This is a genomic window from Pseudomonas jilinensis (assembly GCF_003586265.1).
Lineage (GTDB): Bacteria > Pseudomonadota > Gammaproteobacteria > Pseudomonadales > Pseudomonadaceae > Halopseudomonas > Halopseudomonas phragmitis.
Window position 1 is genome coordinate 1 of record NZ_QJSA01000007.1, and the last position, 54,363, is coordinate 54,363.

At 61.6% G+C, this 54,363-nt stretch carries 59 protein-coding genes (1 of these 59 only partly in view); 21 read left to right on the forward strand and 38 right to left on the reverse strand.

Annotated elements, in window-relative coordinates; all coding sequences use genetic code 11:
- From C2846_RS08760 to C2846_RS08770, 3 genes are all read left to right on the forward strand, one after another.
- A partial coding sequence (locus C2846_RS08760) for an HPP family protein (protein WP_205890149.1) occupies positions 1 to 777 on the forward strand: 777 nt, incomplete at its 5' end.
- A gap of 477 nt (positions 778 to 1,254) precedes the next feature.
- Positions 1,255 to 1,554, forward strand: coding sequence for a hypothetical protein (locus C2846_RS08765; RefSeq protein ID WP_080051636.1), 300 nt, complete (start codon positions 1,255 to 1,257; stop codon positions 1,552 to 1,554).
- A gap of 70 nt (positions 1,555 to 1,624) precedes the next feature.
- Positions 1,625 to 3,466, forward strand: coding sequence for a Na/Pi cotransporter family protein (locus tag C2846_RS08770; protein ID WP_080049112.1), 1,842 nt, complete (start codon positions 1,625 to 1,627; stop codon positions 3,464 to 3,466).
- Here C2846_RS08770 and ggt read toward each other — a convergent pair.
- The 6 genes from ggt to C2846_RS08800 form a co-directional block, all read right to left on the reverse strand.
- Entirely contained in the window at positions 3,453 to 5,123 is a 1,671-nt protein-coding gene (gene ggt, locus C2846_RS08775) for a gamma-glutamyltransferase (RefSeq protein ID WP_119701256.1), read from the reverse strand. The genes C2846_RS08770 and ggt overlap by 14 nt on opposite strands.
- A gap of 157 nt (positions 5,124 to 5,280) precedes the next feature.
- Complete coding sequence (locus C2846_RS08780) at positions 5,281 to 5,532, reverse strand: YfhL family 4Fe-4S dicluster ferredoxin (RefSeq protein WP_080049113.1); 252 nt, start codon at positions 5,530 to 5,532, stop codon at positions 5,281 to 5,283.
- 21 nt (positions 5,533 to 5,553) lie between these two features.
- A complete protein-coding gene (coaD, locus tag C2846_RS08785) occupies positions 5,554 to 6,033 on the reverse strand; it encodes a pantetheine-phosphate adenylyltransferase (protein WP_080049114.1) in 480 nt (159 codons plus the stop codon).
- A gap of 260 nt (positions 6,034 to 6,293) precedes the next feature.
- Complete coding sequence (locus C2846_RS08790) at positions 6,294 to 7,889, reverse strand: GMC family oxidoreductase (RefSeq protein ID WP_119701257.1); 1,596 nt, start codon at positions 7,887 to 7,889, stop codon at positions 6,294 to 6,296.
- Positions 7,890 to 7,910: 21 nt separating this feature from the next.
- Positions 7,911 to 8,450, reverse strand: coding sequence for a twin-arginine translocation pathway signal protein (locus C2846_RS08795; RefSeq protein ID WP_119701258.1), 540 nt, complete (start codon positions 8,448 to 8,450; stop codon positions 7,911 to 7,913).
- A 39-nt stretch (positions 8,451 to 8,489) separates the two neighbouring features.
- Positions 8,490 to 9,932, reverse strand: coding sequence for a coniferyl aldehyde dehydrogenase (locus tag C2846_RS08800; RefSeq protein WP_119701259.1), 1,443 nt, complete (start codon positions 9,930 to 9,932; stop codon positions 8,490 to 8,492).
- Between the two features lie 120 nt (positions 9,933 to 10,052).
- On the opposite strand from C2846_RS08800, the gene C2846_RS08805 reads away from it, so the two are divergent.
- Positions 10,053 to 10,700 (forward strand): TetR/AcrR family transcriptional regulator, encoded by a 648-nt coding sequence (locus tag C2846_RS08805; RefSeq protein WP_080049118.1) that lies wholly within the window; start codon positions 10,053 to 10,055, stop codon positions 10,698 to 10,700.
- 10 nt (positions 10,701 to 10,710) lie between these two features.
- On the opposite strand, the gene C2846_RS08810 is transcribed toward C2846_RS08805, so the two are convergent.
- The 4 genes from C2846_RS08810 to C2846_RS08825 are packed head-to-tail and all read right to left on the reverse strand — an operon-like array spanning position 10,711 to position 15,164.
- Positions 10,711 to 11,694, reverse strand: a complete 984-nt coding sequence (locus tag C2846_RS08810) for a hydrolase (protein WP_119701260.1) — start codon at positions 11,692 to 11,694, stop codon at positions 10,711 to 10,713.
- Positions 11,695 to 11,701: 7 nt separating this feature from the next.
- The gene (gene rsmD / locus C2846_RS08815) at positions 11,702 to 12,283 is read right to left on the reverse strand and encodes a 16S rRNA (guanine(966)-N(2))-methyltransferase RsmD (RefSeq protein ID WP_119701261.1); all 582 of its coding nucleotides are present in this window, start codon (positions 12,281 to 12,283) and stop codon (positions 11,702 to 11,704) included.
- Positions 12,280 to 13,803, reverse strand: a complete 1,524-nt coding sequence (locus C2846_RS08820) for a M16 family metallopeptidase (protein WP_119701262.1) — start codon at positions 13,801 to 13,803, stop codon at positions 12,280 to 12,282. Before C2846_RS08820 ends, rsmD begins: the two co-directional genes overlap by 4 nt.
- A complete protein-coding gene (locus C2846_RS08825; RefSeq protein ID WP_231705573.1) occupies positions 13,803 to 15,164 on the reverse strand; it encodes a M16 family metallopeptidase in 1,362 nt (453 codons plus the stop codon). The genes C2846_RS08820 and C2846_RS08825 overlap by 1 nt, the downstream gene beginning before the upstream one ends.
- A gap of 117 nt (positions 15,165 to 15,281) precedes the next feature.
- Here C2846_RS08825 and ftsY point away from each other — a divergent pair, with 117 nt between their 5' ends.
- From ftsY to C2846_RS08850, 5 genes are all read left to right on the forward strand, one after another.
- Complete coding sequence (ftsY, locus tag C2846_RS08830; RefSeq protein WP_119701263.1) at positions 15,282 to 16,457, forward strand: signal recognition particle-docking protein FtsY; 1,176 nt, start codon at positions 15,282 to 15,284, stop codon at positions 16,455 to 16,457.
- 3 nt (positions 16,458 to 16,460) lie between these two features.
- A complete protein-coding gene (ftsE, locus tag C2846_RS08835; protein ID WP_080049123.1) occupies positions 16,461 to 17,129 on the forward strand; it encodes a cell division ATP-binding protein FtsE in 669 nt (222 codons plus the stop codon).
- On the forward strand, positions 17,126 to 18,127 hold the full coding sequence (gene ftsX, locus C2846_RS08840; protein WP_080049124.1) for a permease-like cell division protein FtsX: 1,002 nt from the start codon (positions 17,126 to 17,128) through the stop codon (positions 18,125 to 18,127). Before ftsE ends, ftsX begins: the two co-directional genes overlap by 4 nt.
- A gap of 93 nt (positions 18,128 to 18,220) precedes the next feature.
- The gene (rpoH, locus tag C2846_RS08845; RefSeq protein ID WP_080049125.1) at positions 18,221 to 19,084 is read left to right on the forward strand and encodes an RNA polymerase sigma factor RpoH; all 864 of its coding nucleotides are present in this window, start codon (positions 18,221 to 18,223) and stop codon (positions 19,082 to 19,084) included.
- Between the two features lie 88 nt (positions 19,085 to 19,172).
- Complete coding sequence (locus tag C2846_RS08850; RefSeq protein WP_119701264.1) at positions 19,173 to 19,760, forward strand: hypothetical protein; 588 nt, start codon at positions 19,173 to 19,175, stop codon at positions 19,758 to 19,760.
- 74 nt (positions 19,761 to 19,834) lie between these two features.
- On the opposite strand, the gene mtgA is transcribed toward C2846_RS08850, so the two are convergent.
- Positions 19,835 to 20,593, reverse strand: a complete 759-nt coding sequence (gene mtgA / locus C2846_RS08855) for a monofunctional biosynthetic peptidoglycan transglycosylase (protein ID WP_119701265.1) — start codon at positions 20,591 to 20,593, stop codon at positions 19,835 to 19,837.
- Between the two features lie 58 nt (positions 20,594 to 20,651).
- Here mtgA and C2846_RS08860 point away from each other — a divergent pair, with 58 nt between their 5' ends.
- From C2846_RS08860 to trmB, 4 genes are read left to right on the forward strand one after another with little or no spacing between them, the layout of a single operon-like run.
- Positions 20,652 to 21,026, forward strand: coding sequence for a DUF423 domain-containing protein (locus tag C2846_RS08860; RefSeq protein ID WP_080049128.1), 375 nt, complete (start codon positions 20,652 to 20,654; stop codon positions 21,024 to 21,026).
- Between the two features lie 57 nt (positions 21,027 to 21,083).
- Positions 21,084 to 21,284: a sulfur carrier protein ThiS gene (gene thiS, locus C2846_RS08865; RefSeq protein ID WP_080049129.1), complete on the forward strand. Its 201-nt coding sequence runs from the start codon at positions 21,084 to 21,086 to the stop codon at positions 21,282 to 21,284.
- 55 nt (positions 21,285 to 21,339) lie between these two features.
- Positions 21,340 to 22,131 carry a thiazole synthase gene (locus C2846_RS08870; RefSeq protein ID WP_095626651.1) on the forward strand — a complete coding sequence of 264 codons (792 nt, stop codon included), beginning with the start codon at positions 21,340 to 21,342 and terminating at the stop codon, positions 22,129 to 22,131.
- A 9-nt stretch (positions 22,132 to 22,140) separates the two neighbouring features.
- Positions 22,141 to 22,869: a tRNA (guanosine(46)-N7)-methyltransferase TrmB gene (gene trmB / locus C2846_RS08875; RefSeq protein ID WP_119701266.1), complete on the forward strand. Its 729-nt coding sequence runs from the start codon at positions 22,141 to 22,143 to the stop codon at positions 22,867 to 22,869.
- A gap of 98 nt (positions 22,870 to 22,967) precedes the next feature.
- Here trmB and C2846_RS08880 read toward each other — a convergent pair whose 3' ends face one another.
- The 6 genes from C2846_RS08880 to C2846_RS08905 form a co-directional block, all read right to left on the reverse strand.
- Positions 22,968 to 23,405, reverse strand: a complete 438-nt coding sequence (locus tag C2846_RS08880; protein ID WP_080049132.1) for a DUF3010 family protein — start codon at positions 23,403 to 23,405, stop codon at positions 22,968 to 22,970.
- Positions 23,406 to 23,456: 51 nt separating this feature from the next.
- A complete protein-coding gene (locus C2846_RS08885) occupies positions 23,457 to 23,801 on the reverse strand; it encodes a helix-turn-helix domain-containing protein (protein WP_119701267.1) in 345 nt (114 codons plus the stop codon).
- Positions 23,802 to 24,018: 217 nt separating this feature from the next.
- Positions 24,019 to 24,903 carry an SIR2 family protein gene (locus tag C2846_RS08890; protein ID WP_119701268.1) on the reverse strand — a complete coding sequence of 295 codons (885 nt, stop codon included), beginning with the start codon at positions 24,901 to 24,903 and terminating at the stop codon, positions 24,019 to 24,021.
- Entirely contained in the window at positions 24,903 to 25,937 is a 1,035-nt protein-coding gene (locus C2846_RS08895; protein ID WP_119701269.1) for a ParA family protein, read from the reverse strand. The genes C2846_RS08890 and C2846_RS08895 overlap by 1 nt, the downstream gene beginning before the upstream one ends.
- A gap of 235 nt (positions 25,938 to 26,172) precedes the next feature.
- Entirely contained in the window at positions 26,173 to 26,373 is a 201-nt protein-coding gene (locus tag C2846_RS08900) for a hypothetical protein (protein WP_095626644.1), read from the reverse strand.
- 17 nt (positions 26,374 to 26,390) lie between these two features.
- On the reverse strand, positions 26,391 to 27,314 hold the full coding sequence (locus C2846_RS08905; protein ID WP_119701270.1) for a LysR family transcriptional regulator: 924 nt from the start codon (positions 27,312 to 27,314) through the stop codon (positions 26,391 to 26,393).
- A gap of 142 nt (positions 27,315 to 27,456) precedes the next feature.
- Between C2846_RS08905 and C2846_RS08910 the strand changes: the two genes are divergently transcribed.
- Positions 27,457 to 27,849 carry a RidA family protein gene (locus C2846_RS08910; RefSeq protein WP_119701271.1) on the forward strand — a complete coding sequence of 131 codons (393 nt, stop codon included), beginning with the start codon at positions 27,457 to 27,459 and terminating at the stop codon, positions 27,847 to 27,849.
- A 119-nt stretch (positions 27,850 to 27,968) separates the two neighbouring features.
- The gene (locus C2846_RS08915; protein ID WP_119701272.1) at positions 27,969 to 29,291 is read left to right on the forward strand and encodes a substrate-binding domain-containing protein; all 1,323 of its coding nucleotides are present in this window, start codon (positions 27,969 to 27,971) and stop codon (positions 29,289 to 29,291) included.
- A 5-nt stretch (positions 29,292 to 29,296) separates the two neighbouring features.
- On the opposite strand, the gene C2846_RS08920 is transcribed toward C2846_RS08915, so the two are convergent.
- The 5 genes from C2846_RS08920 to C2846_RS08940 all read right to left on the reverse strand — a co-directional run bounded on the left by C2846_RS08920 (position 29,297) and on the right by C2846_RS08940 (position 34,796).
- A complete protein-coding gene (locus tag C2846_RS08920; RefSeq protein ID WP_205890158.1) occupies positions 29,297 to 29,887 on the reverse strand; it encodes a transglycosylase SLT domain-containing protein in 591 nt (196 codons plus the stop codon).
- A gap of 134 nt (positions 29,888 to 30,021) precedes the next feature.
- Positions 30,022 to 31,236, reverse strand: a complete 1,215-nt coding sequence (locus C2846_RS08925) for an MFS transporter (protein WP_119701273.1) — start codon at positions 31,234 to 31,236, stop codon at positions 30,022 to 30,024.
- Positions 31,237 to 31,363: 127 nt separating this feature from the next.
- Positions 31,364 to 33,655: a 5-methyltetrahydropteroyltriglutamate--homocysteine S-methyltransferase gene (gene metE / locus C2846_RS08930; RefSeq protein ID WP_119701274.1), complete on the reverse strand. Its 2,292-nt coding sequence runs from the start codon at positions 33,653 to 33,655 to the stop codon at positions 31,364 to 31,366.
- Positions 33,656 to 33,783: 128 nt separating this feature from the next.
- Positions 33,784 to 34,371 (reverse strand): glutathione S-transferase family protein, encoded by a 588-nt coding sequence (locus C2846_RS08935; RefSeq protein WP_080049143.1) that lies wholly within the window; start codon positions 34,369 to 34,371, stop codon positions 33,784 to 33,786.
- Positions 34,368 to 34,796 (reverse strand): VOC family protein, encoded by a 429-nt coding sequence (locus C2846_RS08940; RefSeq protein WP_119701275.1) that lies wholly within the window; start codon positions 34,794 to 34,796, stop codon positions 34,368 to 34,370. The genes C2846_RS08935 and C2846_RS08940 overlap by 4 nt, the downstream gene beginning before the upstream one ends.
- A gap of 115 nt (positions 34,797 to 34,911) precedes the next feature.
- Here C2846_RS08940 and C2846_RS08945 point away from each other — a divergent pair, with 115 nt between their 5' ends.
- From C2846_RS08945 to gloA, 4 genes are all read left to right on the forward strand, one after another.
- On the forward strand, positions 34,912 to 35,826 hold the full coding sequence (locus C2846_RS08945) for a LysR family transcriptional regulator (protein ID WP_080049145.1): 915 nt from the start codon (positions 34,912 to 34,914) through the stop codon (positions 35,824 to 35,826).
- A gap of 30 nt (positions 35,827 to 35,856) precedes the next feature.
- Positions 35,857 to 36,771 carry an aromatic amino acid DMT transporter YddG gene (gene yddG / locus C2846_RS08950; protein WP_119701276.1) on the forward strand — a complete coding sequence of 305 codons (915 nt, stop codon included), beginning with the start codon at positions 35,857 to 35,859 and terminating at the stop codon, positions 36,769 to 36,771.
- A 148-nt stretch (positions 36,772 to 36,919) separates the two neighbouring features.
- Positions 36,920 to 37,780 carry a crotonase/enoyl-CoA hydratase family protein gene (locus C2846_RS08955; RefSeq protein ID WP_095626634.1) on the forward strand — a complete coding sequence of 287 codons (861 nt, stop codon included), beginning with the start codon at positions 36,920 to 36,922 and terminating at the stop codon, positions 37,778 to 37,780.
- A 353-nt stretch (positions 37,781 to 38,133) separates the two neighbouring features.
- Positions 38,134 to 38,676 (forward strand): lactoylglutathione lyase, encoded by a 543-nt coding sequence (gene gloA / locus C2846_RS08960; protein ID WP_080049148.1) that lies wholly within the window; start codon positions 38,134 to 38,136, stop codon positions 38,674 to 38,676.
- 12 nt (positions 38,677 to 38,688) lie between these two features.
- Here the strand turns inward: gloA and C2846_RS08965 are convergent, their stop codons facing one another.
- From C2846_RS08965 to C2846_RS09015, 11 genes are all read right to left on the reverse strand, one after another.
- Positions 38,689 to 39,117 (reverse strand): acyl-CoA thioesterase, encoded by a 429-nt coding sequence (locus C2846_RS08965; RefSeq protein ID WP_080051638.1) that lies wholly within the window; start codon positions 39,115 to 39,117, stop codon positions 38,689 to 38,691.
- 11 nt (positions 39,118 to 39,128) lie between these two features.
- Entirely contained in the window at positions 39,129 to 40,289 is a 1,161-nt protein-coding gene (locus C2846_RS08970; RefSeq protein ID WP_119701277.1) for an iron-containing alcohol dehydrogenase, read from the reverse strand.
- 179 nt (positions 40,290 to 40,468) lie between these two features.
- Complete coding sequence (gene hemW / locus C2846_RS08975) at positions 40,469 to 41,692, reverse strand: radical SAM family heme chaperone HemW (RefSeq protein ID WP_119701278.1); 1,224 nt, start codon at positions 41,690 to 41,692, stop codon at positions 40,469 to 40,471.
- On the reverse strand, positions 41,596 to 42,201 hold the full coding sequence (rdgB, locus tag C2846_RS08980; protein WP_165443797.1) for an RdgB/HAM1 family non-canonical purine NTP pyrophosphatase: 606 nt from the start codon (positions 42,199 to 42,201) through the stop codon (positions 41,596 to 41,598). Before rdgB ends, hemW begins: the two co-directional genes overlap by 97 nt.
- On the reverse strand, positions 42,194 to 42,616 hold the full coding sequence (locus tag C2846_RS08985) for a DUF4426 domain-containing protein (RefSeq protein WP_080049152.1): 423 nt from the start codon (positions 42,614 to 42,616) through the stop codon (positions 42,194 to 42,196). Before C2846_RS08985 ends, rdgB begins: the two co-directional genes overlap by 8 nt.
- Before the next feature lie 17 nt (positions 42,617 to 42,633).
- Positions 42,634 to 43,224 (reverse strand): methionine biosynthesis protein MetW, encoded by a 591-nt coding sequence (gene metW / locus C2846_RS08990; RefSeq protein WP_080051639.1) that lies wholly within the window; start codon positions 43,222 to 43,224, stop codon positions 42,634 to 42,636.
- Between the two features lie 2 nt (positions 43,225 to 43,226).
- Positions 43,227 to 44,369, reverse strand: coding sequence for a homoserine O-succinyltransferase MetX (gene metX / locus C2846_RS08995; protein WP_080049153.1), 1,143 nt, complete (start codon positions 44,367 to 44,369; stop codon positions 43,227 to 43,229).
- A 94-nt stretch (positions 44,370 to 44,463) separates the two neighbouring features.
- Positions 44,464 to 44,754, reverse strand: a complete 291-nt coding sequence (locus C2846_RS09000) for a DUF167 family protein (RefSeq protein WP_119701279.1) — start codon at positions 44,752 to 44,754, stop codon at positions 44,464 to 44,466.
- Between the two features lie 82 nt (positions 44,755 to 44,836).
- Positions 44,837 to 45,427, reverse strand: a complete 591-nt coding sequence (locus C2846_RS09005; RefSeq protein WP_080049155.1) for a YggT family protein — start codon at positions 45,425 to 45,427, stop codon at positions 44,837 to 44,839.
- Positions 45,428 to 45,436: 9 nt separating this feature from the next.
- Entirely contained in the window at positions 45,437 to 46,252 is an 816-nt protein-coding gene (gene proC / locus C2846_RS09010; RefSeq protein WP_080049156.1) for a pyrroline-5-carboxylate reductase, read from the reverse strand.
- A gap of 4 nt (positions 46,253 to 46,256) precedes the next feature.
- Positions 46,257 to 46,958, reverse strand: a complete 702-nt coding sequence (locus tag C2846_RS09015; RefSeq protein ID WP_119701280.1) for a YggS family pyridoxal phosphate-dependent enzyme — start codon at positions 46,956 to 46,958, stop codon at positions 46,257 to 46,259.
- Positions 46,959 to 47,038: 80 nt separating this feature from the next.
- Between C2846_RS09015 and C2846_RS09020 the strand changes: the two genes are divergently transcribed.
- Together C2846_RS09020 and C2846_RS09025 are read left to right on the forward strand one after the other, a co-directional pair.
- Positions 47,039 to 48,073, forward strand: a complete 1,035-nt coding sequence (locus C2846_RS09020; RefSeq protein ID WP_080049158.1) for a type IV pilus twitching motility protein PilT — start codon at positions 47,039 to 47,041, stop codon at positions 48,071 to 48,073.
- Between the two features lie 57 nt (positions 48,074 to 48,130).
- A complete protein-coding gene (locus C2846_RS09025) occupies positions 48,131 to 49,267 on the forward strand; it encodes a PilT/PilU family type 4a pilus ATPase (RefSeq protein WP_080049159.1) in 1,137 nt (378 codons plus the stop codon).
- Between the two features lie 13 nt (positions 49,268 to 49,280).
- Here the strand turns inward: C2846_RS09025 and siaD are convergent, their stop codons facing one another.
- The 5 genes from siaD to C2846_RS09050 form a co-directional block, all read right to left on the reverse strand.
- A complete protein-coding gene (siaD, locus tag C2846_RS09030) occupies positions 49,281 to 50,087 on the reverse strand; it encodes a biofilm regulation diguanylate cyclase SiaD (RefSeq protein ID WP_119701281.1) in 807 nt (268 codons plus the stop codon).
- Positions 50,088 to 50,091: 4 nt separating this feature from the next.
- Complete coding sequence (siaC, locus tag C2846_RS09035; RefSeq protein WP_080049161.1) at positions 50,092 to 50,475, reverse strand: biofilm regulation phosphoprotein SiaC; 384 nt, start codon at positions 50,473 to 50,475, stop codon at positions 50,092 to 50,094.
- Between the two features lie 20 nt (positions 50,476 to 50,495).
- Positions 50,496 to 51,038, reverse strand: coding sequence for a biofilm regulation protein kinase SiaB (gene siaB / locus C2846_RS09040; protein ID WP_080049162.1), 543 nt, complete (start codon positions 51,036 to 51,038; stop codon positions 50,496 to 50,498).
- Positions 51,039 to 51,100: 62 nt separating this feature from the next.
- On the reverse strand, positions 51,101 to 53,092 hold the full coding sequence (siaA, locus tag C2846_RS09045) for a biofilm regulation protein phosphatase SiaA (protein ID WP_119701282.1): 1,992 nt from the start codon (positions 53,090 to 53,092) through the stop codon (positions 51,101 to 51,103).
- Positions 53,093 to 53,154: 62 nt separating this feature from the next.
- A protein-coding gene (locus C2846_RS09050; protein ID WP_080049164.1) for a dihydroorotase crosses the window boundary here: on the reverse strand, positions 53,155 to 54,363 show its 3' portion. It continues 63 nt past the right edge of the window; the window shows 1,209 of its 1,272 coding nt (coding positions 64–1,272); the start codon falls outside the window, past its right edge; it ends in the stop codon at positions 53,155 to 53,157.

Here is a 54,363-nt window from a genome sequence, read left to right on the forward strand (position 1 = left end):
GTTGCAAGGTTCTGGTGTTCCAGGCTATGGAGAATCCAGATGTTCCCAGCCAAAGCCCTGGCCCTGCCCCCGCAACTGGACTGGCAGTACAAGGATGAGCCTGCACTGGCCGAGTGGTCGTTGAAGGCTCGGTCGTATAACACGGATATTGCGAATGGGTTATTCGCTGTTTTGATTCTGATCTTCGCAGGATTGATGTATTGGTCCACAAGAGGGACCGGGTTTGATCCAGTGCTGGATGGCTTTACCTATATTCTTATGGTGAGCTTGGCGTTTAGCATGACCCACCAAAAAACCAAGTTCGCCTACCGGTTGACGGCCTCTGGACTGGAGTTCTGCGAATGGAAAGAATTCCCCAAGTGGTTGCCGCAGCTGTTGAAGTGGGCGGCGATTATTACCGGGGTGGTGATGCTGATGTTGGCGATGGTGCACCCGGCAGCGCTGATCGGCGCGATTGCCGGGCCGGGCTTGATGGGGTTGATGTATTTGCGGATGGGAACGTCCAGCCAGTTTCGGAGAATGCATGAGCGATTTCATCAGGGTTTTCACCCGTGGAGTGACTTTACCAAGATGACCGTATTTCGGCGGCGCTCGATCATTGGGCTGCATTTCGAGTGGTACAACCCCGAAGGGGATGGAGGTAAGGGACGAATGATCCCCTGGGAGGAGATTCTTTACTGCCGCAAAACCCAGCTCAACGAACTAATCGGCATCATCCGCAAACAACTGCCCGAGTCCACACCATACACGGAAGCTTACATTCCGATCTATGCCTGATGGGGTGGTGGTGCATGGCAGGGCTCCGCATGGATTGCTTCAGGCCTTCGGCCGTTCGCAATGACGGTGGGGAGTGGTTGGGCTGTGTGGGTAGAGCCTGGGGTCGTGCATCTATTCCGGGTCATTGCGAGCCGCGTAGCGGCGTGGCAATCCATGCAAGTCGGTGCAAGGTCGGTAGCTATACGGTCATTTCTTTCGCCATAAGTCCGAGCCATGACCCCATACGCTGACGGCAGTGAAGCAAAGGTTATGGGAGACAGAGGCGCATGTTTTCGCTTCGCACGCGCGCTTGTGTGGCAACCGTGCATGGTCGGCATTTTTCCTTTGCCACGTTCCGCAACGGCGGGATTGTGCCTACAATGAACAGTGATGGGCGCCCGGGAAGAAGGCGCTCCGACCAACACTCATGCCTATCGGGCCACAACCAGGGATTCCACTATGCGCCTGTTACGTCATTTCACTGCTTTCATGGTTGGTATGCTGCTGACTGGCAGCGTGCTGGCTGCCGATTCGTCCTACGGTTATCAGCATGAAGTCGAGAACCCGGGCTTCTATGCGATGGTGGGTGATCTGGTAATTGCCCGGCCGTTGCTGCTGGGTGCGACTGCCATTGGGGCTGCCGCGTTTGTGGTCAGCCTGCCGTTCACTGCGCTGGCGGGTAACACCAAGGAAGCTGGCCAGGAGCTGGTGGTTCGCCCTGGTCGGGAAACCTTTGTGCGCTGCCTGGGTTGTACCCGCAGCGGCTATGGCCGCAAACAGCAGGACGAACGCCGCTGATATGGGTTGCGGGGGCGGACTATCGTTGCTGTCGCCGCTATCGCGTCTGATGCCTGTCGGGTAGTCGGGCATGCATAGTCTGCTTAAACCACGCTGGATGTCGGCCCTGTTGCTGGGGCTGCTCATCCTGTTCTTCTGGCAGCCGGAGGCCGCTACGCTGGCGGCTGGTATCGCGCTGTTCATCATGGGTATGCGCCATCTTGAGGATGGCTTCCGGGCCTTTACCGGCGGTGCGCTGGAGCGCTGGCTGGCCCGTTGCACCAACCGGTTGTGGAAAAGCCTGCTGTTCGGCGTGGTCAGTACCGCGCTGGTGCAGTCCAGTACTCTGGTCACCCTCTTGTCGATTGCGTTTCTCAGTGCCGGGCTGATGAGCCTGATGGCCGGGATCGGGATAGTGTTCGGGGCCAACCTGGGGACTACCACCGGGGCCTGGCTACTGGCCGTAGTCGGGTTGAAGGTGGATCTGGCGGCGGTGGCCATGCCGATGCTGGTGTTCGGCGGGATTCTCGGCCGGCGTGGTGAGGCCTACTGGAAGGGTGTTGGTCAGGTGATGCTGGGGATTGGTTTCCTGTTCCTTGGCATCGACCTGATGAAGGACGGTTTTACCAGCTTCCAGGGGATTCTCGATCCCGAGCGTTACCAGATCAGCGGTTGGCTGGGGGTGGTGGTCTATACCCTGTTCGGATTGCTGGCCACGGTGGTGATGCAGTCCAGCCATGCAACCCTGATGATCACTTTGGCGGCCCTGGCCACCGGTCAGCTGGATTACGCCAATGCGCTGGCCATGGCGATTGGCGCCAACCTGGGGACTGCGGTGACTTCGGCGCTGGGGGCCGTGGCCAGTAACCAGGCCGGCCGGCGTCTGGGTGTGGCGCACGTACTGTTCAACCTGATGACCGGGGCGGTGGCGCTGGCGGCTTTGCCGCTACTGACCCGTTCAGTGGACTGGACCGCCGAACTGATCGGCATTGCCGCCGATGCCTATACCCTCAAGCTGGCGTTGTTCCACACCCTGTTCAATGTGCTGGGACTGGTGATCATGCTGCCGTTGACGCCGTTGCTGCTTAAGGCTCTGATGCGCTGGCTACCTGACCCCACTCCGGCGGTTGGGCCGGAGGGTGCCGATCTGGCGCTGAGCGAGCAGCCGCGCACCCGGGCGCTTTATCTCAACGACTCGGCCATGCTGCATGCTGACACCGCGCTCAAGGTGCTGGGCCAGGAGTTGTTGCACCTGGCGACCTTGAGCCGCAAGGTGGTGGCCTCGGCGCTGTATTTGCCGCCGGATATTCATCAGGGTATGAGCCGCGAGCAGCTTCATGCCCAGCTTCAGCGCCCGGTGCCCGGTGAGCAGCGCGAGGATGCCGATGCGTTGTATGAGCGACACGTCAAAGGGGTGTATGGCGATATTGTCGACTTCATCAGCCGTCTGGATATCTCGTTACTGCCCGAGCAGCAGCAGGCGTTGATGGACGACAACCTGGCAGCCCGGGATCTGGTCGAGGCGGTCAAGGCGGCCAAGCACTTGCAGACTAACCTGCGCCGGCAGATCGACAGCCCCCAGGAGGCGGTGCGCGAGGCCTATGGTCAGTTGCGTGAGCAATGTGGGCTGGCGCTGATTGAGCTGGCCAGGCTGGCCGATCTGGAGATTGACTCTCCGGCCCGCGAGGCGTTGTTTGCCCGCTATGAGGCCGAGGACAATCTGTTTGCCGAGCATTTTCAGGCGCTGGTGCAGCGTCTGTTGCGCGAACGCCTGCTCGATGGCTGGCAGGCTACCTCACTGCTCAACGATCTGCATTACATGCTGCGCATCCGTCGCCATCTGCATCTGGCCCATGCGGTGCTCTACGATGGCCTGAGCGCTGAGCTGGAAGCCAGTGCCGAACGGATCGAGCCGAGCCTCAGTCTGTCTTGAGCTGTACGCTGGCCTGGCCAACTCCGCGTGGGTCGCTGGCCGCGCTTAGCTCGCCCCGTCGCTTGTCCCACAGCAGAGCCTGCATATCGCCATAATCCCGGCCGACCGGCCTGATCTGGTGGCCGAGCGCTTCCAGGTCGGCTTGTTGCTGCGGGCTGAAGGCCGCTTGTTCGATCTGGATATGATCGGGCAGGTATTGGTGATGGAAGCGTGGGCGGCTGACCCAGCGTTCGACCGGCTGGCCGTCGATGGCCTCCAGGCTGCCAAGCAGGACCATGGTGATGATGCGGCTGCCACCGGGTGTGCCCAGCACGGCCAGTTGCTGATCATTCTCCAGCAGCGTTGGGGTCATGCTCGACAGTGGCCGCTTGCCGGGCGCGATGGCATTGGCCTCACCGCCAGCCAGTCCGTATTCGTTGACCCCGTCGGGGTCGGCGGCAAAGTCGTCCATCTCATTGTTCAGCAATACCCCGGTACCGGGTACGGTAAAGGCCGCGCCGAACGGCAGGTTGATGCTCAGGGTGGCGGCTACGGCATTGCCATCGGCATCGATCAGCGAGAAGTGAGTGGTGTTGCTGCCTTCGCTGAAGACCTTGGGCATACCCAGGCTGCTGCTCGGGGTGGCGCGCTGCGGGTCGATCTGGCTGGCCAGCTCACGGGCATAGCTGGCCGAGGTAAGGCGCTCAACCGGGACCGGGACAAAGTCGCCATCGCCCAGCAGGGTAGCCCGGTCGCGGTAGGTGCGGCGCATCAGCTCAACCAGATTGTGAGTCCAGGCAGTAGAGCCGGGTTGGGCTTTGGGCAGGGTTTCTAGCCCCTGCAGAATACCGGCCAGGGCAATGCCGCCAGCCGAGGGCAGGGGCGCGCTGATGACCTCGAAACCATGGCTATGGAAACGAATCGGCTGGCGCTCGATGACCTGATAGTTGTCCAGGTCGGCCTGTTGCCAGATACCGCCGGCAGCCTGCACCGAACTCAGCAGTTGCTCGGCCACGGGGCCGGCATAAAAACCAGCCCGGCCCTGCTCGGCCAGCGCGCGCAGGGTCTGGGCCAGTTCCGGTTGCTGGATCAGGCTGCCTTCGGCGGGTATGTCGTTGTCACGCAGGAACAGCCGTGCGGTTTCCGGGTCACGGCGCATGGCTTCGACCCGGAAGCTGCCCAGTGCCTGGTAGCGTGAGGTGACGGCAAAGCCCTGTTCGGCAGCGTCGATGGCCGGGGCCAGGCTCTGGCTTAGCGGCAGGCGCCCGTAGTGTTCAGCCAGATGTACCAGCGCCGCGGGCAGGCCGGGGATGCCGGCAGCCAGCGGGCCATTGATCGCCGGGTCGCGCTGCACCTCGCCGCTGATGTTGCGGTAGAGGTCGCGTCCAGCCAGTTGCGGGGCGGTTTCGCGGGCGTCGATAAAGCGGTAGTCGATGGCTTCGCCATTAGCCTGGCGCAGCAGGAAAAAGCCACCGCCCCCGATGCCCGAACCGTAAGGCTCGACCACCCCGAGTGTCGCGGCGGCGGCGATGGCGGCATCAAAGGCATTGCCGCCGGCATCGAGAATCTGATGGGCTGCTTCGGTGGCGATCGGGTGGGCGGTGGCTACAGCCTGCTGGCCGGGCCCGGGTGCTGCCTGCAACGCCCCAGCCAGAGTCAGGGCCAGCAACGGCAGCACAACCGCTCCTGCAAGACGTCTGCAAATCCCCGGCCTTGAACAGATGCTCAAGGCTCCCAGGCGGCGTTCCCCGGAAGGCGGGAGCAGTTGCTCCCGTAGCAAGTTGTCAGACGTCCTTTTATCGCTCAATGTCTTGCCTCGAAACGGCAGCAGCCCCCTAGGCTTTGCCGGTGAGAATGTTGTACTTCTCCAGCAATTCTTCCTGGCTCTCTACATGGTTGGGATCGAGCGGAATGCAGTCAACCGGGCAGACCTGCTGACACTGTGGCTCATCGAAGTGGCCGACGCATTCGGTGCACAGGTTCGGGTCGATCACGTAGATCTCCTCGCCCTGGGAAATGGCACCATTCGGGCATTCCGGCTCGCAGACGTCGCAGTTGATGCAGTCGTCGGTAATGATCAGGGCCATGATGGCTGTGACCTCGCAGGGTCAGCCGTGGAAGCGCTTCATCAGCGCCTCATGCACGACCGGGTGAACGAACTTGGTGACATCGCCGCCCAGCGCCGCAATCTCGCGTACCAGGGTCGACGAGATATAAGAATACTTCTCCGAAGGCGTCAGGAACAGGCTTTCCACCTCGGGGGCGAGCTGACGGTTCATGTTGGCCAGCTGAAATTCGTATTCGAAGTCGGAAACCGCACGCAGGCCGCGCAGCAACACATTGGCGTTCACGTCCTTGACGAAATGTGCCAGCAGCGTGGAAAAGCCTACTACCTCGACGTTGGGCAGGTGCTTGAGCACTTCCTGGGCCAGCTCGACCCGCTGCTCCAGAGGAAAGGCCGGGTTCTTCTTGGTACTGGCCGCCACCGCTACCACCACCTTGTCGAACAGTTTCGAAGCCCGCTCAACCAGGTCGGTATGGCCTTTGGTGATCGGGTCGAAGGTACCGGGATAGAGGACGGTATTCATTACGACGAATCCTGCATCTGTGGGCTAGGGGGCAGATGGTAGCCCAACGCCGGGGGTTGAGTCATCACGCCCGTCATTGTGAGCGACGGTATGGCGCTTCCAGCGCCCTCCCGCCGTGACCGTACCACCCCGTCATTGCGAGGGTCGTAGGCCCGTGGCAATCCAGGCAGGAGTGCGTGTGTCTGGGGGGTATGGATTGCCACGTCGGCGGATGGCCGCCCCCCGCTCCTCGCAATGACGGAGTGGGGGCCTGGCCGGGCTCAGGCCCGGCTTAATTCACTGGCCAGGCCGCTGGCCAGTTTGGCGACGATGCCGTAGATCGACAGCTGCGGATTGGCGCCAATGCTGGTGGGGAACAGCGAACCGTCCAGCACCGTGAGGTTCTCAAGCTGATGGTGGCGGCCCTGGCTGTTGACCACCGCCCGTTGCGGATCATCACCCATGGCGCAGCCTCCCATGACATGGGCACTGGCCAGGCGTACGTCGTGGATGCGGTAGCTCAGACCTTCAACCTGCTGGCGGAAGTCGGCCATGGTGCGGCTGGCGCGGCCGTGGACGTGGACCGGGAACACCTCGCGGGCACCGGCGGCGAACTGGATTTCCGCCATGGCCAGATAGGCCCGGCGAGCCCCTTCCCACAGGTAATCGGTGAGTGGGTAGTCGAGTACCGGGGTAGTGTCGTCGCGAAGCACGACGCTGCCGCCAGGGCTGGCATCGTCGAAACCGTCACGCAACAGGGCCAGCATAATATTGCTGTGAGCCAGCTGGCGCATGCGCTGGAAGTTCTCCTGGCCGTGACTGCCGAGCAGCGCCGAGGTGATGCTGGGGTACATGGGCGGCACTTCCAGCTTGAAACCCATGGGCCCGAGAGCACCCTGCTGCCACTGGAAGTGATCCGAGTAGATCGACTGCGGCGCGCCGTAGAAGCCGTTGATCGGCTGATCGAACTGAGCCAGGGTGAAGTTGACCGGGTGCAGAAAGGTCCGCTTGCCCAGACGCTGATGCGGGTCCGGAGCCTTGGAGCGCAGCAGCAGCGCCGGACTGTTGATACCACCGCCAGCCAGCACCACATGGCGGGCGCGCAGACGCAATCGTGGGCCATCGGCCAGAGTCTGGAGCTGGTTCATGGCCCGGCATTCAACTTCACTGATCTGATCGCCGTTGAACTGCAGACGTTCGGCCCGGGCTCGGTAGATCAATACTGCACCACGCTCCAGCGCCGCCGGCAGGGTGGTCACCAGCATCGACTGCTTGGCGTTGACCGGGCAGCCGGTGCCGCAATAGCCGAGGTTCCAGCAACCGCGCACGTTGCGCGGGATCACTGCCCAGTGCCAGTCGAGCGCCTCGCAGCCACGCCGGATCACGTCGTTGTTGGCATTGGGCGGCACCGCCCAGGGGCTGATGCCCAGGCGTTCTTCCATCTGGGCGAACCAGGGCGCCAGGCTGGCGCTGTCCAGACCGGACACCGCATGCGCCTCGGCCCAGTGCTGGAGCGTTGGTTCTGGCGTGCGGAAGCTGCTGGTCCAGTTGACGGTGGTGGTGCCGCCAACGGCCCGGCCCTGGAGAATACCGATGCCACCGTCGCGGGTGGCCCTGGCCGAGCCTTCCTGGTACAGCTCGGCATAGGCCTTGGCCTCGTCGTTCTTGAAGTCGCTGGAGGTCTTGAGGGCGCCTTCCTCGAGCACAATCACCTTGAGCCCGGCTTCGGCCATAATCTGCGCACTGGTGCCGCCGCCGGCACCGCTGCCAATGATGATGACATCGGCTTCGAAGACGCTGTTATCCGGCTGGAGACTGGCGTCGATGACCTGCCAGCCGCGCTCAATGCCCTGGCGGAAAATATCAGGTACGGACATAAATCACCTCGTGTGAACGGCTCAAATCTGCGGTGGGCCGGGGTAGCCGGTGGTTTCCCAGGACAGGGGCAGGGCGTACCAGGCCATCAGCAACAACTGGCTGAGAGCCTTATAGCCCTGGCGCAGCATCTCCAGGCGGCTGTCGCGCCAGCGCTGCAAGAAGGCTTCCAGGCGCTCTGGCGAGGCTTGCTCCCAACTGCCCCAGATGCCGGTCAGCGGACCGCGAGTCAACGGCAGGCTGAGCAGGCCGAGCAGGTCGTGAACATCCTTTTGGATCGCCGCCGAGGTATGCGCCAGGCTGATATCCAGCTGGCGCAGGGTGGCAGTGATGGCCTGCGGCTGATTGGTCAGCGCCGGATGGTTACCGACCAGTGCTGGCAGCAGGGCCGCCAGCACGGGCAGGTCGCTGTCGCGCAGCACTTCAAAGTCGCTACTCGGGCGGCTGGATGAGCAGCCGCTCAGGGTCGCGGTCAGGCCGACGGTGGTCAGCGCCAGACTGGCGCCGGCACCGATCTTGAGCAGTTCCCGGCGGCTGAGCCGGGTTTGGGTGAGAGATGTCATGAACCACCTCGTTGTTATGATTATTGTTGTGGGCAGTGATCAGCGAATAAATAAACGATAGATCAACTGCAACAGCTTGCCGCCGTAGGGCGGATAGATTGGCCGGGCGCCGTTGAAGCGCTGCTTGATATAGACCCCCTTGGCCTTACTGAAGGTCAGAAAACCCTCATGACCGTGGTAGTGGCCCATACCCGACGGGCCAACGCCGCCAAAGGGCATGTCATCCTGGGCGACATGCAGGATGGTGTCGTTGATGCACATGCCGCCGGCATGGCTGTGCTGCATCACATGCTGCTGCTCGGCCCGGTCGTAACCGAAGTAATACAGCGCCAGCGGCCGGGGCCGCTCGGCGATATAGGTCAGCGCCTGCTCCAGTGAGTCATAGGGCAGGATCGGCAGCAGCGGGCCGAAGATTTCTTCCTGCATCACCCGCATTTCATCGCTGACATCCAGCAGCAGGGTGGGTGCCAGGATCCGGGTGTCGTCCAGATTTTCGCCTGCCGGGTTGACGCTGATGACTCGCGCACCCTTGCTCAGGGCGTCATCCAGATAACCGCTCAGGCGCTGATGCTGGCGGGCATTGATGATCTGGGTGTAGTCGGGGTTGTTGCGCAGGCTGGGGTACATGTGGGTGAAACGCTGCTGCAGCGCCTCGACCAGGGCGTCCACCCGCTCGCGCGGGCACAGCACATAGTCTGGTGCCACACAGGTTTGCCCGGCATTCAGACCCTTGCCGAAGGCGATCCGCTCGGCGGCATCCTGCAGTGGCACATCGGCGCTGACGATGGCCGGTGACTTGCCGCCCAGCTCCAGCGTAACCGGGGTCAGGTTGTCGGCTGCCGCGCGCATGACGTGACGGCCGATGCCGGTGCCGCCGGTGAACAGCAGGTGATCGAAAGGCAGCTTGGAGAAGGCCATGCCGACCTCGGCTTCACCGGTCACCACGGCTACCTCGCTGTCATCGAACAGCTCGGCCAGCAGTGTGCGCAGGGCCTCGGCGGTGGCCGGGGTCGACTCGCTCATCTTGATCATCACCCGGTTGCCGGCGGCCAGTGCGCCAACCAGCGGGCCGATGGCCAGATACAGCGGATAGTTCCAGGGCACGATGATGCCGACCACGCCCAGCGGCTGGTAAATCACCTGTGCCTTGCCGGGCTGAAAGGCAAGGCCAACCTTGCGCCGCGAAGGGCGCATCCAGCGGCGGATGCGCTTGCTGGCGTAGTGGATGCCTTCGAGTGAGGGCATCAGCTCGGCCAGCCGGGTTTCATCGGCGCTGCGGCGGCCAAAGTCATCGCTGATGGCCTGGATCAGGGTTTGCTGATGACGCACCAGCGCGGCTCTGAGCTTGCTCAGTGCCTGGATGCGCTGCTCGGCGCTGGGCATGGGGGCGGCGAGGAAGGCCGCGCGCTGACGCTCGAACAACTGGTGTAGGTGTTCAATGGTGCGTTGTTGATCCTGCAGATATGCGATATCCGCTACCATGTGGCCTCCGTAGGGCAGCCGTATGCCGGGTGGCAATCGGCTTTTTATCGTGATGGCTGCCATTTTTAGAGTAATTGCTCTAAAGTGTCAAATGCTCCAGACAGGAAACCGACCAAGCGCATGAAAACTCGTGAGCGAATTCTTCAGGCCAGCCTGCAACTGTTCAACGAACAGGGGGAGCGGGCCGTGACTACTAACCATATCGCTGCCCACCTGGGTATCTCGCCAGGCAACCTGTACTACCACTTCCGCAACAAGCAGCAGATCGTCACCGAGCTGTTTGGTCGCTATGAGGCTCAGGTGGATGATTATCTCCGGGTGCCGGAGGGGCGGGCGCTGAGCCTGGAGGACAAGGCCCACTACCTGGAATCGATTTTTCGTGGGTTGTGGGATTACCGCTTTTTTCTGCGCGATCAGGAGCATTTGCTCAGCGCCGACCCGGACCTGGCCGAGCGCTATCGGCAGTTCTCACGCCGCTGTGTGAACAGTGGCCGGGCGATTTATCAGGGCCTGGCCGAGGCCGGGATTCTCGATGCCGAGCGGACCGATCCCGAGGTGTTGGCGATCAATAGCTGGCTGCTGATGACTAGCTGGATCAGCTTTGTTTACACCTCGGTGCTGGATGCGGATCAATCGGAATTGACCCCGGCACTATTGCGGCGCGGGGTGTATCAGGTGCTGGCCCAGGAGTTGGGGCTGCTGACCGAGCAGGCCCGCCCGGCCGTGCAGGCCATGCTGGCGGAGTATTACGCGCCGCTGGGCCATTGAGCGGGTTGCCTCAGCCGAGCTGCTGCGCCAGCCACTCTGGCAGGCGCCGCTCCAGATAATAGCCCGGCCGCCACGGCGGCCCTTCGATGAAGCCGACATGCCCGCCGCGCGGGTGCAGTTCCATCCGGGTGCTGGCCGACAGCTCGGCCAGTTCAGGCACGCTGTGGGGGTAAACGAAGGGATCGTTCAGCGCCTGTACGATCAGGGTCGGTACCTGAATGCCGGCAAGAAAGAATCGGCTGCTGCAACGCCGGTAATAATCGGCGGCGCTGGCGAAACCGTGCAGCGGGGCAGTAACCCGGTCATCGAAATCCCACAGGCTGTCCATGCCCTCCAGAGTACCGAGCGCATCCAGTCGGGCCTGTTCGGCCGACAGGCTGTGATGCGCGAACAGGCGCCGCTTGTTGGCGACATAGGCCAGCAGATCGCGCAGAAAACGCGCCTGGTAGACCCGCGAAAACCCTTCGCCGATGCGGTCGGCGCACTGATCCAGGCGAAACGGAACCGAGACCGCCGCCGCAGCCTGCAACGGGCAGTCTGCCCCGCACTCACCCAGATACTTGAGCAGCACGTTGCCACCCAGAGAGTAGCCAACGGCGGCCAGGTCGTGCTGTGGCAGTTGCTGGCGCAGGTGCCCGACCACCTCGGCCAGATCGTCACTGGCCCCGGAGTGATAGCTTCTGGCCCGTTGATTGGGCTCACCTGAGCAGCCCCGCCAGTTGACCGCCACCGAACGCCAGCCGCGTGCCGCCAGAGCCTGCTGTTGGCCGAGGATGTAGGGCGACTCGGCACTGCCGGTCAGGCCGTGCAGCAAGATGATGCATGGACCGGCGGTGGATTCGGGGCCGTACCAGTCCAGATCGAGAAAATCGCCGTCACTCAGGGCCAGGCGCTGGCGTTGGCGCGGCAGTTGAGGCCGGCGCCGCAGCAAGGGGCTGAACAGGGTTTGCAGGTGCCCGCCGGGCAACCAGCGGGCCGGACGAAAGCCGTTCATGACCCCGTCACGCCTGGCGTTGCCAGAGACTGTAGTAGACCTGGCCGGCGCGCTTTTCCCGGTGCAGCTGCCAGGAGGTGGGCAGCTCGAGCTGACTCGGCGGGGCTTCGCTTTCGATATAGATCCAGGCCCGTTTGCTCAGCCAGCCATTGGCTTCCAGCGCCTGACAGGCTGCGGGCAGCAGGTTCTGATGAAACGGCGGATCGAGAAACACCAGGTCGAAGGTTTCGCTGGCATTCTGGCCGAGCAGCGCCAGAGCATCCTGCTGACGCACTTCACCGCGGGTACAGTCGAGGCTGGCCAAGTGGCCGCGCAGGGTAGTGACCACCTCATGGCTCTGATCGCAGGCCAGCGCCCGCGCCGCCCCGCGTGACAGGGCTTCCAGAGTCAGGGCACCGCTGCCGGTGAACAGGTCCAGGCAACGGGCCCCTTCGGTATAGCCGCTGAGCCAGTTGAACAGGGTTTCGCGAACCCGGTCAGGGGTCGGGCGCAGGCCGGGTTGTTCGCTGAAGCCGAAACGCCGGCTACGCCACTGGCCAGCGATGATCCGCAGCTGCTGATTGCCGGCTTTGGCCTTGCTCTTGCTCATGCATCGGGCTCCTGCTCGGCGGTTTCGGTCTGGGTTTCGGTATGAGCTTCGTTGTGGGTCGGGCCGACAGTCACCACCAGCCGGTTTTCCGGGTCGAAATGACGGGCGAAGGCGGCGCGCACGTCTTCCACGCTCAAGGCCTGAACCCGCTCAAGAAACAGTTGCAGGTGATTGAGCGGCAGGTCGTAGAAACCGAGCATGCCCAACTGCCCGACAATCGCGGCATTGCTGGCCGTGGACAGGGCGAACTCGCCCATGATCTGGCGCTTGGTGCGTTGCAGCTCGGCTTCGCTAGGGCCGATTTCGATGAACTGATCGAGGCTGTCATGGATCACTTCCAGCGCCAGTTCGACCTGATCGGCGCGGGTCTGCATGCTGATCATGAACGGCCCCTTGGCCTGCATCGGCACCAGGCTGCTGCTGACCGAGTAGGACAGCCCGCGGGTTTCGCGGATCTGCTCCATCAGCCGTGAGCCGAAGCCCGAGCCACCGAGGATCTGGTTGCCGACGTAGAGCGCGGCATAGTCCGGGTCGTTGCGGCTGATGCCGTGCTGGCCGAGCAGGATGTGGGTCTGCTGGGAGTCGAAGTCGATATGCCGGTGGCCGGGCTCGATCGGGAACGGATCGGCGATCGGGCTGGCGGCGCGGCCCTGGGGCAGGGCCTCGGCAATCCGTCGGGCGATGCGTTCGGCCTGCTCGCGGTCGATGGCACCCACCAGGGCAATCACCGCATTGCCGGCGCTGTAGTAGCGCTGGTGAAATTCACGCAATTGCTCGCGGTCGATCTGCACCAGACTCTCGGCCTGGCCCTGGGGCAGAGTGCCGTAGGGGTGAGCCGGGTAGAGGTCGGTCCAGAAGGCCTCGCTGGCCAGAGCCGAGGGACGCTGCAAGCGGAAGCGCAGGCCGGCCAGCATCTGGTCGCGCAGCCGCTCCAGCGCCTCTTCCGGGAAGCTCGGGCGGGCCACCACGGCAGTGAACAGTTCCAGCGCCGGGGTCAGCTTGTCTTCGGCAGTCAGGCTGCGCAGGCCGGCAATCGCCATGTCGCGATGGGCGCTGTTCTCGAATTCGGCACCCAGTTGCTCGAAACCGGCGGCGATGCTGCCGGCGTCCCGCTCGCCAGTGCCCTCGTTAAGCATGGCGTTGGTCAGGGTCGCCAGTCCGGGCAGATGCTCATCGCGGCTGGCGCCGGCGGCGAAGGTCAGGCGCACATCGAGCATAGGCAGCTCGTCAGCCCGCATGAAATAGACCCGTGCGCCCTGAACGGTGGTCCAGTGCTGCAGGTCAAGCTGGCGGCGGGCCGGAGCCTGATCCAGATCGACCTCGGCCAGCGAACGCAGCTTGGGCAGGGGCTCCTCGTCAATGCTGCTGGGCGCCTCGGTCAGTTCGGGGGTACTGGGCTGGGCCGGCGCTTCGGGTTCGCTGATGCTGCGTTCCAGGCTGGGGCGCAGGGCCAGCGCCAATACCAGCAGCAGGGCCGCCAGGGTTACCAGCCAGCGCAGGGGGGATTGGAACCGGGCCATCAGCGCACCTCCTCGGGGTTGTTCGGCAGCACATGGGCGCGGGTCAGGCGCTCGCGGACCAGATAGCGGCGCGCCACCGCACTGATCTGCTCGGGGCTGACCGCTTCAAGGGCGGCGATATCTTCATCGACCAGCCGCCAGGACAGGCCAACGCTTTCTAACTGGCCGATCTGGCTGGCCTGCTGGCTGATGCTGTCCTGACCGTAGACCAGACCAGCGATGGTCTGGGCCTTGACCCGGTTCAGCTCTTCGGTGCTCGGTGGTTCCAGCTTGAGCGCTTCGATTTCCTGCCACAGGCGCTGTTCCAGTTGCTCCAGATCGACGCCGCGGGACTGATTGGGAATGCCGCTGAGCAAAAACAGGCTGTCGCCGCGGCTGAACCCGTCGTAGCTGGCCGAGGCTGAGGTGGCGATGGCCTCGCCGCGCTCCAGGCGGCTGGCCAGCCGGGCGCTGTAACCGCCGTCGAGTACCCCGCGCAGCAGCCGCAGGGCGTAGATTTCCCAGGGCTGCTCGGTGGTATTCAGGCTCGGCACGTTGAAACCCATCAACAGGCTGGGCAGTTGCACGTTGAGGTTCAGGGTGAGCTGGCGCTCAGCACCGCCAGGCAGCTCCAGCGGCAGCTTCTGCGGCGGTACCGGGCCGGCCGGAATCGGCCCGAAGTGCTGCTGAACCAGGGCCCGGATCTCGGCCAGACGCACATCACCGACGATCACCAGAATGGCGTTGCCGGGCTGGTAGTGGGTCTGGTACCAGGCGCGCAGATCATCGACGGTCAGCCGCTCGATATCGTGCATCCAGCCGATCACCGGCTGACCATAGGGGCTGGCCATGTAGGCCTGACGCAGAAAGCGTTCAAAGGCCAGGCCGTTGGGGTTGTCATCGACCCGCAGCCGGCGCTCTTCCTTGATCACCTCCATCTCACGCTCGAACTCGTCCTCGGGCAGGCTCAGGCGGTGCATGCGTTCGGCTTCCATCTCCAGGGCAATCGCCAACTGATCGCGGCTGAGGATCTGGTAGTAGCCGGTGTAGTCGCGGCTGGTAAAGGCGTTTTCCTGGGCGCCTAGGCTGCTCAGCAGGCGCGAGGCCTGGCCCGGTGCCAGATTGTCGGTGCCCTTGAACATCATGTGTTCCAGTGCATGGGAAATACCGGTCAGGCCCGGCGGCTCATGGCTGCTGCCAACCCGGTACCAGAGCTGGGAGACCACCACCGGAGCTCGATGATCTTCGCGAACAATGACCTTCAGGCCGTTGTCGAGGGTGAATTCATGGGTCGGCTGACGTGGCTGGCTATCCTGCGCCCAGGCGCCCAGGCTAAACACCAGGACCAGCGTCAAGGCAATACTTTGTCGAAGCATGATCATTCCCGTTCAGACTAGGGTCATACCGCCGTAGGCGGAACTGGGGTAGGATAACCCGATTCTTTCATTACGCCCTTATGTAGCGGTTTATCCGCTGCCTGACTCAGATAGTGATCATTCATGTTTGGTTCCAAAGACAAGCCCGAACACCCCAAGCGCGACGAGCAGGACAAACCCAAGAAAGGCCTGTTCGGCTGGATGCGCGGCAAGGACGACGCCCGACCCGATGAAGCCGCGCCTGTCGAACCCGCCGAGCCTGCTGCACCGGCCTCGGCCGATGAAAAGGCCCGCCAGGTAGCCGCCGAACTGTTTTCCGGCCTGGGGCAGGGCGAGCCGCCCGCCGCCAGTGAAGCCCCAAGCCCCGAGCCTGAACCCAAGGGCTTCTTCGCCCGGATGAAGGCGGGGCTGGCCAAGACCAGCGTCAATCTTGGCGAAGGCATGGCCAACCTGTTTCTGGGCGAGAAGGAAATCGACGACGACCTGCTCGAAGAAATGGAAACCCGTCTGCTGATGGCCGACGTCGGTATCGAAGCCACCACCCTGATCATGGAGTCGCTCCAGGGTCGGGTACGGCGCCGCGAGCTGTCGGACCGCAAGGCCCTGTATCGCGCCCTGCAGGACGAACTGGAAAGCCTGCTGGCGCATGTCGCCAAACCGCTGGAAGTCGACACCACCAAGCAGCCCTACGTGATTCTGGTGGTTGGGGTGAACGGGGTCGGCAAGACCACCACCATCGGCAAGCTGGCCAAACGGCTCCAGGGTGAAGGCAAGCAGGTGATGCTGGCCGCTGGTGACACCTTCCGCGCCGCTGCCGTCGAGCAGTTGCAGGTCTGGGGCGAGCGCAACCAGATTCCGGTCGTGGCCCAGCATACCGGGGCTGACTCGGCGTCGGTGGTATTCGACGGCCTGCAGGCCGCCAAGGCCCGTGGCATGGACGTGCTGATTGCCGACACCGCCGGCCGGCTGCACAACAAGGACAACCTCATGGATGAGTTGAAGAAGGTCAAGCGGGTGATGGCCAAGCTGGATGCCGAGGCCCCGCACGAAGTGCTGCTGGTGCTCGATGCCGGCACCGGCCAGAACGCCATCAGCCAGACCAAGCTGTTCAATGAAGCGGTCGATTTGACCGGTCTGGTGCTGACCAAGCTCGACGGCACCGCCAAGGGCGGGGTGATCTTTGCCTTGGCCAAGCAGTTCGGCCTGCCGATCCGCTATATCGGCGTGGGTGAACAGATCGACGACCTGCGGCCCTTTACCGCGCCGGAGTTCGTCAAGGCCCTGTTTGGACGCGACTGATCGATGATCCGCTTCGAGCAGGTCAGCAAACGTTACCCCAACGGTCATCAGGGGCTGGACAACCTCAGCTTTCATATCCGCGCTGGGGAAATGGTCTTCATTACCGGCCACTCCGGCGCCGGCAAGAGCACCCTGCTCAAGCTGATCATGTGCATGGAGCGCCCCAGCAGCGGCCATGTGCATGTTGGCGGGCAGAACCTGCGTGATCTGGGCAGTGCCGATATTCCCTACCTGCGTCGCCAAGTCGGGGTGGTGTTCCAGAACCACCAGTTGCTGTTCGACCGCACGGTATTCGACAACGTCGCTCTGCCGCTGATCATCAATGGTACCCCGGCCGACGAGATTGGCCGCCGGGTGCGCGCGGCGCTGGACAAGGTCGGGCTGCTGAGCAAGGAAGGCAGCTACCCGATTGCGCTGTCTGGCGGTGAACAGCAGCGGGTTGGCATCGCCCGGGCGGTGGTGCACAAGCCGGCACTGCTGCTGGCTGACGAGCCAACCGGTAACCTTGACCCGGGGCTGTCGGCTGAGATCATGGCGCTGTTCGAGGACTTCAACCGGGTGGGCGTGACCGTACTGATCGCCAGTCACGACCTGCCGCTGATCGCCAAGCTCGACCACCGCATGCTGACCCTGCATCAGGGCCGCCTGCTGCAGGACGGGGAGGGCGCATGAGTCGCAAACCAACCACCAGCCAGGAAAGCCGGCGCAAGGCGCCCAGTGGCGCGGCCCGTTCCCGGCGCGACTGGCGGCACCCGCTGCGCAGTTGGAGTGGCAGCCACCGGGCCAGTGCCCGGCAGGCACTGGAGCGTGTGCGCCAGCAGCCCTTGAGTAGCCTGATGACCGTGCTGGTCATGACCATCGCGCTGGCCTTGCCGATGGGCCTGACCGTATTGATCGATCAGATTGAACGGTTGGGGATCGACTGGCAGCGCTCAGCGCAGTTGTCGGTCTACCTGGAAGACAGCGTGACTACTGAGCAGGCCAAGACCCTGACAGCACAGGTGGCGGCGCTGGACGGCGTGGCCGATGCCCAACTGCTGGACAAGGATCTGGCTCTGGCCGAGTTCCAGCAGCATTCCGGGCTGGGTGACGCCCTGCAGCAACTGGCCTACAACCCCTTGCCGGCGGTAATCGTGGTCACTCCCAGCAGCCTGGACGGCGGCGCGGCGGCATTGCAGCCACTGCGCGATCAACTGGCCGCTCTGACAGGGGTCGAGCTGGTGCAGATCGATCTGCAGTGGGTCGAGCGCCTGAGTGCCATCCTCGGGGTGTTCGAGCGCTTTACCGGCGCGCTGGCGCTGATGCTGATTTTGGCGCTGCTGCTGGTGATGACCAACACCATCCGGCTGGCGATCGAAAGCCGGCGTGAAGAGATTCTGGTGGTCAAGCTGGTCGGCGGCACCGATGCCTTCGTGCGCCGGCCGTTTCTGTATATCGGCGTGCTCTACGGGTTGATTGCCGGGCTGCTGGCCTGGGGCCTGTTGAGCCTGGGCCTGGCCTGGCTGAATGCCAGCGTGCGTCAGGTCGCAGCCCTGTACTACAGCGACTTTGCCCTGTCCGGCATGCCGCTGGCCGACGGTTTGACCCTGCTGGCCGGGGCCATGCTGCTGGGTCTGGCCGGCGCCTGGCTGGCGGTTGGACGACACATCCGGGACATCGAGCCGCAGTAGCCTACGGCCCTTATGTTTCGGAACTTTTACCCCGGTTTCACAGTCCGATTGGGCAGTGATACACTGCACCGTCTTTACATGGGGAGTTCAAACATGAGCACTGCTTTGCAGCCCGTACATAACCTGGTTCCCGGCGCGAACCTGGAGGCTTATGTCCAGACCGTGAGCAGCATCCCGGTACTCAGTGCCGAGGAAGAGCGCGAGCTTGCGGATCGTTTGTTCTACCACGAGGATCTGGACGCCGCGCGCCAACTGGTCATGTCGCACCTGCGTTTCGTTGTGCACATTGCCCGCAGCTATTCCGGCTATGGCCTGGCCCAGGCCGATCTGGTTCAGGAAGGCAATGTCGGCCTGATGAAGGCGGTCAAGCGCTTCAACCCGGAAATGGGCGTGCGTCTGGTGTCCTTCGCCGTGCACTGGATTCGCGCCGAGATTCACGAGTTCATCCTGCGCAACTGGCGCATCGTCAAGGTTGCCACCACCAAGGCCCAGCGCAAACTGTTCTTCAACCTGCGCAGCGCCAAGAAAAAGCTGGCCTGGCTCAACCACGATGAAGTCAACGCCGTAGCTGAAGACCTCGGCGTGGCCGCTCACGAAGTGCGCGAGATGGAAAGCCGTCTGTACGGCCAGGATCTGGGCTTTGACGCTGGCGCCGACGATGACGACGACGCCACCTACGCGCCGGTTCACTATCTGGAAGACAAACGCTACGACCCGGCCACCCTGCTGGAGTCAGCCGACTGGTCGGACAACTCGGTCGGCCACCTGCAGCAAGGCCTGGCCAGTCTCGACGAGCGCAGCCGCGACATTCTCTATCAGCGCTGGCTGGCCGAAGAAAAGGCCACCCTGCATGAGCTGGCAGCCAAGTACCAGGTTTCGGCGGAACGCATCCGCCAACTGGAAAAGAACGCCATGAACAAGCTGAAGAAAAATCTGGAGGCCGAGGTCGCGGCCTGACGCGTCCGGCTTCGAGCGCTTTACTACAGGGCATCCCACGGGATGCCCTTTTGCTGTCCAAGGGGGACAAAACTGAATGGATACCCGAATGCGTGTGCGTATTGCCACGATCCTGAGTGCGGTAGTGCTGAGCTTCTTTGCCCTGGGCTACTGGATGGGCGGTGAAGACACCGCAGAGCCGCTGGCCTGGCAAGAACGCTATAACGACGCGCTATGGGTGCCGCTCAAGGAACGCCGGCTGGAACTGGGCACGCTTGAGCGCACCCTGGGCGAGGGTCGGCTGTGGCTGATCAGTGCCGATGACCAGCCGCTGCTGGTCAGCCGTTATGGCCTGCAGAGCGATGGTCAGGCCTGGCGCGTGCAGGCAGTAGTCGAGCTGAATGCCGAGCAGATGGACAGTCTGGTTCAGGCCCAGGCCTGGCAACCCGGCCAGCACGACCAGCCGTTGTCACCAGCGGTTGGTGAAGCGCTGGCAGCACAAGCGATCAGCCGGCTCAGCCTGATCCCGGCCGAGGCCGTGGATGTAGAGCAGATTCAGGCCACCTTCGGTAACCCGGATATGCGCCTGGAAGTAGCCGAAGGGGAAGCCTGGGTCTATCCCAAGGCTGGCGTGGTGATCGCCGTGACCGGCGAGCAGGCCCACTCGGTTATGTATGGCCTGCAGGGCGGATTGTAATCTTTCTGGGGGTGTCGAGCCCCGATCCGCGCCCGGGCTCGACACAAACTGCCAGCTAGGCACCAAGCCAGTTTTCAGACTCCACTAAACTTCTCGCGCCAATAAGTAAAACTGAGCCACTGCGGCGCGCCACGCCTGGCCTCCACTTGATCGAGATAGTGGCGGCCACCCAGTTGCCGGGTCTGGCGTTGAATCCAGTTGGCCCGGTTCTGGACATGGGCCGGCGGGTTGGCCGCACTCCATTGCCGGGGATTGGGCAGTACCGCCGCCAGCAGCGCACTCTGGCGCTGCGACAGGTAACTGCCACCGATGCCGAAGTGATGGCGGGCCGCCGCCTCGACGCCGAACACACCGTCATCCCACTCGACGATGTTCAGGTACATCTCCAGAATCCGCTGCTTGGGCCACAGCAGTTCGATCCAGAAGGTGTACCAGGCCTCCAGCACCTTGCGCGGCCAACTGCGGCCAGACCAGAGAAACAGATTCTTGGCCACCTGCTGGCTGATGGTGCTGGCGCCGCGCAGGTTGCCACCCCGACGGTTGTGCTCCAGCGCCGCGCGGATAGCGGCCAGATCGAAACCGCCATGATTGGCGAAATGCTGGTCTTCAGCGGCGATCACCGCCATTTTCATACTGTCCGGGATATGGTCATACCTCAGCCACTGGTGTTGAATCACCAGAGCGTTTTCACCGCCGCGGGCCTGCAGCCAGCGCTCAAACATCAGCATCGAACCGGGTGCCGGCGCCCAGCGCAGTACAATCACCGGCAGCAGGCTGATCAGCAGCAGGATCAGCAGCCACTTGGTGGTTTTGCGTAGTATGGTCTTTAACATGGCAGGCCGGACTGACAGCGTTTCTGAAGGTCCGGCCAGTATAGATCGGGGAAATTGCATGGCCAAACTCTTGTTGTTGCTGGCCTCGCTCAGCGGATTTACTGGCGTGGCGCTCGGCGCCTTTGCCGCCCACGGGTTGCGCAGCCGGCTGCCGGACAACCTGCTGGCCGCCTTTCAGACCGGCGTGCAGTACCAGCTCTGGCATACGGCGGCGCTGATCGGGGTCGCCTTGCTGCTGTTGCGCTTCCCCGACTCGGGGCTGTTCAAGGTCGCCGGTGGGTTGTTTGTAGCCGGTATTGTGCTGTTTTCCGGCAGCCTCTATGTGCTGGCGCTGAGCGGGCTGGGCAAGCTCGGGATCATTACCCCGTTCGGTGGCGTGTGCTTCCTGCTGGCCTGGCTGCTGTTGGGCATAGGCGCCTGGCGGGCGCTGTAAGAGGGCACCGTTTCGCGCTATCATAGCCGCTTTGCGCAAACCTCCACCGAGTAGTCCATGCATATCCAACTCAATGGCGAAGCCTATGAGCTTAACCAGCCGCTGACGCTGGCCGAGCTGGTCGAGCATTTGGGCCTGACCGGCAAGCGTCTGGCCGTCGAACACAACCTGGAGATCGTGCCGCGCAGCCAGCACGGCGACATCCGCCTGAGCGATGGCGACCGGGTCGAAATCGTCCATGCCATCGGTGGCGGCTGATCTGCGCCCGCGCCGCCCCTAACCGTTTCCAGCCCGCCCCAACCCGGAGAGCCCCATGACCGACCTCAATCAGGATGCCTTTGAAATCGCCGGCGTACGCTACAACTCACGGCTGCTGGTGGGCACCGGCAAATACAAGGACCTGGAAGAAACCCGCCAGGCCATCGAAGCCTCCGGCGCCGAGATCGTCACCGTCGCCATCCGCCGCACCAACATCGGTCAGAACCCTGGCGAGCCTAACCTGCTCGACGTGATCCCACCGGATCGCTACACCATTCTGCCCAACACCGCCGGCTGCTACACCGCCGAAGATGCCGTGCGCACCTGCAAACTGGCACGCGAACTGCTCGACGGCCACAAGCTGGTCAAGCTGGAAGTATTGGCCGACCAGAAAACCCTGTTCCCCAACGTGGTAGAAACCCTCAAGGCCGCCGAAGTGCTGGTCAAAGACGGCTTCGACGTCATGGTCTACACCAGCGACGACCCGATCATCGCCCGCGAACTGGCCGCCATGGGCTGTGTCGCCGTCATGCCGCTGGCCGGCCTGATCGGCTCCGGCATGGGCATCTGCAACCCCTGGAACCTGCGCATCATCCTCGAAGAAGCCACCGTGCCGGTGCTGGTCGATGCCGGGGTCGGCACCGCCTCCGACGCCACCGTAGCCATGGAGCTGGGCTGCGCCGCCGTACTGATGAACACCGCCATCGCCCACGCCAAACAGCCGGTGCTGATGGCCGAAGCCATGAAGCACGCCATCATCGCCGGGCGCGCCGCCTACCTGGCCGGACGCATGCCGCGCAAACTCTACGCCAGCGCCTCTTCGCCGCTGGATGGCACTTTTTTCTGAGAAATCCCGATGTCCGACAGCCCGATTGAACAACCTGACAGCAACGCCAGCATACCGGCCGAACACCGCCGCACCATCAAGAGCTTTGTCATGCGCGCCGGGCGCATGACCGAAGCCCAGCAACGAGGTGTAGAGCAGGGCTGGCCGCAGTTTGGCCTGAACCTGGAGCAAGGGCTGCTGGATCTGGATCAGGTCTTTGGCCGCAGCGCCCCGCGCAGCCTGGAAATCGGCTTCGGCATGGGCCAGTCACTGCTGGAAATGGCGGAAAAGGCCCCCGAGCAGGACTTTATCGGCATCGAAGTGCACCGCCCCGGCGTCGGCTCGCTGCTCAATGGTGCGCTCAAGGCCGGCCTGACCAACCTGCGAGTCTATGACTGCGACGCCATCGAAGTGCTCGACAAAGCCATCCCCGATGCCAGCCTCGACCGCCTGATGCTGTTCTTCCCCGACCCCTGGCACAAGAAAAAGCACCACAAGCGCCGCATCGTCCAACTGGCCTTTGCCGAAAAAGTCCGGCAGAAACTCAAGGTCGGCGGCATCTTCCACATGGCCACCGACTGGCAACCCTACGCCGAGCACATGCTGGAAATCATGAACGCCGCCCCAGGCTACCGCAATCAGTCCCCCGACGGCACCTGGGTCCCACGCCCGGAAGAACGCCCGATCACCAAGTTCGAGAAGCGTGGTGAGCGGCTGGGGCATGGGGTGTGGGATTTGAAGTTTGAGCGGGTGGAGTGAGGGGAAGGTACTGTTCACTTGGATTGCTTCTGAACCAGTGCGTGTGAAACGAAAAACCGGGCCTAGTGCCCGGTTTTTTGTGGGGGTTACGCGGCGTCTTATGCGGCGTATTTGTCTTTCATCAGAAACGCATAGGCGGTGGTGAAGGCCGTCTCCTGATAGGCCTTGAGGCCAGTATCCGCGAACTCAATCTGAATCGGATTGCGTTTCAATAAGTCCTTGATCTCGGTTGTCGACAGAATGACCACATCAAGATCGCTGATCAGTTCAATCGCCGCTTCCAGCTTGAAACCCACCGCACCACCGGCAAACTTGCCCTTCATCGGCCGCTGGCGAATAACCACCTTGTCCACCGGGTAATCCTGCATCAGCTTGGCAAAGGTCTGCTGGAAGTAGCGCAGCTCAGCGGTGCTGTGAACATCTTTCAGCGTCAGCCGCCGGGAGCGGCAGTCAGGCAACTCGAAAATGTCGTCGCTCAGCGACAGCAGACAGAGATTCACATCATTGCTGTTGATTTCAATACCACAGACTTTCATAGGGTGCTCGATTCGGGTTTATCCGGGCATTGTAGCGCAAAGGGGACAAATTTATTTTCTCTTAGGCTTCGACCCCCTTGAGATGACGCTGCTGCCTTGGCCAGCAACAACACGCCTTTTGATCGCAGGCAGCGCCGCCATAAGCCCCATCCGCAGGCCAAACTTGCGCAATATCGAATCGACTGTGTTCAAGGTCGGATTACCTTTGTCAGTTTCCAGCTGATACAGCGCTCTGGTAGACATGCCGCACATTTGCGCAAAGGTTTCCTGATCGAGCCCGGTCACCTCCAAGCGCAGCCTACGAATAGCCATGCCAAGGGTTGATTCACCTTCCGCGTGCAGCTGCATGATTTCGTCGATCAGTTGCTTGCGCTCAACTCCGGTCATGGTTTTCATGGCAGATCCCAAAACTCTAGGTTATGGCAGGTTAATCGGCAATATAAATCTTGAAAATGGCTTTGCCCTGTTTGGGTTCGGCAATTTAATGCTGATTGTGGCTTGTCTGCAGTGGTAGCTTGTGAGCGTGGTCTTAGTCGTCGTCATGATTATCAGGTTTCGGCCAGACACGAATATTTACAACAGAGGGGAAAATGCATCCGAACTCCGGAGTTCTCTATTCACTCCCACGAAGCGCAGCGATATTCATTTCTCTGCGTCGATCGTTCACTTGACTAACGATGCTCTCAAAAAGCGTTGTCAATTCGCTATGATCTGGCGTCTTCCTGTACGGCACAATGAATATTCGCCGAAGATCTTTGTTTATTTGTATAAATGCCTCAGACTGATTTCCCGCTAAAAAGATATAGTGAGGGCGGGCTCGCGGCAAATGATGGGCGTAATTTTCAACTATCTGGGCAATAGCTGGATCAGAGAGCGAAAATCCGACAAATACCACTGTATGTGTTAACAGGATGGTTTCAATAAACTTGGAATAAGCCCAATTACCATAGGCCTTGTCCGAATATTCTTTTTTTGTAAAAATCATACTGCTAAGGTCATCAATTGAGCCGTGAATTTTTATTATGTACTCATCAGAATCTCTAAACGCATGCAGGGCATCCGCATCTAATCGTTTGAGGATTTTGGGGTTATGGGTCGAGTCCGAGTTAACTTCATCCCAAGCTTTTTCCAAAAAAAGATCAAAATTTGTTGTTAAGACGACTCTCTGCTTTAACTGCATAATCAGCTTTTGAAGGTGGCTGGGTTCCGCACGCTGATTGTATTCTGCAGTTAGCGCTGCCTCCCACGCCTCGTCCCCCATACCTCTTTTGATTAACTCGCAAGCCATGAGGTAATCAGAGTTTTTTATTAATTCTTGAGCCTGTTTTTTAATTGCGCGGTCGGCCAATCTGTCCGCATGCTCTTTCAAGAAAGCGCCCCAGACTTTTAGTCTTCCACCGCTGCGAGTGGTTACACCTGCACTGACCCCCGCACCAACAAAAATTGCTGCGCGCCGTTCAGCTAGGTCACGTATAAGGTCGGGATTGATGGCAGTCATTATGGGGCCGCCAATAGCTCAATGTTTTCAAAAAATCTTAACGCTAACGCCTGATAGATTTCTCTTGCCTGTTTTCTGGAAACCGTGAAGCTCCCTTTAGCTTTAACGCTTATCATAGGTTGGTGTAGCGTTTGAGACTTTGGAGCAAGGCTGGCCAGATGTTTTATCTCTCCAAGATGAGGGTTCATTGATGAAGGATAGAATGAGTTAAGTTGCTTCTTTACTACTGCAGGCAGCTTGTTACTAATTTCCTCGTATGCCTCTACAATTCTAGCACTGCCGTCGCGACTGCGCTCTTTATGTTGCTGCGTAACGTAGCCCACAAACTTCAAATTACTTTTGGAAAAATTCGGAACTTCTGATGGGAACTCAGAATTCGATAGGCCGTAAGCCAAGTCCTTTTCCCAAAGCTTGACGGCATCTCCAATATTTTTAAGTGCCCAGCTTGAAAAAATATCTATTGCCATAGGAACGATAAAGTAGTCTACTGCAAGCAATATTGCACGATTTATCGCCCCAAGGGATGGTCCCATGTCGAAAAAAATATAGTCGTAATCTTTTCTAGCTTGAAGGATCACATTGTGAAACACGAGAGTAGTTCTAAGTCCTCTGATCCCACCAGCTTTCGCCTCTCGCCAATCTTGGGCAAGTAGATCTTCATGTAAGGCGAGGCGGGGGTCTCCGATGATCACATCGGCACCGAATTCCTTTATATTCCTGATTGGCAGTTTTGTATTATAACCTTTGCCTAACGACAGTGGACGAATTACGCTGAATATTGTTTCTGGTTCAGCATCTTTCTCGGAGTCCCTAGAGTAATATGCGTTTATGAAGTCGTCATCAGTTAATACATACTGACTCAAGTTACACTGTGGGTCAGCATCTATGATTAAAACTTTTTTGTCATGATTCAGAGAGAGTTCGGCGGCCAGGTTAGCTACCAACGTAGTTTTTCCAACCCCTCCTTTGTTGTTGAAGAAGCATATTGTTTTGGCTTCTTTCGAAGTTCTTTTTCGCCGAGCAGCCTTTTCCATTTTGATGTCCTTAGCGTTTGATAGGAGGTATATATCACAATCCGCAGCTCAGATGAAAGTCAGGCAAATTCAAGTACCTTGTCGAAAGTAAAGGAAAAAAGGGGGGGCAGATTTTTGCTTTTCGCACTACTTGCCCGCTAATGACCGAAAGCGGCCACCCACAATCGACGATTGTTACCCAACAAAAAACCACCAACCCACAGAAAACAACCCCGACACAACCCCACCCCCAACCTCACCGCCTCCTCTTAAACAGCGGCAACACCGCCAGCACCACCAACACGCCGCCAAGCACCCGCACCAGGCCTATATCGACAGAGCTCCTGCCGGCACCGGTGTAGCCCATCCAGCGAAACCCGGTCTCTGGGTCGGTGGTCAGCATCAGCAGGCCAAGAACGCCCACCATCAACAAAAAGGCATAGGGGATCAGGTGCATGGGTGTGTTTCTCCCTATTAAGTCATCGCATTGGCGACAGGTGCATGTTTGGCAATCAGGTCAGTTACCCAGTCGATGAATACCCGTAGCTTGCGGCTGATATGCCGGTTAGGTGGGTAAGCCACATACAGAGGCATGCTATCGAGGGTCCAGTCGGTGAACAGGGGCACCAGTTCGCCGCGCTGCTGAAAGGGGCTGGACATGTACTGTGGCAGCCAGAGTATGCCGAGTCCGGCCAGGCCGGCGGCGAGGTAGGCGTTGCCGTCGTCAACGGCCAGCGCATAGCGGCCGTTGATCTGCAGGCTTTCGTTCTGCCTGTGCAGGGCGTAGGGCACCGCCCGGCCGGTTCGTGCCCACAGAAAGCCGACGATGCGATGCTCTGAATCCTCCAGCTCGTGTGGATGGGTCGGTGTGCCGAAGCGCTCGATGTAGCTTGGGGCGGCGAACACGCCCAGTTCAAGATCACCGACCCGTCGCGCCATCAGCGATTGATCCATCAACTCGCCGCCGCGCACTACGCAATCGACATGTTCGTCGATGATATCCACCACGCGGTCGCTGACGCCCAGGTCAATCTGGATATCCGGGTAGCGGGCATAGAAATCAGGCAATGCCGGGACCAGAATCATGCTGGCCAGCGGGCTGGGTACGTCCACCCGCAGGCGCCCGCTGGGCAGGGCCGATGCGCTGGACAGGCTGGACTCGGCATCTTCCATGTCGGCCAGCAGTCTGATGACCCGCTCGTAGTAGGCTGCGCCATCGGCCGTTACGTTGACCTTGCGGGTGGTGCGATTGAGCAACTTGACCCGCAGGCGCGTTTCCAACTGCTGGATTAGCAGCGATACGGTGGTTTTGCTCATGTGCAGGGTTTCGGCAGCCTTGGTAAAGCTCCCGGCCTCTACCACCCGGGCAAACGCCTGCATTGCGTCAAAACGGTCCATTTTCGCCCCGGTTGATCGGTGGATTGTTTGGCATTCACAAACAGTGCTGGTTAGCCTTGCGCGTTTATCGCCCCGGCGCAAGTTTCTAGAGTATCTCCATGGGGCTTTCACGGCCCGCCCAGTCCACATGATGGAGGTAGTTATGTCGCAACGTGATGTTGTTTTCCCGCCGGGTCGCCATGCACTCTACGAGCGCAACCGTTATTCGCCGGCGGTGCGCTCCAATGGTTTTCTGTTCGTGTCCGGTCAGGTCGGCAGTAAGGAAGATGGCTCGCCGGAACCGGATCTGAAAAATCAGGTGCGCCAGGCTTTCACCAATCTGAACGCGATTCTTGCCGCCGCTGGCGCCAGCTTCGAGGACGTGGTGGATGTGACGGTGTTTATCGTCGATCCGCAGTCGAAATTCGACACCATCTGGCCGGTGGTGCAGGAGTTCTGGGGCGAGCCGCCACATCCGACGTTGACCGGGGTTGGTGTGACCTGGCTGTATGGGTTTGATTTTGAGATCAAGGTGATCGCCAAGTTGCCGCAGTAGTGAGCCGCAGCCGCTCAAGATAGTGGGGCTGGGCTGTCATGTTGTTGTAATGTGCATGTCATCTTTTTTGCGCATTCTGGCGGCCCACTGTTGACTATCTGATTTCAATGAGGCTGTTGATGCGCTCTGTTTGTCGCCGACTTCTGCAATACCTGGGGGTTTCCCTGGTCTTGGTCTCTGGCCCGGTATCTGCCCACGCGCTGGAAATTCATGGCTCCAACACCGTGGGCGCCACCCTGGCACCGATGCTGATGAGCGCCTTTCTCGAGCAGCTGACGGGCGAATCCGTCAGCGCCAGCGCTACCGGCGCTGACAACGAGACTGTGCTAAGGACCCGGCATCAGGGCCAGCCGCTCAGTGTGTTGATCGCCGCTCACGGCACCAGCACTGGTTTCGCTGCAATGCGGGCTGGCCGGGCGGATATCTGGGCGGCTTCCCGGCGCATCACTGATAGCGAAATCGCCAGCATGGCCGCGCAGGCGGACATGGTCAGCCCCAGTAGCGAGCATGTCATTGCGATTGATGGGCTGGCCATTCTGGTGCATCCCGCCAACCCGGTCAGTCAGTTGGATATCGATACGCTGGCGCGGATTTTTGCCGGCGATATCGGCAACTGGTCTGAGGTCGGCGGGCCGGATCGGGCGATTCAGGTCTATGCCCGCGACAGCCAGTCCGGCACCTGGGACACCTTCAAGGATCTGGTGCTGGCGGGCCGCTACAGCCTGACCGAGAGCGCCCGGCGCTACGAGTCGAATGACCTGTTGTCCGAGGATGTAAGCCGTGACCCGGGTGGCATCGGCTTTGCGGGTTTTGCCTCGGCTGGCAACAGCAAGTTGCTGGCGATTGCCGACGGTGCTGCACCGGCCTTGCAGCCGAGCAAGCTGTCGGTGGCCACAGAAGATTACCCGCTGTCCCGCCGGCTGTATCTCTACACCCCGGAGCTGGCCAGCAAGCCGCTGCTCCAGGCCTTTATCGATTATGCCCAGAGCCAGGCCGGGCAGGATGTTGTGGCCAAATCCGGTTTCTTTTCCCAGACCCCGTTTGCCGTCGATCCGGTGCTGGATGCCAGCGTGCCGGAAACTTTCCGGCGCCTGACACAGAATTACCAGCGCCTGTCGGTGAATATGCGCTTTGCCGAGGGGCATACCCGGCTCGACAACAAGGCTCACCGCGACTTGCTGCGCATTCGGCAGTATCTGCAAAACACCGGCAAAACCGGTGCCGATCTGATGCTGATTGGTTTTGCCGATCAACAAAGCGGCGAGCTGCGCGCGCAGATGATCTCCGAGCTGCGGTCCCAGTCGGTCAGCCGTGCGCTGCGTGACCTGGGTGTGCAGGGCCACGGCCATACCGGCTATGGCCACTACATGCCCGTGGGCGCAACTGGGGGAACCAGCGGCGCCCAGCGCAATGGCCGCGTAGAAGTCTGGGTGCGGCGCTGACGGGCTCAGCGAAACCGACTGCGGCTCAGGTTGCGTTGGCAGCCCTGATATTGCTGGTGGTAGCTGTTGGAGCGGGTATCCACGCGTCGCGCCACGCCCTGCAGCCAGGCTTTGTTGCGGTGGGTGCCGCGCCGGTATCCGCCCCAGCCTTCGTGGTAGTTCAGGTACTGGTGCTGGGCATCCCACTTGGAGATGCGGTTGATGCTGTGGGTTTTGTTGATGTACCAACCCATGAAGTCGATCGAGTCGGCAAAGTTTGTCCGGCTGGCTCGGCGGTTGCCGGTTTCCTGCCGGTAGTCATTCCAGGTTGAGCTAAGGGCCTGCGAGTAGCCCAGTGCGTCGCTGGGGCGGCCGGCGGGAATAAAGCCGAGGATGGTGCGCCGCGGCGGGCGGGCGTTATGCCGGAAGCTGGATTCCTGATACATCATTGCCATGGGCACATGCACGGGCACTCCCCAGGTCTTTTCCATTTGCAGCGCGTGGTAATGCCAGCCGCGCTGGTCGGCAAAGATATGGCAGATGTTCTCTTGGCGGGTGGGTACGGCTTTGCTGGCGCAACCGGCGAGCAGGGCAGCCAGTACCAGCAGGCTGATCAGTTTGCCGGCGGCGGGCCGGCGCGCTGTGGGGGTAAAGCGAGGCATGGCAGGTTCCTTGTTTTGTCGGATGATACCCATGGGGGCTGACAAAACAATCTTTTCTGGCCACGCCATTACTGAAGGCCAGCTCGCGCTCAGCGTCGTTCTCGGAGGATGTGCTGGTCATACAGCAACACCAGCCCCGCCAGCCCGGCGAATAGTAACCCCACTACGCAGGTCGTGGCCCAGCCGCCGTGGCTCCAGGCCAGTGCCGCTAATGCCGAGCCACTCGCGGCACCGACGAAGTAAGCGGTCATGTACACGGCGTTGACCCGTGCCCGTGCCTGCGGGGCCAGTTGATAAATCACGCTCTGATTGCTGATATGCACCGCCGGTAGGGCTATGTCCAGCAACAAGAGCGCCAGCAGGAACCAGTACAGATTGCCGGCCCCAAGATAGAGCCCCAGCCAGCCGAGTAACAACAGAACCAGTGCGCCAGCGCTGACCCTCTGCCCCCGGCCACGATCTGCCAGGCGCCCTGCCATATTGGCGGTAATGACCCCGGCAATGCCGAGCAACCCAATCAGGCCAATCTGGCTGTCGCTGAGTTGATGAGCCGGCCCTGATAGCAGCAGAGCCATGGTCGAAAACAACACGCTGACCGAGCCAAACACAAGGCCGCCGAGCGCTGCACGGGTGCGCAGTCGAGGGTGGGCGATCAGCAACTGCAGCAGCGAACCGAGTGTCGCGGCGTAACTGGCCGGCTGAGCGTTGCGGGCGCGGGGTAACACTACCCACAGCGCACCAGCCAACAACAGCATCAGCACGGCGGTTAAACGATATACGGTACTCCAGCCATCCACTTCCGAGAGCAAGCCGGCAGCGGTGCGTGCCAGCAGAATCCCCGCCAGCAATCCGCTCATGACCAGCCCAACGGCTCGGCCGCTGCGCGCTGGGTCGGAAAGATTCGCCGCCATGGGCACCAGAATCTGGGCGGCAACCGAAAAGAAGCCGGTAACCAGGGTACCTATCAGCAGCATGTTGAAGTTCTGTGCATAGCCGCTGATCAGTAGACCCAGTGCGGCGATCAGCATCAGGCTAACCGCCAGACCGCGCTGCTCAAGCTTGTCGCCCAGCGGTACCAGAAACAACAGGCCGACGGCGTAAGACACTTGTGACAGGGTCACGGTCAGCGCCGCCAGCCCCTCACTGACGCCAAGAGCCAAAGCGATGGAGTTCAGCAGTGGCTGATTGAAGTAGTTGGCCCCGGCACAGAGGCCGGTGGCCACCGCCATCATCAACAGCACCCCCGTAGAGAGGTACTGACCACTCATGTTCGCGCTGGTGGCGTGATTGCTAACCTGCGTCATGCGTGCGACTCCTGGACCGTGGTATGAAAGTCGCGAGCACCTTAATACCTCAACTTAACTTGAGGTCAAGCGTTTGAATGCACAAAACGGAGCACAAGGCTCCGTTTTGTCGATCAGTCAGCCTGACTCAGGCCAGTTCGCTACGCAGTTGCTTGGCGGCTGCGACCATGTTGACCAGTGCTGCTTCGGTTTCCGGCCAGCCACGGGTTTTCAGACCGCAGTCGGGGTTGACCCACAGCCGTTCGGCCGGCACTCGCTGGGCAGCTTTTTTCATCAGCCGGGCCATTTCGGCGCTGCCGGGTACCCGTGGCGAGTGGATGTCGTACACCCCCGGGCCAATCTCGTTGGGGTAGTCGAAGCGTTCGAAGGCTTCCAGCAGTTCCATATCCGAGCGCGAGGTCTCGATGGTGATCACGTCGGCATCCATGGCGGCGATCGATTCGATCACGTCGTTGAACTCGCTGTAGCACATGTGCGTGTGGATCTGGGTTTCGTCACGCACGCCCGAGGCGGTCAGGCGGAACGACTCGGTGGCCCAGTCCAGGTACGCCTGCCATTGCGCCTTGCGCAGCGGCAAGCCTTCACGGAAGGCAGCCTCGTCGATCTGAATGACCTTGATGCCGGCGGCTTCCAGGTCGACCACTTCATCGCGGATGGCCAGTGCCAGTTGGCGCGCCTGCTGCTCGCGGGGGATGTCGTCACGCGGGAAGGACCACATCAGCATGGTCACTGGGCCGGTCAACATGCCTTTCATCACCTTGTCGGTGCAGCTCTGGGCGTAGCTGATCCAGTCCACGGTCATCGGTTGCGGGCGGCTCAGGTCGCCGTAGATCACCGCCGGTTTGACGCAACGCGAGCCATAGCTCTGTACCCAGCCAAAGCGGGTGAAGGCGTAGCCGTCGATCTGCTCGGCAAAGTACTCGACCATGTCGTTACGCTCGGCCTCGCCGTGCACCAGCACGTCCAGGCCCAACTGCTCCTGCACGCTGACCGCATGACGGATTTCGCTGTGCATGGCTTCGGTGTACTCGGCGGCGGAAATCTTGCCGGCCTTGAACGCCTGGCGGGCCAGGCGGATTGCCGGGGTCTGCGGGAAGGAGCCGATGGTGGTCGTGGGGAAGGGCGGCAACTTCAGGCGTGCGCGCTGCAGCTCGATGCGTTTGGCAAAGGGCGACTGACGCTGGCTGTCCTGTGCGCTGATAGCGGCCAGGCGCGCTTGCACGGCCGGCTTGTGGATGCGCGGCGATGCGGCGCGGCTGGCTTGTATGGCGCGGCTCTCGGCCAGGGCTGCTTGCACCTCGGCGGCTTCCGGTTCGCGCAGGGCCTGGGCCAGTACGGCAACTTCACGGCATTTCTGCACGGCAAAGGCCAGCCAGCTCTTAAGTTCGGTGTCGATCTGGTCTTCACGCGTCAGGTCGACCGGGCTATGCAGCAGCGAGCAACTGGGGGCTACCCACAGGCGCTCGCCAATCCGTTCTTGCGCTTGTTGCAGCACGTTCAGGGCTTGTTCCAGGTCGGTACGCCAGACGTTGCGGCCGTTGACCACGCCGAGCGACAGCACCTTGTAGGCCGGCAGGCGGTCGAGGATGCTCGGGAACTGCTCCGGGGCGCGCACCAGGTCAATATGCAGGCCGTCCACCGGCAGGCCGGCGGCCAGACCGAGGTTGTCTTCCAGACCGGCGAAGTAGGTGGCGATCAGCTTCTTGCCCGGTTCTTTCTGCAGCAGGTTGTAGGCGCGCTCGAAGGCGTTCTTCCAGTCCTGCGGCAGATCCAGGGCCAGGATCGGCTCGTCGATCTGCACCCACTCGATACCTTGCGCAGCCAGACGCTGAAGGATTTCCCCGTAAACCGGCAGCAGGCGCTCGAGCAGGTCGAGGCGGTTGAAGTCGCTACCTTTTTCCTTGCCCAGCCACAGGTAGGTCAGCGGGCCGATCAGTACCGGCTTGAGGTTGTGCCCCAGAGCCTGGCCCTCTTCGACCTCTTCAAACAGCTGTTCCCAGCTCAGGGCGAACTGCTGGTCAGCGGTGAATTCGGGGACCAGGTAGTGGTAGTTGGTATCGAACCACTTGGTCATTTCCTGAGCATGCGCGCCGCCACAGCAACTGTCTTGAGTGACGCCACGGGCCATGCCGAACAGGGTGTCCAGGGTCGGCTTGGTGCCGTGTGCATGGAAGCGTTCAGGGATCACGCCGAAGGTCAGCGAGTGGGTCAGCACCTGGTCGTACCAGGCGAAGTCGCCAACCGGCAGCAGTGCGATGCCGGCGTCTTTCTGGACTTGCCAGTGGGTGGCACGCAGCTCGCGGCCAACGGCGCGCAGGCCGGCTTCATCCAGATCGCCTTTCCAGTAGGCTTCCTGGGCTTTTTTCAGTTCACGGTCGCGGCCAATGCGCGGAAAACCGAGATTGTGGGTCAATGCCATGGGGGTTCCCTCCATCAAAAATCAATGGAGGGATTCTCAAGGCCTGGCGATCACGAAACAAACTCATTTTCTTCGTGATGAACATAAGTTTTGTTCATGTTGCGTAGCGCCGCCTGTTCAGCAACGTTTCAGGGCTTGGGCAGATAGCCGGGCAGGGCTTCCAGACGCTCAAACCAGCGGGCGATATGCGGATACGGCTGCAGGTCTACGCCGCCTTCGGGGGCCAGCACTACGTATGGGTACACCGCGCAGTCGGCAATCGTCGGCCGGCCAAGCGCCAGCCAGTCATGCTCGGCCAGGTGCGAATCGAGTACCGACAGCACGGCTGGCGATTTGTCCAGCGCCGCAGCCTGGTCCAGCGGGTAGCCAAACTTCTGCACCAGACGCGCGGCACACAGGCTGTGCTGCACCTCATTGGCGGCGAATGACAGCCACTGCACAATCTCGGCCTGACCCTGCGGATGCGCCGGCCACCAGGCCAGCCCGCCGTAGCTGCCTGCCAGATACACCAGGATGGCCTGCGAATCGCGCAGGGCCAGCTTGCCGTCTTGCAGCACCGGTACCTGCCCCAGCGGGTTCAGGTCGATCAGCGGCGGTTTTTTATGCGCGCCGTTAGGGATGTCTACAGTGGTTAGCTCCAGATCGATATTGGCCAGCGCCGCAAAGAGCCGCACCTTGTAGCAGTTGCCGGAAGCGTCCAGGTTGTACAGTTTCATTGTGCGTGTTCCTCTACCAGTTGATTGAATTCCAGAACATTGCCATCGGGATCGCGGATGAACAGGGCGATTCGCCGGGGGCCAATGTGATGCGGCCCTTCGGTGATGACGATGCCCTGTGCATCCAGCCAGCGTTGCAGCGCTGACAGGTCATCGACAATGAAAGCCGGGTGGGTGATGCCCGGTAGTTTGACCGGCTCATCCAGCAGAACGTTGTGGGCGGCAGGCTGGCGCGCGCCATTGAAGATCAGGTTGATCCGCACGCCGTCCGGGCTAAGCATTTCGTTGGCCTCGAACTGCGGAAAGCTCATGCTCTCCACAAAGCCGAGCGCCTGGTAAAAAGTCATGGCCCGATTCTTGTCGCTGACACGTATTCCGATATGATCGTAAGCCAGTATGCGAGCGGGGCTGTGGTGGTGGCTCATGGTGTAGATACTCCAGGTGACATCAGTCGCTGTAGTGTCCACTCTGGCAGGCCTTTCACCTATGCCGCGCACCTGACATGACCTGTGCAACACATGCACAAATCCAAAGGTGGCTATGGACAGGCTCAAGGCAATGGCCAATTTCGTGCGGATCGTCGACAGCGGCAGCCTGAGTGGCGCCGCCGACGCGACAGGGCAGTCGGTCGCCTCGCTGGTGCGCTCGCTGGCGGCTCTGGAGCGTCATCTCGGAGTACGGCTGCTGAACCGCACCACCCGCAGTATGGCACTGACCCACGAAGGCGAAGAGTACCTGGCCTGGAGTCGCCGGATCCTGGCGGATTTCGACGACATGGAGCAGCGCCTTGATGCGCGCGATGGCAGCGTGCGAGGTCTGCTGCGTATTACCGCCCCGGTGGAGTTCGGGCAGCGCTATCTGGCCCCGCTGGTGAATGACTTTCTCAAGGAGTACGCGCAAATCAGTGTCGAGCTGACATTCAGCGACCAGATACTGCCCCTGCTCGATGAGCGGCTCGATCTGGCGCTACGCATCGGCCACCTGCCGGATTCCAACATGGTCGCCCGCCAGATCGGCGCTACCCGCCTGGTTACCTGCGCCAGCCCGGATTACCTGCGCAGCGCTCCGGCCATCGACACGCCGGAAGCCCTGCGCGAGCACGCCTGCATCACGCTGCTCACCCAAGGTCGCCACTGGCACTACCGTCACAACGGCCAGGACCGCGCAGAAACCATCATCCCCAAACTGGCCTGCAACCAGATCCGCGCCGCCAACCAGGCCTGCGTCCAGGGTGTGGGCATTACCCGTTTGATGCATTACCAGGTGGCCGATGAACTGGCTGACGGCCGCCTGGTCCGAGTGCTGAGCGAGTTTGAACCGGCGGATATCCCGATTCAGTTGGTCTATCCGCACGCCTTGCAGCTATCGCCGCGAGTGAGGGCGTTTGTGGAGTGGGTGTGTCCGCGGCTGGAGAGAGTGGTGCCTTGGCCGGATGAGGGGCGTTCTGCCATTTAAATCAAGCAGTTGGGCAGTAAGTAGAGCGGTATGAACAGGCATAACAAGGCAACACTCATCGGGCTTATCGCAATTGTGCTGTGGAGCTCGAGAGTCGGCCTGATTCGTGGCGTCAGCGAAAGCCTCGGGGCGGTCGGCGGAGCTGCGATGATCTACAGCGTGGCGTCGGTGATGCTGTTATTCACGGTCGGTTTTCCGAAGCTTGGCCGGTTCCCGCGGCGCTATCTCGTCTGGGGCAGCGTGCTGTTCGTTAGTTACGAGCTGTGCCTGGCCTTGTCGATTGGCTACGCCAACACCAGCCGGCAAGCCATCGAAGTAGGCATGGTCAATTACATGTGGCCGGCTTTCACCATCCTGGCGGCCATCCTGTTTAACAAGCAGCACTCCAGCCTGTTGATCATTCCCGGTTTTCTGCTGGCGATGCTTGGCATCTGCTGGGTGTTGGGTGGTGAGCAGGGGCTGGATTTTGCCGGGATGGTGACGAATATCCAGGACAATCCCCTCAGTTATGGGCTGGCTTTCACGGGGGCGGTGATCTGGGCGGCGTATTGCACGGTGACCACGCGCATTGCCGGTGGGCAGAACGGCATTACCTTGTTTTTCATGCTGACGGCTTTGGCGTTGTGGATCAAATACGTCGCTGGTGGCGGTGGCGCGATGGACTTCAGCCTCCACGCGGTGATTTATCTGCTGATGGCTGCCTCGGCGATGGGGTTTGGTTATGCCGCCTGGAACGTTGGCATCTTGCACGGTAACGTCACCATCCTCGCTGGCGCGTCGTATTTCATTCCGGTGTTGTCTGCGGCTTTGGCGGCCATGCTGCTGCGCACACCACTGTCGCTGTCGTTCTGGCAAGGTGCCCTGATGGTCTGCATCGGCTCGATCCTGTGCTGGTTTGCAACCCGTGCCCGGCCAATGAAACAGCTTGTCGATGACGCGGTGTAATCCGGGAGCAGGTGCTCCCGGCTCCCAGGGGGCTCCATCCGCCCTACCTATGCCTGGGCATACGCCTGAGTGAGGCAACTGGTGGCAGTGACCGGTGAGTTCTACACTGGCCGACACTAAATGGTGCTGACCGAATGGAGCTTGCCCTATGTCCTACGAAACCCTCGATTACCAGGTTCAGGATGGCATCCTGACCTTGACCCTGAATCGTCCCGAGCGGATGAATGCCTTCAACGGCCAGATGCGCCGTGATCTGATCGCTGCCTTTGATGCCGCCGATGCCGATGATGCGGTGCGGGTGATTGTGATGACCGGGGCTGGCAAGGCGTTTTGTGCCGGGGCCGACCTGGAGAAGGGTGGTGATACCTTCAACCGCCACAAGCGCCAGGACCAGCCCGAGGGCGATGATCTGCGTGACGGCGGTGGTACGGTGTCGCTGCGGATCTACGAGAGCACCAAACCGGTGATTGGCGCGTTCAACGGTGCGGCGGTGGGTGTCGGCGTGACCATGACCCTGCCAATGGATATTCGCCTGGCCTCGACCAATGCCAAGTTTGGCTTTGTGTTTGCCCGCCGCGGGATCACCATGGAGGCCTGCTCGAGCTGGTTCCTGCCGCGCCTGGTTGGCCCGATGCAGGCCGCCGAGTGGGTCTATACCGGCCGCGTGTTTGGTGCCGAGGAGGCGCTCAAGGGCGGCCTGGTGCGCAGCCTGCACGAGCCAGATGAGCTGCTGCCGGCGGCCTATGCGTTGGCCCGTGAGATTGCCGACAACACCTCGGGCATGTCTGCGCTGCTGAACCGTCAGTTGTTGTGGCGGATGATGGCGGCCGATCATCCTATGGAGGCCCACATTGTCGATTCGCGGGCGATTGCCTTTATGGGTGAGTCGGCCGATGCCAAGGAGGGAGTGCAGTCGTTTCTGGAGAAACGTGCGCCGCAGTTCAAGCTGAGTCCGAGCAAGGATCGGCCGGCGTTTTATCCGTGGTGGGATGAACGCAAGTTTCGCTGACCGGGGCTGGCTGTGGATTGCCACGGGCCTGCGGCCCTCGCAATGACGGTCAAAACCACCACCAACTTCACACCACCCCCGTCATTGCGAGGGCTATAGGCCCGTGGCAATCCAGGTTTTGCGGTGCTGGTGTGGATTTCCATGTCGGCGGATGACCGCCCCCAACTCCTCGCAATGACGGGGGTGTGGGTTGTGTTGTGCTGTGGGTTCCTTGTAATGGCCGGACGTGAGCGTTTTTGGCCGTCATTGCGAGGGCCGCAGGCCCGTGGCAATCCAGGGGTGAAGGTGGTTGCGCTTTGGTGGGGCGGTGGTAGTCTGCCGCTTTATCTGACTGAGCCGAAACAGGAGTCATCATGAGCCGCCATTTCGAAGCCGCCCCGGGCCTGTGCGAGAACCGTGACCCGGGTACCGAGGGTTTTGTGTTCAACCAGACCATGCTGCGGATCAAGTCGCCGGAGCGCACGCTGGATTTCTATACCCGGATCATGGGTATGACTCTGGTGAAGAAGCTGGATTTCCCGGAGATGAAGTTCAGCCTGTTCTTCCTGGCTGCGATCGACAGCCACGAGCTGGGCAACTGGTCGACTGATCCCAAGGAGCGCCTGGTGCAGACCTTTGGCCGCCCGGCGATGCTGGAGCTGACCCACAACTGGGGTACCGAGGACGATCCGGAGTTTGCCTACCACAACGGCAACGAAGAGCCGCGTGGGTTTGGCCACATTGGCTTTGCGGTGCCGGATCTGGATGCGGCCTGTGCCCGTTTCGAGTCCTTGGGCGTGAGCTTCGTCAAGCGCCCGCAAGACGGCAAGATGAAGGATATCGCCTTCATCAAGGATCCGGACGGTTACTGGATTGAGCTGTTCACACCCGGTCGGCTGCCGGGCGTGCTGGGCTAAGTCAGCGCGGCTTCACACCTGCAAGCGCGCCAGCGCTGCCCGCGGCCCGGCTGGGATCGGGCAGGGCTGGTTGCTGGCGCGGTCGACGAAGACGTGGACAAAGCGTCCGGCAGCACAGGCTTCGGCCTGCCCTTCCTTGAAAATCCCCAGCTCGTATTGCACTGAACTGTTGCCCAGTTTGGCGACCCGCACGCCCACGGCGATCCGCTCGGGAAAGGCGATGGGGGCGAAGTAGTCGCACCCGGAGCTGACCACGAAGGCGACCTGCTCGCCGTGGTGAATATCTAGCCCGCCCTGTTCGATCAGCCAGCTGTTCACCGCACTGTCAAAGTAGCTGTAGTAGGTGACGTTGTTGACGTGACCATAGATGTCGTTGTCGTGCCAGCGGGTGGTGATCGGGTGCAGGTAGGGGTAGTCGTGGCGCTGGGGTTTGCTGTTCATGTTCATGCTCTTCAATAGGCCTGCCGGTAGATGGCCAGGGCGTCGGCCTCGCTGACTTCACGCGGGTTGTTGATCAGCAGGCGCTGCTGCAGCATGGCATCGCGAGCCAGCATCTCCAGGCTGGACTCGGGCACGCCGGCATCACGCAGGCGGCTGGGCAGGTTGCAGCGTGGGCTGAGCTCGCTCAGGGCGTTGACCAGCTGCTCGGTCTGGCTGGCAGCGCTGCCGGGTTTGAGATCGGGCACCAGCAGTGGTGCCAGTTCGGCGTACAGGTTCTGGGCGGCCGGGGCGTTGAAGGCGATCACGCTGGGCAGTACCAGGGCGTTGGACAGGCCATGAGGAATATGGAAATGCCCGCCCAGCGGATAGGCTAGGGCATGGACCGCCGCGACCGGCGCGTTGGCGAAGGCCTGGCCGGCGAGCAGGGCGCCGAGCAGCATGGCCTGGCGCGCTTCGCGGTTGCTGCCGTTGTGAACCGCTTGGTCGAGGTTGGCGGCCAGCAGGCGCAGGGCTTCGCGGGCGAGCATGTCCGACAGCGGGTTCTTTTTCAGTTTGCTGGTGTAGGCCTCGATGGCGTGGACCATGGCATCAATGCCGGTGGCGGCGGTGACTGCCGGCGGCAGGCCCAGTGTCAGTTCGGCGTCCAGCACGGCCAGGTCGGGCAGCAGAATCGGTGATACCACACCCATCTTGGTGGTTTCTCCGGTGGTAATGATGGCGATCTGGGTGACTTCCGAGCCGGTGCCGGCGGTGGTCGGGACCTGAATCAGCGGCAGACGCTGGCCTTTGGCGTTGCCGACCCCGTAGATATCGGCCAGTTGCTGCTGGCAGTCGGGGTGAGCCAGCAGGGCGATCAGCTTGGCCACGTCCATCGAGCTGCCGCCACCAAAGCCGATGATCAGCTCGGCGCGCAGTGCCTTGGCCTGTGTGACGGCGGCCAGTACCACGGCTTCCGGCGGATCGGCGATCACCTGATCGAAGACTTCAACGCTCAGCCCGGCCTGGGCGAAGCCAGGCAGTACGCCATTGAGCAGGCCGTGCTGGGTAATGCCTGGGTCGGTGACGATCAGAATCCGCTGGGCATTACGTTCACGGCACAGCTCGGCCAAACGGCTGGCCGAGCCGGATTCGCAGAGAATCTGGGCGGTGGTGGCAAAGCTGAACGGTGTCATGGGGCCCTCGGCTGCACTGAGACATTTGGCACAACTGTATGAGGCCTGCGCCATGGCTGCAAGGGTTACAGCCCATGCTGGATGTTGTGAATGGCGGGCTATGTAACGGTCAGGGCCACTGGATTGCCGTATCTGTGGATTGCCGTGCTCGCAATGACGATGGTGGGGCGTGGGATGGCTCAGAGAAACCGTTGCAGCAGGTCGTTGAGGAACAGTCGGCCGCGTTCGGTGGTGTGCAGTTGTTGTTGCCAGGGTTGCAGCAGGCCGCGAATCACGGCGTCGTCGAGCTGGTTGGCGATGCTGTCCAGCGTCTGGCCGGTGCGTTCGCTGTACCAGGCGCTGGGTACGCCGTCGACCAGGCGCAGGGCGTTCATCAGAAAGTCGAAGGGCAGCTCGTCGGGCTCGAGCAGTCGGTGCCCGGCGCGGAAGCTTTTGTCCGGATTGAGGTAGTCCTTGGGCAGGCGGGTTTTCCAGTAGCGTTCGATCCGCCCGTCAGGGTGGGTCTGCTTGCCGTGGGCGCCGGCGCCGATGCCAATAAAGTCGCCATACTGCCAGTAATTGAGGTTGTGCCGGGCGCGGCGCTGGGCGCGGGCGTAGGCGGAGACCTCGTACTGGGCGTAGCCGTGTTCGGCCAGCCGGGCCTGGCCGGCTTCCTGGATGTCCCAGAGGATGTCGTCCTCCGGCAGCTGCGGCGGCTGGCTGTAGAACACGGTGTTGGGTTCCAGGGTCAACTGGTACCAGGACAGGTGTTCAGGGCCGAGGGCGATGGCCTGGTCGATGTCGGCCAGGGCCTGCTCCAGGCTCTGATCGGGCAGGCCGTGCATCAGGTCCAGGTTGAGATTGTCGAACCCGGCCCGGCGGGCCATGTCGACTGCGGCCAGGGCTTCACGGTGATCATGAATCCGGCCCAGCGCCTTGAGGTGTTCGGGGTTGAAGCTCTGAATGCCGATCGACAGGCGATTGATCCCGGCGCTGCGATAGCCAGCGAACTTGGCCTGCTCGAAGGTGCCGGGGTTGGCTTCCAGGGTGATTTCTATGTCACTGGCAAACCGCAACCGGGCGCTCATTGCGTTGAGTAGTCGCTCCAGGCTGGCAGCCGAGAACAGGCTGGGGGTGCCGCCGCCGAAGAAGATCGACACCAGTTCACGGCCTTGAACGGCTTCCCGTTCCTGATCCAGATCGTCGATCAGTGCGTCGATGTATTCGGCTTCCGGCAGGCTGGCGCCGGCGGCATGCGAGTTGAAGTCGCAATAGGGACATTTGCGTACGCACCAGGGAATGTGTACGTACGCCGCCAGCGGCGGCGTCACGCCAGCCCCAGCCGCTGGCGCAGCAGAACCATGGCCCGGGCCCGGTGGCTGAGCCGGTTTTTCTGCTCGGCCGGCAGTTCGGCGCTGCTGCATTCGGTTTCCGGCACCCAGAACAACGGGTCGTAACCAAAGCCCTGATCACCCCGCGGGGCGTGCAGGATGCGTCCGCGCCAGTGGCCTTCGCAGAGAATCGGCAGCGGATCGTCGGCATGCCGGACCAGCGCCAGGGCGCAGATGAACTGGGCGCCACGCTGTTCATCGGGCAGGCCGTCGAGGGCAGCCAGCAGTTTGCGGTTGTTGGCGGCATCACCGGCGCCATCGGCATAGCGGGCCGAGTAGATGCCCGGTGCGCCGCCCAGGGCGTCGACCGCCAGCCCGGAGTCGTCGGCCAGCGCCGGCAGGCCGGAGGCGCGGGCGGCGTGGCGGGCCTTGAGAATGGCGTTTTCGACGAAGCTCAGGCCGATCTCATCGGCTTCCTGATCGGTGAACTGCTTCTGCGGCAGCACTTCTATCTGGCTGCCGAGCATGGCCTGCAGTTCTTTCAGCTTGCCGGCGTTGTTGCTGGCCAGAACCAGTCGGGTCAGGGGCAGTACATCAGTCATCGGGATGGAAATCCTGCTGGAAGCGCACGCTATGCACCGGGGAGTTGTCGTCGGCCTGCACCTGGACTTCAAAGCGCAACAGGCCGCGCTGGGCGGCGGTGTAGTTGGCAACGAAGTAGACCGCGTCGCCTTCCTGGATGCGGATGAAGTTCAGCGGCGTGATCTGCTGAATCAGGTTGGTCACGGTGCCGCTGATCCGCGCGTCGACCGGCTCGCCATTGCGCTGCACGGCGATGTTGACCACCCCGTGGGTGCGGCCGCGAACCAGCCCGGCACTGCGTGCAATCTCTGGCTGCAGGAAGCTGCTGTTGAAGGTGTTGTGGTAGACCGTCAGGTCACCGACCTGCTGGCTCTGGGCCCAGCTCAGGGATGAGAGGCTCAGTAAAAAAGCGCAGATGAGGGTGCGTAATATCATGGCCACATACTCCTTGCTTAACGGGTAACCCGGTAGATCGCGACTTCACCCAACAGGTTTGGCCACAGTCCGCTGAACCAGCGGCTTTGGTGGGTCTGGTCGACGACCAGACGATCAAGCACCTTGATCGAGCGCTGACGGCACAGGTCTTCGAAGTCCTTGAAGGTGCAGAAGTGAATGTTGGGTGTGTTATACCAAGTGTAGGGCATGAACTCGGAAACCGGCATGCGTCCCTTGAGTCCCAGGTACAGGCGGCAGCGCCAGTGGGCGAAGTTGGGGAAGGTCAGGATCGCCTCGCGGCCGATACGCAGCATGTCTTCCAGCACCCGGTCGGGGTAGTGCACAGCTTGCAGGGCCTGGGTCATGACCACGCTGTCGAAGCTGTTGTCAGCGAAGTTGTCCAGGCTCTTGTCCATGTTCTGCTCGATCACGCTGACGCCCTGGCGCACGCAGTGGGCGATCTTGTCAGGATCGATCTCCAGGCCATAGCCCTGGACCTGCTTGTGCTGGTTCAGGTAGTGCAGCAGTTCGCCGTCACCACAGCCCAGGTCGAGTACCCGGCTGGCCGGCTTGATCCATTGCTGGATGATTTCCAGGTCGGCGCGCAGGCTCATGGGCTCACCTCGATACGGTTCATGTAGCTGCTGAAGGCGTCGATGTAGCGTGGAATCGGCAGCAGGAAGGCGTCATGGCCCTGGGCTGCTTCGATTTCCAGATAGCTGACCGGCTTGCGCGCGGCCAGCAGGGCGTCGACGATCTCCCGCGAGCGGGCCGGGGAAAAGCGCCAGTCGGTGGTGAACGACATGATCAGACACTGGGCCTGCAGTTGCTCGAAGGTTTTCGCCAGGTTGCCAGCGTGGGCTGCGGCCGGGTCGAAGTAGTCCAGCGCCTTGGTCATCAGCAAGTAGGTGTTGGCGTCAAAGCGTCCGGAAAACTCCTGACCCTGATAGCGCAGATAGCTCTCGACTTGAAATTCAACGCTGTTGAAGTCGTAGTTGAGCTGGTCGTTGCGCAGTTCACGACCGAATTTCTCACCCATCGAGTCGTCCGACAGGTAGGTGATATGACCGACCATGCGCGCCAGCATCAGGCCGCGCTTGGGAATCACCCCAAAGGCGGCGTAATCGCCGTTGTGAAAGTCCGGGTCGGTGATGATCGCCTGGCGCGCTACTTCATTGAAGGCGATGTTCTGGGCCGACAGTTTGGGCGCAGTGGCGATCGCCACGCAGTGGCGCAGCCGCTCGGGATAGCTGATCGCCCACTGCAACGCCTGCATGCCGCCAAGACTGCCGCCGACCACGGCGGCCCACTGGCCAATGCCCAGCACATCGGCCAGGCGGGCCTGACTGTTGACCCAGTCTTCCACGGTCATGACCGGAAAGCTGGCGCCGTAGGCCTTGCCGGTGGCCGGGTCGATGCTGGACGGGCCGGTCGAGCCGTGACAGCCGCCCAGGTTGTTGAGACTGACGACGAAGAAGCGGTTGGTGTCAATGGCTTTGCCCGGACCAATGCAGGCATCCCACCAGCCGGGCTTGCGCTCTTCGATGCTGTGATAGCCGGCAGCATGGTGATGGCCCGACAACGCGTGGCAGATCAGCACAGCGTTGTCACCGGCGCTGTTCAGGCTGCCGTAGGTTTCATATACCAGTTCGTACTGCGCCAGCGCCTTGCCGCAAGCCAGCGGCAGGGGCTCGGTGAAGGCCTGGCGCTGGGGCGTCACCAGGCCAACGGAGTCGGCGGGAAATCTGGACATCGGGAACCTGTTCCTGTGTGAGTTGCTCGCTGAGAGTGGCAGGCGACCAACGATAGAGGCGCCAGTCTAAAGAGGGTGACTGGCGGACGCAATATTAGCCGTGGCTGATCCCAAGCTCTGCGGGAAACTGCTGCGGGGCTATGATCAATACCCGTTTCTGGCGGCTTTGCTGGCCGCTGAGCAGGCTGACCTGTTGCCGGGGTACGGCGAAGGCCTGGGCCAGAAACTCGATCAGCATGGCGTTGGCCTTGCCGTCCACTGGCGGGGCGCTGATGCGGATCTTCAGCCGTTCGCCATGTAACCCGGCAAACCCTGGCTGTTTGGCTCCGGGTTGCAGGTGGCAGTCGAGAATCAGGTCGTTGTCGCGCCAGTGGTAGAACGGCATGGCTCAGTTCCTGTGTGCTGCGCTACCGTCATTGCGAGGGCCGTGGGTCTGTGGCTCGCAATGACGGTGGGGCGACAGCGTCTTACAAGGCCAGGGTCAGTCCGCGTGGCATGCCGGTAGCGATTGCCAGGTTGGTGACCACCAGCATATCGACCAGACGCAGGGCGATGAAGCCGAAGATTGGTGACAGGTCCAGGCCGCCAAGCGAAGGGATGATCTTGCGGATTGGTGCCAGGATCGGCTCGCAGATCTGATGCACCAGAATTACCGCCGGGTTGTGGCTGCCCTGGGCGACCCAGGACAGGATCACGCTGGCGATCAGGGCGAAGAAGAAGATCTTGATGAACAGTGCCGTTACGCCCACCAGCGACCAGACCAGCATCTGCAGTACGCCGGGCAGGGCAGCGCCCATCAGCTTGATGATCAGGCCGATCAGCACCAGCTGTACCAGCACGGCCAGTACCAGCGAGGCGAAGTCGATGCCGGCAAAGCCGGGGATGGCCTTGCGCATCGGGGTCAGCAGCGGGGCGGTGGCGCGGACGATGAATTGTGACAGCGGATTGTAGAAATCGGCACGCACCAGTTGCAGGATGAAGCGCAGCAGTACGACCAGCAGGTAGAGGCTGCCGAGGGTCTGGACCAGATAGACGGCGGCCATGTTCAGTCCGTTCATGAAAGCTCCTTAGGCGAGTTCTTTGGACAGTTCGTCGGCGCGTCGGGCGCAGGCTTGCATGGCCCGTTCGACCATGGCCGGCAGACCGTCGGCGGCAAAGCTGTTGATGGCCTGTTCGGTGGTGCCACCCGGCGAGGTGACCCGGCGGCGCAGTTCGGCCACATCGACATCGCTGTGCACGGCCATGTCGGCGGCGCCCAGGGCGGTGAACAGGGTCAGGCGTTCGGCGGTTTCGCGTGGCAGGCCAAGCTGCTGGCCGGCGGCGATCATCGCTTCCATCAGATAGAAGAAATAGGCCGGGCCACTGCCGGATACCGCGGTGACGGCATCGATCTGGCTTTCCTGCTCCAGCCACAGGCTGATGCCCACGGCGTTGAGGATATCTTCGGTCTGTTGCTTTTGCGTGTCACTGACCAGAGCATTGGCGTACAGGCCGCTGACCCCCTGGCGGCGCAGTGACGGGGTGTTGGGCATGCAGCGTACCAGCGGACCGTCGCCCAGCCATTCGGCCAGACTGGCGCAACTGATGCCGGCGGCAATCGAGATCACCAGTTGGCCGGGCTTGCGTTCGGCCGGCAGGGCACGGCAGACCTGCTGCATGACCTGCGGCTTGACCGCCAGCACCAGCACATCACACTCGCGGGCCAGCTCGGCGTTGTCGGTGGTGGCGCGGATGCCGAACTGGCGGGCCAGCTTGTCGCACTGCTCGGCGGTGCGGTCGCTGGCCATGATCCGGGCTGGCTTGAAGTTCTGCTGCAGCATGCCGCCGATCAGGCTGGTGGCCATGTTACCGGCGCCGATGAATCCGATGGTCGGAGCGCTCATGGAGTTATCCTTGCACGTGAGGTGAATGGGAGTAGTCGCGGGCCCCGAACAGGGCCGTGCCAATCCGGACCTGGGTCGCCCCCTCCTGAACCGCTTCGGTCAGGTCGTCGGTCATGCCCATCGACAGGGTATCCAGGGGCAGCGGTAGCGCTTGCAGCGCCTGGCGCAGAGCCTGTAGCGGGGCACGCCGGGCGGCACTGTCCTCGGCTGGTGCCGGAATCGCCATCAGCCCGCGCAGACGCAGGTTGGGCAGCTCGGCAACGGCGGCGGCCAGAGCCGGCAAGTCGGCCAGCGCGACGCCGGACTTGCTGTCCTCGCCACTGATATTGACCTGCAGGCAGATATTCAGCGGGCCACGCTCTGTGGGGCGTTGCTCGGACAGGCGTTTGGCGATCTTCAGCCGGTCGACGCTGTGTACCCAGTCGAAGTGCTCGGCAATGGCGCGGGTCTTGTTCGACTGGATCGGGCCGATGAAGTGCCAGGTCAGTGGCAGGTCGGCCAGCGCCTCGATCTTGTCCAGAGCTTCCTGCAGATAGTTCTCGCCTACGTCGTGAATGCCGGCGGCCCAGGCCTCGCGAATGTCGCCGGCCGGGCGGGTCTTGCTGACCGCGATCAGGGTCACCCCGGCCGGGTCGCGCTCGACACTTTTTGCCGCACGGTGAATGCGTTCACGTACGTTTGCAATATTCTTTGCTATCGTGGACATTACGGACGTTTATTACCTGCCAAATCAGAAAAAGGGCCTGTCGGCATTCTACATGCTTGCAGGATGCAATGGGGAACCCTATGGACATTACCGAACTGTTAGCCTTCAGTGCCAAGCAGGGCGCGTCTGACTTGCACTTGTCGGCTGGATTGCCGCCGATGATCCGGGTTGATGGTGACGTCCGCCGCATCAATGTGCCGGCCATGGAACACAAGCAGGTTCATGCGCTGATCTACGACATCATGAACGACAAGCAGCGCAAGGACTATGAAGAGTTCCTTGAGACTGACTTCTCTTTCGAAGTGCCCGGGGTCGCCCGTTTCCGGGTCAACGCCTTCAACCAGAACCGGGGCGCCGGGGCGGTGTTCCGGACCATTCCGTCCAAGGTGCTGACCATGGAAGAACTGGGCATGGGCGAAGTGTTTCGCAAGATTGCCGATGTGCCGCGTGGGCTGGTGTTGGTGACCGGGCCGACCGGCTCGGGTAAATCGACCACCCTGGCGGCGATGCTCGATTATCTGAACGTCACCAAGTACCAGCATATTCTGACCATCGAAGATCCGATCGAATTCGTTCACGAATCCAAGAAGTGCCTGGTCAACCAGCGTGAGGTGCACCGCGATACCCTGGGGTTCGCCGAAGCTCTGCGCTCGGCTCTGCGTGAAGACCCGGACATCATTCTGGTTGGTGAGATGCGTGACCTGGAAACCATTCGCCTGGCGCTGACCGCTGCCGAAACCGGTCACCTGGTATTCGGCACCCTGCACACCACCAGCGCCGCCAAGACTATCGACCGGGTGGTTGATGTGTTTCCCGGCGAAGAGAAGGCCATGGTTCGCTCGATGTTGTCCGAGTCGCTGCAGGCGGTGATTTCCCAGACCCTGCTCAAGAAGATCGGCGGTGGCCGGGTGGCAGCTCACGAGATCATGATCGGCACGCCGGCGATTCGTAACCTGATCCGCGAGGATAAGGTGGCGCAGATGTATTCGGCGATTCAGACCGGCGGCAATATCGGCATGCAGACCCTGGACATGTGCCTGAAGGGGTTGGTCGCCAAAGGACTGGTTACCAAGGAATCGGCCCGCGAGAAGGCCAAGATTGCAGAAGGCATCTAAGGATGCCGCTTACAGGTCGCCGGAGCATTAGCACTGGCCTATTGAACGAGGGAAGTCATGGAGTTTGAGAAGCTGCTGCGCCTGATGGTCGAAAAGGGTGCGTCCGACCTGTTCATTACCGCTGGCGTGTCGCCGAGCATGAAGGTGAACGGCAAGATCCTGCCGGTTACCAAGACTCCGTTGTCGCCCGAGCAGACTCGGGAAACCGTACTCGGAGTGATGACCGAAGCCCAGCGCCGCGAGTTCGCCGAAAAGCGCGAATGCAATTTCGCCATCAGCGCCCGGGGCATTGGTCGCTTTCGGGTCAGCGCCTTTTATCAGCGCAACCTGGTCGGCATGGTGTTGCGGCGGATCGAGGTCAATATCCCGACCATCGAGGAGTTGCGGCTGCCGGAGATCCTCAAGAAGCTGGCGATGACCAAGCGCGGACTGGTGATCTTCGTGGGCGCCACCGGTACCGGTAAGTCCACCTCGCTGGCGTCAATGATCGGGTATCGCAACAAGAACTCCAGTGGCCACATCATCACGGTCGAAGATCCGATCGAATTCATTCACCAGCACCAGAACTGCATCGTCACTCAGCGCGAGGTCGGTATCGATACCGACTCGTTCGAGGTGGCGCTGAAGAACACCCTGCGTCAGGCTCCGGATGTGATTCTGATCGGTGAGGTGCGCAGCAAGGAAACCATGGAGCATGCGGTGGCCTTTGCTGAGACCGGTCACCTGTGTCTGGCGACCCTGCACGCCAACAACGCCAACCAGGCGCTGGATCGGATCATTCACTTCTTCCCCACCGAGATGCATCAGCAGGTGTGGATGGACTTGTCACTCAACCTCAAGGCCATCGTTGCCCAGCAGCTGATCCCCACGCCGGATGGCAAGGGTCGGCGTGCGGCCATTGAAGTGTTGCTCAACACCCCGCTGGCCGCCGATATCATCCGCAAGGGTGAGGTACACGAACTCAAGCCGCTGATGGCGCGTTCTAACGAGCTGGGTATGCAGACCTTCGACCAGGCGCTGTACAAGCTCTATAGCGCTGGCGAAATCACCTATGAGGATGCGTTGTTGCATGCCGACTCGGCCAACGACCTGCGGCTGATGATCAAGCTGGGTTCGGAAACCGATGGCAAGCATCTGATGCAGGACACCAGCGAGTTTACCCTGACTGTCGAAGAGGACGACCGCCGGCGCTGAGAGGCGCCGGGGCTTACAGAACGTCTTCGGTGACGGCTGAGCTGGCTCGGTTGCGACCGCTGCGCTTGGCTGCCAGCAGGGCGCCGTCGGCGCGATTGATGGTGTCCGAGTAGCTGTTGCCTGCCAGGTGTTCGGCCAGGCCGACGCTGATGGTGACCGATACCGATGCCGTATTGACCCGCACGGTCAGCCGCTCCACGGCCTGACGCAGCCGCTCGAGTACCTGGCTGGCGGTGCCTTGATCAGTTTCCGGTAGCAGCACCAGAAACTCTTCACCGCCCCAGCGCCCGCACAGGTCATGTTCGCGAATCTCAGCGTCCAGCACCCGGGCAACCTCGACCAGTACGTTGTCACCGATTTCATGGCCGAAGTGGTCATTGATCAGCTTGAAGTGGTCGATATCGATCATGGCGATGCTGAATGGCCGGGTATAGCGGCGAAAGCGTTCGCTTTCTTCCTTGAGCCGTTCGACCAGCAGCCGCCGGTTGGGCAGCCCGGTCAGGGCATCGTGGGTCGAAGCTTCCTGCAGGGCCAGGTTCAGATCGCGCATCATCTGCTGATAGCGGTCAGAGATGCGCGCGACCTTTTCCAGTTGCCGCAACTGTTTGTTGACCCGCTCGGCCAGGCTCTGCTCCTTTTGCTTGGCCAGGCTCTGGTAGGCATCGGAGATCCGGGCAATCCGTTCCAGCCGGCGCACGAGTTCCTGATGAGCATCCCACAGTTCACTGAGTGTTTGATGCAGCGAGGTGTCCTGGTGCTCGGAATCGGCCAGCAACTGACTGATCCGGGTTTCGAGTGGCGGCGACTTGGTCTGGGCCATGGCTTCAGGCCTGCGGGCTGGGAATGATCTCGAACGGGAAGCTGCAGTCTTCCTTGAACTCCTCGGCCAGTTCGGCGACCCGCTCGTTGCGCTGGTCGTAGTACCAGTTGACGGCTACGGGCTTGTGCTCCTGATGGGCAACTTCGAGCAGGTCGAAGATGTCCATCATCGCCTTGATGCTGCTGGTGTTGAGATACAGCAGGTTCAGTTCCAGGCTAAGTGGGCGTCCGCCTTCGGCCAGAAAACGCTCGATCCATTCAAAGATCTGGTTGAACAGTTCGTAGGAGTTTTCCGGGTAGGAGTCGCCCTGCATGAACAGTCGGCCGGTGCTCCATTCGGTGCGGATGTCCGGGGTGGATTGAGTCCCGGCAATCGTGATATCGGTCATGGGGGTTGATTCTCGGATATTCAGATGACGGCCCGCAGGCTGAAAAAAGCTTTGCCGTTATCGGCCGGCTGCAACGCTGCCTTTAGCGGTTCGCTGGACTTGCGGGCGATGTCGATCAGACCCAGGCCGGCGCCGCTGCTTACTTCGGCATCTCGCGGGCGGCGCAGCTGCTCCTTGTAGGCGGCCTTGAGCTGAGCCTTGTCGAGCAGACCAAGCGCTTCGATGCTGTTGACCAGAACCTCGCCATCAGCGGCCTCGATCAGGTTGCCGGAGGACACCACGTAATGGCCGTTGTCGTCACGCGAGACAACCACGGTGGCGCTGGCGTCCTGCTCGCTCCAGCCGCGGTCGCGGGTGTAGTGGCGGATGTTCTGGGTCATTTCGATATACACGGCAAATACGTCCATGGCCGCCGAGGGGTGGGCATGGTCGGCGGCCAGATAGTTGCGCAGGGCGTTGCCGATTTCCTCGATCAGGCTGCGGGAAATGGGCCCGTTGAAGCAGAGCATGATCTGCTGGCGGTTGAAGGTTTCGCGCATGGCGAACAGGTCGATCATGGACATGGAAGCTCCTGCTGGGTCAAACAATAACCACCGTGCAACGCCTTGTAACATGAACTCATGGCTCAATCAAAGCGGAAGCATAGCATGGTGATGTCGTCGCGCTGTGGGTAACTGCCCTGGTAGGCGGCCAGGGTTGCGCTGAAAGCGGCGCTTTGCTGCTCCAGTGGCAGACAGGCGTGCTTGCGCAGCATCTCGGCAAACCGGCTGTTGCCGAAGCCAAAGCCAAGCTCGCCGCCAGCCTGGTCCAGGAAGCCGTCGGTGCACAGATAAAAGGTGCGGCCACTGAGCAATTCCGTTTCAGTGTTGTGGTACTGGCCTTGGCGTTTGTCGACCAGCGCCCGCCGCCCTCCGGGTAGGTGTTCGACCCGATTGCCATCACTGAAATACAGGGCGATTTTGGCACCGGCAAAGGTGACTTTGCGTTGATCAAGGTCAACGAAGGCTAGTCCGACATCCATATTGGTCGCCAACGAGCTGAATTCCGGGGTGTCGCCCAGCATGTTGCGCACGATCTGATCGGTGCGCTGCAAGACTGCGGCCGGGTCCTGCGGGCCACAGTCGCTGATTGCCTGATCCAGTGCAGCGTGGGCCAGCATGGTCATCAGTGCGCCGGGTACGCCATGGCCGGCGCAGTCGACTACGCCCAGGAGGTAGTGCTGACCCAGGTTACGGAAAATGTAGAAGTCGCCGCCGACCACATCGCGAGGGCGCCACAGCACCGCGTGGCGATCACCCAGGGTATTGACCAGTTCGCGATTGGGCAGAATCGCCCGCTGGATCAGGCTGGCGTAGTCGATTGAGTCGCCAATTTTCTTGTGGGCGTTGGCCATGTCGCGGTTGGCTTCTTCCAGCGCGCGGGTGCGCTCCTGAACCCGGCTTTCCAGTTGCTGGGTATTTTCCCGAACTCGCGCGGCCATGCTGCCGAAAGCGCTGCTGAGTTCGCCGATTTCATCGTTGCGGGCCTTGGGCAGACGTACATCGTAGTTGCCGGCGGCCAGTGCCTGGGCGCTTTGCCGAAGCTGGCGCAGTGGCCGCAGCAGCAGGCGTTCGGTGCCCAGTGCGAACAGCAGTACCAGTGCCAGGATCAGGCCAGCCAGGCCGATTACCAGCGGCCACAGCCACTGACGGTTGATTACCTCGGCGGTATTGAGATCGACCGCGTTGACCACATGCCAGCCCAGCTCCGGGATAAAGCCCAGCGCCAGCAACTGTTCACGGCCCTGCAGTTGCAGACGCAGGGTCTGGACCTGGTCGGGCTGCTGTTCGGCCTGCTGCATGGCCTGGCGCAGGCTCTCGGCCTGGTCGGCGCTGCCCAGCAGACTGAAGACCAGCGATTCGGGTTGGGCCGCGCCGTCGGCACCGGAGTTGAGGGCGATCAGCTCGGGATTCTGGTGAGCCTGAATGGCGCCGTGGCGGTCGAGGATCATTGGGCTGACCCCGGCCAGCTCGCTGGCGATGAAATCGCTGATGAAGTTCGACAGATCAATGCCCGAGCCGGCAATGCCGATGATTTTGTGGTCATTGCGGATCAGCATGTTGAGCCAGACCCGGGTGGTATTCATCTGCGGGTTGCTGTCGACGTTGATGTTGTAGTCGCTGGTTGACTCCAGGGTACCGAAGAACCAGCGATCATCGGGATTGTCCGGGCTCATTCGGTAGCGGGGCTGATCGCTGAAACTTTGGTCGCCGCCGTTGAAGTAGTAGTCCAGGCTATTGGTGTTGACGATGAAATAGGCGTGGTCGCGGAAGGCCTGGCGATAGCCTTCGGCTTCGCGGAAAAACAGGCTGTGTTTGTCCGGATTCTGCTCATCGAGCAGCCACTGACGGGTGACTTCGGAGTTGGCGAAGCGCAGGGACAGAGCCAGTTCGCGGGAAATCGGGGCAAAGATCCGCTCGCGGTTGAGCTGGGTGGCGTTGCGCGCATAGGCCTCGCCAAAGTGCTGGTGAATGCCTTTGAGTGCCTGGCCGCCGATAAGTAAAGCTGGCACCAGAGCCAGTAGGCAGGCCAGTACCAGGGCCAGGAACGATTTGGCACGTAATCCGAAGGCAGCCATGATGCGCGGAATCCTTGCAGGTGCGAGGCCGGGCGCGGACCGCCCGGCGGGTCAGTGGAAGTTCAGGCCTGGTAAACCAGTTTGCCGTGGCTGAGGGTGTGGGTGACCACGGTGGGTGCACCCTGGCCGATGAAGGGACAGTTGGCGCCCTTGGACAGCCAGTTATGACCGATATGGCTGGAGGCAACCGGATCGAACAGCACGATGTCGGCTTCACCGCCCAGTTCCAGACGTCCGGCCGGCAGCCCCAGTGCGTTGGCAGGACCGGTGGTGAGCCGGGCCAGCAGGGCAGGGAGCTCCAACAGGCCGTCGGCAACCAGCGTCAGGGCCAGCGGCAGCAGAATCTCGACACTGCTGATGCCGGGTTCCGAGGCGGCGAAGGGTACACGCTTAGCCTCCGGCTCGTGCGGCTGGTGGTGCGAGGCAATGGCCTGGATCACGCCTTCCTGTACTGCCTGGCGCAGAGCCCGGCGATCGCTGGCGCTGCGCAGCGGAGGGATGACGTGATAGAGGCTGGAGAAGCCGGCCAGGTCTTCGTCGCATAGCAGCAGTTGATACATGGCAACATCGGCGGTTACCGGCAGGCCACGGGCTTGAGCGTCGGCCAGCATGTCGACGGCACGGGCGCTGGACAGGCCACTGAAGTGCGCTCGCACTCCAGTCTGTTCGATCAACAGCAGATCACGGGCCAGGGCCACGGTTTCGGCGCTTTCAGGAATGCCGACCAGGCCCAGGCGGGCGGCAGTGGGGCCTTCATGGGCCATGCCGCCTTCGGCCAGCGCCGGGTCCATCGGAGTGAAGATGATCGACAGGTCAAAGCCAGCTGCATATTCCAGTGCGCGGCGCAGAATGCGGTTGCTCTTGATCGGTGCCAGGCCCTGGGTGAAGGCTATGCAGCCGGCGTCGCGCAGGGCTACCAGCTCGCTCAGCTGTTCGCCTTCCAGTGCCCGGGTCAGTGCGCCAATTGGAAAAACCCGGGTCTGGCCGGCTTTTTCGTTGCGGTCGAAGATCAATTCGGCAACGGCTGGAGTATCCAGTACCGGGCGTGTGGTTGGTGGGCAGCACAGACTGGTGACTCCGCCGGCGGCTGCGGCGCGGGTCTCGCTGGCAATGGTGCCCTTGCGGGTATAGCCCGGCTCGCGCAGGCTGACGCTCAGGTCGACCAGGCCGGGGGCGGCGATCAGGCCGCGGGCATCGATGGTCTGGTTGGGGCTGAAGCCTTCCGGGGCGGCGCCAATGGCGACAATGTGTCCGGCGGCGATGTGCAGGTC

Coding starts and splice junctions, on each gene's coding strand:
- C2846_RS08765 (WP_080051636.1), top strand. CDS start 1,255: ATGCTGCTGACTGGCAGCGTGCTGGCTGCCGATTCGTCCTACGGTTAT.
- C2846_RS08770 (WP_080049112.1), top strand. CDS start 1,625: ATGCATAGTCTGCTTAAACCACGCTGGATGTCGGCCCTGTTGCTGGGG.
- C2846_RS08780 (WP_080049113.1), bottom strand. CDS start 5,532: ATGGCCCTGATCATTACCGACGACTGCATCAACTGCGACGTCTGCGAG.
- coaD (WP_080049114.1), bottom strand. CDS start 6,033: ATGAATACCGTCCTCTATCCCGGTACCTTCGACCCGATCACCAAAGGC.
- C2846_RS08790 (WP_119701257.1), bottom strand. CDS start 7,889: ATGTCCGTACCTGATATTTTCCGCCAGGGCATTGAGCGCGGCTGGCAG.
- C2846_RS08795 (WP_119701258.1), bottom strand. CDS start 8,450: ATGACATCTCTCACCCAAACCCGGCTCAGCCGCCGGGAACTGCTCAAG.
- C2846_RS08800 (WP_119701259.1), bottom strand. CDS start 9,932: ATGGTAGCGGATATCGCATATCTGCAGGATCAACAACGCACCATTGAA.
- C2846_RS08805 (WP_080049118.1), top strand. CDS start 10,053: ATGAAAACTCGTGAGCGAATTCTTCAGGCCAGCCTGCAACTGTTCAAC.
- C2846_RS08810 (WP_119701260.1), bottom strand. CDS start 11,694: ATGAACGGCTTTCGTCCGGCCCGCTGGTTGCCCGGCGGGCACCTGCAA.
- rsmD (WP_119701261.1), bottom strand. CDS start 12,283: ATGAGCAAGAGCAAGGCCAAAGCCGGCAATCAGCAGCTGCGGATCATC.
- C2846_RS08820 (WP_119701262.1), bottom strand. CDS start 13,803: ATGGCCCGGTTCCAATCCCCCCTGCGCTGGCTGGTAACCCTGGCGGCC.
- C2846_RS08825 (WP_231705573.1), bottom strand. CDS start 15,164: ATGATCATGCTTCGACAAAGTATTGCCTTGACGCTGGTCCTGGTGTTT.
- ftsY (WP_119701263.1), top strand. CDS start 15,282: ATGTTTGGTTCCAAAGACAAGCCCGAACACCCCAAGCGCGACGAGCAG.
- ftsE (WP_080049123.1), top strand. CDS start 16,461: ATGATCCGCTTCGAGCAGGTCAGCAAACGTTACCCCAACGGTCATCAG.
- ftsX (WP_080049124.1), top strand. CDS start 17,126: ATGAGTCGCAAACCAACCACCAGCCAGGAAAGCCGGCGCAAGGCGCCC.
- rpoH (WP_080049125.1), top strand. CDS start 18,221: ATGAGCACTGCTTTGCAGCCCGTACATAACCTGGTTCCCGGCGCGAAC.
- C2846_RS08850 (WP_119701264.1), top strand. CDS start 19,173: ATGCGTGTGCGTATTGCCACGATCCTGAGTGCGGTAGTGCTGAGCTTC.
- mtgA (WP_119701265.1), bottom strand. CDS start 20,593: ATGTTAAAGACCATACTACGCAAAACCACCAAGTGGCTGCTGATCCTG.
- C2846_RS08860 (WP_080049128.1), top strand. CDS start 20,652: ATGGCCAAACTCTTGTTGTTGCTGGCCTCGCTCAGCGGATTTACTGGC.
- thiS (WP_080049129.1), top strand. CDS start 21,084: ATGCATATCCAACTCAATGGCGAAGCCTATGAGCTTAACCAGCCGCTG.
- C2846_RS08870 (WP_095626651.1), top strand. CDS start 21,340: ATGACCGACCTCAATCAGGATGCCTTTGAAATCGCCGGCGTACGCTAC.
- trmB (WP_119701266.1), top strand. CDS start 22,141: ATGTCCGACAGCCCGATTGAACAACCTGACAGCAACGCCAGCATACCG.
- C2846_RS08880 (WP_080049132.1), bottom strand. CDS start 23,405: ATGAAAGTCTGTGGTATTGAAATCAACAGCAATGATGTGAATCTCTGT.
- C2846_RS08885 (WP_119701267.1), bottom strand. CDS start 23,801: ATGAAAACCATGACCGGAGTTGAGCGCAAGCAACTGATCGACGAAATC.
- C2846_RS08890 (WP_119701268.1), bottom strand. CDS start 24,903: ATGACTGCCATCAATCCCGACCTTATACGTGACCTAGCTGAACGGCGC.
- C2846_RS08895 (WP_119701269.1), bottom strand. CDS start 25,937: ATGGAAAAGGCTGCTCGGCGAAAAAGAACTTCGAAAGAAGCCAAAACA.
- C2846_RS08900 (WP_095626644.1), bottom strand. CDS start 26,373: ATGCACCTGATCCCCTATGCCTTTTTGTTGATGGTGGGCGTTCTTGGC.
- C2846_RS08905 (WP_119701270.1), bottom strand. CDS start 27,314: ATGGACCGTTTTGACGCAATGCAGGCGTTTGCCCGGGTGGTAGAGGCC.
- C2846_RS08910 (WP_119701271.1), top strand. CDS start 27,457: ATGTCGCAACGTGATGTTGTTTTCCCGCCGGGTCGCCATGCACTCTAC.
- C2846_RS08915 (WP_119701272.1), top strand. CDS start 27,969: ATGCGCTCTGTTTGTCGCCGACTTCTGCAATACCTGGGGGTTTCCCTG.
- C2846_RS08925 (WP_119701273.1), bottom strand. CDS start 31,236: ATGACGCAGGTTAGCAATCACGCCACCAGCGCGAACATGAGTGGTCAG.
- metE (WP_119701274.1), bottom strand. CDS start 33,655: ATGGCATTGACCCACAATCTCGGTTTTCCGCGCATTGGCCGCGACCGT.
- C2846_RS08935 (WP_080049143.1), bottom strand. CDS start 34,371: ATGAAACTGTACAACCTGGACGCTTCCGGCAACTGCTACAAGGTGCGG.
- C2846_RS08940 (WP_119701275.1), bottom strand. CDS start 34,796: ATGAGCCACCACCACAGCCCCGCTCGCATACTGGCTTACGATCATATC.
- C2846_RS08945 (WP_080049145.1), top strand. CDS start 34,912: ATGGACAGGCTCAAGGCAATGGCCAATTTCGTGCGGATCGTCGACAGC.
- yddG (WP_119701276.1), top strand. CDS start 35,857: ATGAACAGGCATAACAAGGCAACACTCATCGGGCTTATCGCAATTGTG.
- C2846_RS08955 (WP_095626634.1), top strand. CDS start 36,920: ATGTCCTACGAAACCCTCGATTACCAGGTTCAGGATGGCATCCTGACC.
- gloA (WP_080049148.1), top strand. CDS start 38,134: ATGAGCCGCCATTTCGAAGCCGCCCCGGGCCTGTGCGAGAACCGTGAC.
- C2846_RS08965 (WP_080051638.1), bottom strand. CDS start 39,117: ATGAACAGCAAACCCCAGCGCCACGACTACCCCTACCTGCACCCGATC.
- C2846_RS08970 (WP_119701277.1), bottom strand. CDS start 40,289: ATGACACCGTTCAGCTTTGCCACCACCGCCCAGATTCTCTGCGAATCC.
- hemW (WP_119701278.1), bottom strand. CDS start 41,692: ATGCAGCAGCGCCGAACTGCCGGCCGAGCAGAAAAACCGGCTCAGCCA.
- rdgB (WP_165443797.1), bottom strand. CDS start 42,201: ATGACTGATGTACTGCCCCTGACCCGACTGGTTCTGGCCAGCAACAAC.
- C2846_RS08985 (WP_080049152.1), bottom strand. CDS start 42,616: ATGATATTACGCACCCTCATCTGCGCTTTTTTACTGAGCCTCTCATCC.
- metX (WP_080049153.1), bottom strand. CDS start 44,369: ATGTCCAGATTTCCCGCCGACTCCGTTGGCCTGGTGACGCCCCAGCGC.
- C2846_RS09000 (WP_119701279.1), bottom strand. CDS start 44,754: ATGCCGTTCTACCACTGGCGCGACAACGACCTGATTCTCGACTGCCAC.
- C2846_RS09005 (WP_080049155.1), bottom strand. CDS start 45,427: ATGAACGGACTGAACATGGCCGCCGTCTATCTGGTCCAGACCCTCGGC.
- proC (WP_080049156.1), bottom strand. CDS start 46,252: ATGAGCGCTCCGACCATCGGATTCATCGGCGCCGGTAACATGGCCACC.
- C2846_RS09015 (WP_119701280.1), bottom strand. CDS start 46,958: ATGTCCACGATAGCAAAGAATATTGCAAACGTACGTGAACGCATTCAC.
- C2846_RS09020 (WP_080049158.1), top strand. CDS start 47,039: ATGGACATTACCGAACTGTTAGCCTTCAGTGCCAAGCAGGGCGCGTCT.
- C2846_RS09025 (WP_080049159.1), top strand. CDS start 48,131: ATGGAGTTTGAGAAGCTGCTGCGCCTGATGGTCGAAAAGGGTGCGTCC.
- siaD (WP_119701281.1), bottom strand. CDS start 50,087: ATGGCCCAGACCAAGTCGCCGCCACTCGAAACCCGGATCAGTCAGTTG.
- siaC (WP_080049161.1), bottom strand. CDS start 50,475: ATGACCGATATCACGATTGCCGGGACTCAATCCACCCCGGACATCCGC.
- siaB (WP_080049162.1), bottom strand. CDS start 51,038: ATGTCCATGATCGACCTGTTCGCCATGCGCGAAACCTTCAACCGCCAG.
- siaA (WP_119701282.1), bottom strand. CDS start 53,092: ATGGCTGCCTTCGGATTACGTGCCAAATCGTTCCTGGCCCTGGTACTG.